At 71.9% G+C, this 57,671-nt stretch carries 53 protein-coding genes and 1 tRNA gene (1 of these 54 cut by a window edge); 36 read left to right on the top strand and 18 right to left on the bottom strand.

Annotated features, from left to right (window positions below):
- A protein-coding gene (gene secA, locus H9641_RS00665; protein WP_191800078.1) for a preprotein translocase subunit SecA crosses the window boundary here: on the top strand, positions 1-236 show its final stretch. Its footprint begins 2,764 nt before the window's first position; the window shows 236 of its 3,000 coding nt (coding positions 2,765-3,000); its start codon lies off the left edge, out of view; it ends in the stop codon at positions 234-236.
- Positions 237-266: 30 nt separating this feature from the next.
- Here the strand turns inward: secA and H9641_RS00660 are convergent, their stop codons facing one another.
- Positions 267-794 carry an Rv3235 family protein gene (locus H9641_RS00660; RefSeq protein ID WP_191800076.1) on the bottom strand — a complete coding sequence of 176 codons (528 nt, stop codon included), beginning with the start codon at positions 792-794 and terminating at the stop codon, positions 267-269.
- Positions 795-916: 122 nt separating this feature from the next.
- Entirely contained in the window at positions 917-2,020 is a 1,104-nt protein-coding gene (locus H9641_RS00655) for a LysM peptidoglycan-binding domain-containing protein (protein WP_191800074.1), read from the bottom strand.
- A 167-nt stretch (positions 2,021-2,187) separates the two neighbouring features.
- Here H9641_RS00655 and H9641_RS00650 point away from each other — a divergent pair, with 167 nt between their 5' ends.
- On the top strand, positions 2,188-2,727 hold the full coding sequence (locus tag H9641_RS00650) for a hypothetical protein (protein WP_191800072.1): 540 nt from the start codon (positions 2,188-2,190) through the stop codon (positions 2,725-2,727).
- A 115-nt stretch (positions 2,728-2,842) separates the two neighbouring features.
- On the opposite strand, the gene H9641_RS00645 is transcribed toward H9641_RS00650, so the two are convergent.
- Positions 2,843-3,058: a helix-turn-helix domain-containing protein gene (locus H9641_RS00645; RefSeq protein WP_068625395.1), complete on the bottom strand. Its 216-nt coding sequence runs from the start codon at positions 3,056-3,058 to the stop codon at positions 2,843-2,845.
- Between the two features lie 202 nt (positions 3,059-3,260).
- On the opposite strand from H9641_RS00645, the gene H9641_RS00640 reads away from it, so the two are divergent.
- From H9641_RS00640 to H9641_RS00630, 3 genes are read left to right on the top strand one after another with little or no spacing between them, the layout of a single operon-like run.
- Positions 3,261-3,950, top strand: coding sequence for a hypothetical protein (locus tag H9641_RS00640; protein WP_191800070.1), 690 nt, complete (start codon positions 3,261-3,263; stop codon positions 3,948-3,950).
- Positions 3,947-5,368, top strand: a complete 1,422-nt coding sequence (locus tag H9641_RS00635) for an AAA family ATPase (protein WP_191800068.1) — start codon at positions 3,947-3,949, stop codon at positions 5,366-5,368. The genes H9641_RS00640 and H9641_RS00635 overlap by 4 nt, the downstream gene beginning before the upstream one ends.
- A gap of 4 nt (positions 5,369-5,372) precedes the next feature.
- Positions 5,373-5,897 carry a DUF6912 family protein gene (locus tag H9641_RS00630; protein ID WP_191800066.1) on the top strand — a complete coding sequence of 175 codons (525 nt, stop codon included), beginning with the start codon at positions 5,373-5,375 and terminating at the stop codon, positions 5,895-5,897.
- 101 nt (positions 5,898-5,998) lie between these two features.
- On the opposite strand, the gene hisN is transcribed toward H9641_RS00630, so the two are convergent.
- The 5 genes from hisN to H9641_RS00605 all read right to left on the bottom strand — a co-directional run bounded on the left by hisN (position 5,999) and on the right by H9641_RS00605 (position 10,954).
- Entirely contained in the window at positions 5,999-6,778 is a 780-nt protein-coding gene (gene hisN / locus H9641_RS00625; RefSeq protein WP_191800064.1) for a histidinol-phosphatase, read from the bottom strand.
- A gap of 3 nt (positions 6,779-6,781) precedes the next feature.
- Positions 6,782-7,915: a ribosome small subunit-dependent GTPase A gene (rsgA, locus tag H9641_RS00620; protein ID WP_191800062.1), complete on the bottom strand. Its 1,134-nt coding sequence runs from the start codon at positions 7,913-7,915 to the stop codon at positions 6,782-6,784.
- Positions 7,915-9,258: a 3-phosphoshikimate 1-carboxyvinyltransferase gene (gene aroA / locus H9641_RS00615; RefSeq protein ID WP_191800060.1), complete on the bottom strand. Its 1,344-nt coding sequence runs from the start codon at positions 9,256-9,258 to the stop codon at positions 7,915-7,917. The genes rsgA and aroA overlap by 1 nt, the downstream gene beginning before the upstream one ends.
- A 251-nt stretch (positions 9,259-9,509) precedes the next feature.
- Entirely contained in the window at positions 9,510-10,136 is a 627-nt protein-coding gene (locus H9641_RS00610; RefSeq protein ID WP_191800058.1) for a DoxX family membrane protein, read from the bottom strand.
- 272 nt (positions 10,137-10,408) lie between these two features.
- On the bottom strand, positions 10,409-10,954 hold the full coding sequence (locus tag H9641_RS00605; RefSeq protein WP_191800056.1) for a ferritin: 546 nt from the start codon (positions 10,952-10,954) through the stop codon (positions 10,409-10,411).
- A 136-nt stretch (positions 10,955-11,090) separates the two neighbouring features.
- On the opposite strand from H9641_RS00605, the gene H9641_RS00600 reads away from it, so the two are divergent.
- Positions 11,091-11,897 (top strand): sigma-70 family RNA polymerase sigma factor, encoded by an 807-nt coding sequence (locus tag H9641_RS00600; protein ID WP_056646784.1) that lies wholly within the window; start codon positions 11,091-11,093, stop codon positions 11,895-11,897.
- Positions 11,894-12,217, top strand: coding sequence for a mycothiol system anti-sigma-R factor (rsrA, locus tag H9641_RS00595; protein WP_191800054.1), 324 nt, complete (start codon positions 11,894-11,896; stop codon positions 12,215-12,217). Before H9641_RS00600 ends, rsrA begins: the two co-directional genes overlap by 4 nt.
- Positions 12,218-12,412: 195 nt before the next feature.
- On the opposite strand, the gene H9641_RS20865 is transcribed toward rsrA, so the two are convergent.
- A complete protein-coding gene (locus H9641_RS20865) occupies positions 12,413-12,487 on the bottom strand; it encodes a 50S ribosomal protein bL37 (protein ID WP_156968370.1) in 75 nt (24 codons plus the stop codon).
- A gap of 148 nt (positions 12,488-12,635) precedes the next feature.
- Here H9641_RS20865 and H9641_RS00590 point away from each other — a divergent pair, with 148 nt between their 5' ends.
- From H9641_RS00590 to H9641_RS00580, 3 genes are read left to right on the top strand one after another with little or no spacing between them, the layout of a single operon-like run.
- A complete protein-coding gene (locus H9641_RS00590) occupies positions 12,636-13,571 on the top strand; it encodes a DUF4097 family beta strand repeat-containing protein (RefSeq protein WP_191800052.1) in 936 nt (311 codons plus the stop codon).
- Complete coding sequence (locus H9641_RS00585) at positions 13,571-14,173, top strand: PadR family transcriptional regulator (protein ID WP_191800050.1); 603 nt, start codon at positions 13,571-13,573, stop codon at positions 14,171-14,173. Before H9641_RS00590 ends, H9641_RS00585 begins: the two co-directional genes overlap by 1 nt.
- Positions 14,170-15,111, top strand: coding sequence for a DUF4097 family beta strand repeat-containing protein (locus H9641_RS00580; protein ID WP_191800048.1), 942 nt, complete (start codon positions 14,170-14,172; stop codon positions 15,109-15,111). The genes H9641_RS00585 and H9641_RS00580 overlap by 4 nt, the downstream gene beginning before the upstream one ends.
- Before the next feature lie 207 nt (positions 15,112-15,318).
- Here the strand turns inward: H9641_RS00580 and H9641_RS00575 are convergent, their stop codons facing one another.
- Both H9641_RS00575 and H9641_RS00570 read right to left on the bottom strand, forming a co-directional pair.
- Positions 15,319-15,951, bottom strand: coding sequence for a GDSL-type esterase/lipase family protein (locus H9641_RS00575; RefSeq protein WP_318244296.1), 633 nt, complete (start codon positions 15,949-15,951; stop codon positions 15,319-15,321).
- A 116-nt stretch (positions 15,952-16,067) separates the two neighbouring features.
- Positions 16,068-16,982, bottom strand: a complete 915-nt coding sequence (locus tag H9641_RS00570; protein ID WP_191800046.1) for an aldose 1-epimerase family protein — start codon at positions 16,980-16,982, stop codon at positions 16,068-16,070.
- A 146-nt stretch (positions 16,983-17,128) separates the two neighbouring features.
- On the opposite strand from H9641_RS00570, the gene H9641_RS00565 reads away from it, so the two are divergent.
- Positions 17,129-18,124, top strand: a complete 996-nt coding sequence (locus tag H9641_RS00565) for an aldo/keto reductase (protein ID WP_191800043.1) — start codon at positions 17,129-17,131, stop codon at positions 18,122-18,124.
- Between the two features lie 74 nt (positions 18,125-18,198).
- On the opposite strand, the gene H9641_RS00560 is transcribed toward H9641_RS00565, so the two are convergent.
- From H9641_RS00560 to H9641_RS00550, 3 genes are all read right to left on the bottom strand, one after another.
- Entirely contained in the window at positions 18,199-22,044 is a 3,846-nt protein-coding gene (locus tag H9641_RS00560) for a multifunctional oxoglutarate decarboxylase/oxoglutarate dehydrogenase thiamine pyrophosphate-binding subunit/dihydrolipoyllysine-residue succinyltransferase subunit (protein ID WP_191800041.1), read from the bottom strand.
- A gap of 253 nt (positions 22,045-22,297) precedes the next feature.
- The gene (locus H9641_RS00555; RefSeq protein WP_191800038.1) at positions 22,298-23,464 is read right to left on the bottom strand and encodes a sensor histidine kinase; all 1,167 of its coding nucleotides are present in this window, start codon (positions 23,462-23,464) and stop codon (positions 22,298-22,300) included.
- Positions 23,461-24,225, bottom strand: coding sequence for a response regulator transcription factor (locus H9641_RS00550; protein WP_225219744.1), 765 nt, complete (start codon positions 24,223-24,225; stop codon positions 23,461-23,463). The genes H9641_RS00555 and H9641_RS00550 overlap by 4 nt, the downstream gene beginning before the upstream one ends.
- Positions 24,226-24,409: 184 nt before the next feature.
- On the opposite strand from H9641_RS00550, the gene H9641_RS00545 reads away from it, so the two are divergent.
- The 3 genes from H9641_RS00545 (at position 24,410) to H9641_RS00535 (ending at position 27,979) form a co-directional block, all read left to right on the top strand.
- Positions 24,410-25,891 (top strand): hemolysin family protein, encoded by a 1,482-nt coding sequence (locus H9641_RS00545; protein WP_318244295.1) that lies wholly within the window; start codon positions 24,410-24,412, stop codon positions 25,889-25,891.
- Entirely contained in the window at positions 25,888-26,982 is a 1,095-nt protein-coding gene (locus tag H9641_RS00540; protein ID WP_191800036.1) for a hemolysin family protein, read from the top strand. Before H9641_RS00545 ends, H9641_RS00540 begins: the two co-directional genes overlap by 4 nt.
- A 202-nt stretch (positions 26,983-27,184) precedes the next feature.
- Entirely contained in the window at positions 27,185-27,979 is a 795-nt protein-coding gene (locus tag H9641_RS00535; protein WP_191800034.1) for a M15 family metallopeptidase, read from the top strand.
- 44 nt (positions 27,980-28,023) lie between these two features.
- Here the strand turns inward: H9641_RS00535 and H9641_RS00530 are convergent, their stop codons facing one another.
- Entirely contained in the window at positions 28,024-29,724 is a 1,701-nt protein-coding gene (locus tag H9641_RS00530) for a cation:proton antiporter (RefSeq protein ID WP_191800032.1), read from the bottom strand.
- A gap of 201 nt (positions 29,725-29,925) precedes the next feature.
- On the opposite strand from H9641_RS00530, the gene H9641_RS00525 reads away from it, so the two are divergent.
- Positions 29,926-30,570, top strand: coding sequence for a hypothetical protein (locus H9641_RS00525; protein WP_318244294.1), 645 nt, complete (start codon positions 29,926-29,928; stop codon positions 30,568-30,570).
- A gap of 72 nt (positions 30,571-30,642) precedes the next feature.
- Here the strand turns inward: H9641_RS00525 and H9641_RS00520 are convergent, their stop codons facing one another.
- Both H9641_RS00520 and H9641_RS00515 read right to left on the bottom strand, forming a co-directional pair.
- Complete coding sequence (locus H9641_RS00520) at positions 30,643-31,269, bottom strand: CYTH domain-containing protein (RefSeq protein WP_191800030.1); 627 nt, start codon at positions 31,267-31,269, stop codon at positions 30,643-30,645.
- Positions 31,270-31,291: 22 nt separating this feature from the next.
- Entirely contained in the window at positions 31,292-32,455 is a 1,164-nt protein-coding gene (locus H9641_RS00515) for a N(5)-(carboxyethyl)ornithine synthase (RefSeq protein WP_191800028.1), read from the bottom strand.
- Positions 32,456-32,769: 314 nt separating this feature from the next.
- Between H9641_RS00515 and H9641_RS00510 the strand changes: the two genes are divergently transcribed.
- Entirely contained in the window at positions 32,770-33,867 is a 1,098-nt protein-coding gene (locus H9641_RS00510) for a hypothetical protein (RefSeq protein ID WP_191800026.1), read from the top strand.
- Between the two features lie 303 nt (positions 33,868-34,170).
- On the opposite strand, the gene H9641_RS00505 is transcribed toward H9641_RS00510, so the two are convergent.
- Positions 34,171-34,243: transfer RNA gene (locus H9641_RS00505), tRNA-Arg, on the bottom strand.
- A 186-nt stretch (positions 34,244-34,429) separates the two neighbouring features.
- Between H9641_RS00505 and H9641_RS00500 the strand changes: the two genes are divergently transcribed.
- From H9641_RS00500 to atpD, 20 genes are all read left to right on the top strand, one after another.
- A complete protein-coding gene (locus H9641_RS00500; RefSeq protein WP_191800024.1) occupies positions 34,430-35,740 on the top strand; it encodes an MFS transporter in 1,311 nt (436 codons plus the stop codon).
- 152 nt (positions 35,741-35,892) lie between these two features.
- Positions 35,893-37,599: an arginine--tRNA ligase gene (argS, locus tag H9641_RS00495; protein WP_191800023.1), complete on the top strand. Its 1,707-nt coding sequence runs from the start codon at positions 35,893-35,895 to the stop codon at positions 37,597-37,599.
- On the top strand, positions 37,596-39,053 hold the full coding sequence (gene lysA / locus H9641_RS00490) for a diaminopimelate decarboxylase (RefSeq protein WP_404821913.1): 1,458 nt from the start codon (positions 37,596-37,598) through the stop codon (positions 39,051-39,053). The genes argS and lysA overlap by 4 nt, the downstream gene beginning before the upstream one ends.
- 240 nt (positions 39,054-39,293) lie before the next feature.
- The gene (locus H9641_RS00485) at positions 39,294-40,652 is read left to right on the top strand and encodes a homoserine dehydrogenase (protein ID WP_191800021.1); all 1,359 of its coding nucleotides are present in this window, start codon (positions 39,294-39,296) and stop codon (positions 40,650-40,652) included.
- On the top strand, positions 40,652-41,755 hold the full coding sequence (gene thrC / locus H9641_RS00480; protein WP_191800019.1) for a threonine synthase: 1,104 nt from the start codon (positions 40,652-40,654) through the stop codon (positions 41,753-41,755). The genes H9641_RS00485 and thrC overlap by 1 nt, the downstream gene beginning before the upstream one ends.
- A 104-nt stretch (positions 41,756-41,859) precedes the next feature.
- On the top strand, positions 41,860-42,825 hold the full coding sequence (gene thrB / locus H9641_RS00475; protein ID WP_191800017.1) for a homoserine kinase: 966 nt from the start codon (positions 41,860-41,862) through the stop codon (positions 42,823-42,825).
- Between the two features lie 364 nt (positions 42,826-43,189).
- Positions 43,190-45,274 (top strand): transcription termination factor Rho, encoded by a 2,085-nt coding sequence (gene rho, locus H9641_RS00470; protein ID WP_191800016.1) that lies wholly within the window; start codon positions 43,190-43,192, stop codon positions 45,272-45,274.
- A 162-nt stretch (positions 45,275-45,436) separates the two neighbouring features.
- Positions 45,437-45,655, top strand: coding sequence for a 50S ribosomal protein L31 (gene rpmE, locus H9641_RS00465; protein WP_056646165.1), 219 nt, complete (start codon positions 45,437-45,439; stop codon positions 45,653-45,655).
- Positions 45,656-45,862: 207 nt separating this feature from the next.
- The gene (gene prfA, locus H9641_RS00460; protein ID WP_191800014.1) at positions 45,863-46,951 is read left to right on the top strand and encodes a peptide chain release factor 1; all 1,089 of its coding nucleotides are present in this window, start codon (positions 45,863-45,865) and stop codon (positions 46,949-46,951) included.
- Between the two features lie 47 nt (positions 46,952-46,998).
- Complete coding sequence (gene prmC / locus H9641_RS00455; protein WP_191800575.1) at positions 46,999-47,988, top strand: peptide chain release factor N(5)-glutamine methyltransferase; 990 nt, start codon at positions 46,999-47,001, stop codon at positions 47,986-47,988.
- Between the two features lie 5 nt (positions 47,989-47,993).
- Positions 47,994-48,791 (top strand): L-threonylcarbamoyladenylate synthase, encoded by a 798-nt coding sequence (locus H9641_RS00450; RefSeq protein ID WP_404821912.1) that lies wholly within the window; start codon positions 47,994-47,996, stop codon positions 48,789-48,791.
- The gene (locus tag H9641_RS00445; RefSeq protein WP_191800012.1) at positions 48,788-50,077 is read left to right on the top strand and encodes an MraY family glycosyltransferase; all 1,290 of its coding nucleotides are present in this window, start codon (positions 48,788-48,790) and stop codon (positions 50,075-50,077) included. The genes H9641_RS00450 and H9641_RS00445 overlap by 4 nt, the downstream gene beginning before the upstream one ends.
- Complete coding sequence (locus tag H9641_RS00440; protein WP_191800010.1) at positions 50,074-50,580, top strand: hypothetical protein; 507 nt, start codon at positions 50,074-50,076, stop codon at positions 50,578-50,580. The genes H9641_RS00445 and H9641_RS00440 overlap by 4 nt, the downstream gene beginning before the upstream one ends.
- Positions 50,581-50,805: 225 nt before the next feature.
- The gene (gene atpB / locus H9641_RS00435) at positions 50,806-51,624 is read left to right on the top strand and encodes a F0F1 ATP synthase subunit A (protein WP_191800572.1); all 819 of its coding nucleotides are present in this window, start codon (positions 50,806-50,808) and stop codon (positions 51,622-51,624) included.
- A gap of 117 nt (positions 51,625-51,741) precedes the next feature.
- Entirely contained in the window at positions 51,742-51,969 is a 228-nt protein-coding gene (gene atpE / locus H9641_RS00430) for an ATP synthase F0 subunit C (protein ID WP_030149959.1), read from the top strand.
- The gene (locus tag H9641_RS00425) at positions 51,969-52,562 is read left to right on the top strand and encodes a F0F1 ATP synthase subunit B (RefSeq protein ID WP_191800008.1); all 594 of its coding nucleotides are present in this window, start codon (positions 51,969-51,971) and stop codon (positions 52,560-52,562) included. The genes atpE and H9641_RS00425 overlap by 1 nt, the downstream gene beginning before the upstream one ends.
- Positions 52,562-53,377: a F0F1 ATP synthase subunit delta gene (locus tag H9641_RS00420; protein ID WP_191800006.1), complete on the top strand. Its 816-nt coding sequence runs from the start codon at positions 52,562-52,564 to the stop codon at positions 53,375-53,377. The genes H9641_RS00425 and H9641_RS00420 overlap by 1 nt, the downstream gene beginning before the upstream one ends.
- A gap of 134 nt (positions 53,378-53,511) precedes the next feature.
- A complete protein-coding gene (atpA, locus tag H9641_RS00415; RefSeq protein WP_191800004.1) occupies positions 53,512-55,143 on the top strand; it encodes a F0F1 ATP synthase subunit alpha in 1,632 nt (543 codons plus the stop codon).
- 1 nt (position 55,144) lies between these two features.
- Positions 55,145-56,041: a F0F1 ATP synthase subunit gamma gene (locus H9641_RS00410; RefSeq protein ID WP_056646186.1), complete on the top strand. Its 897-nt coding sequence runs from the start codon at positions 55,145-55,147 to the stop codon at positions 56,039-56,041.
- 85 nt (positions 56,042-56,126) lie between these two features.
- Positions 56,127-57,608 carry a F0F1 ATP synthase subunit beta gene (atpD, locus tag H9641_RS00405; RefSeq protein ID WP_191800002.1) on the top strand — a complete coding sequence of 494 codons (1,482 nt, stop codon included), beginning with the start codon at positions 56,127-56,129 and terminating at the stop codon, positions 57,606-57,608.
- Positions 57,609-57,671 lie beyond the last annotated feature (63 nt).

The following is a 57,671-nucleotide window of genomic DNA, read 5'->3' as shown; positions in this document are numbered from 1 at the left end:
TCGACGGTCCGGGCGAGCAGATCCCGCTGCAGTACTCGGCGCCGTCGGACGACGGCTCGGGCCAGGCCGTGGTCTCGGGCGACGGCTCGCGCCGCGCTCGCCGCGCCCTGCACGGCGAGGCGACCGCGGTCGAGGGTGACGGGCGCACGTTCCCCGGCACGCCCCGCAACGCCAAGTGCCCCTGCGGCTCGGGCAAGAAGTACAAGCTCTGCCACGGGTTGAACGAAGAGGAGTAGTCCTCGCCCGAGGAGCACTGCGAGCGGCGGTCAGCCGATCTCGAGGACCACGACGCGCCACACGCCGCGTCGTGCCTCGAGTCGGACGGCCGCCGCTCGCACTCTGTCCATGTCCTCCAGGACGATGGTGGCCTCGGCGGCCGTGTCGCCGAGCCGCAGAAGCCTGGCTCGACGGATCGCGACGGGACGGGAGGCCGCGACGCGGTCCGGCGCGCCCTGGGTGAGCTGCGCGCGGCGACCGATCGCGTCGAACACGTCGGGGGCGAGCCAGCGCTGGAGCTGTGCGACGGGGCGCTCGCCTCGCAGCACCTCGATCGCGGCACGGACGACCGAGCAGCAGATCGAGGTCGGGTCCGGCAGGTCCGCCTCTGGCGCGGTGACCACGGGTCGGCCGCTCTCCTCCAGGTCCTCGGAGTGCGGGAACTGGGGTGGGCCGCCGAACGTCAGAACCCGTACTGATCGGCGGCCGGCCCGCGGCAAGGTCGCGACGGGCTCGTGGCGGGGGACGGCGCCGGAGCGCAGGGTGCGGACGGTGGGGGGCTCCGTGGAGATCGACATGGTGCTCCTTCGGGTACGACAAGGGACCGGGCGCCCGTGCGAGCGCCCCTCGGCGAGACGTGGGACCGGCCGGGAGCCGGTCGTGAGGAAGTGCTGTGCCGGGGCGGTCGCCCCGGTCGAGGTCAGGGAGACCGGGGCGCGCTGAGGATCTGACCAGGCTTGATGAGGTCGGGATCGTCACCGATGACGTCTCGGTTGGCGTCGAACCACCGCTGACACTCGGTGGCGACCGATGCGTCAGAGGCGTTCGGGCCCAGGCTCCTGCTCGCGATCGACCACAGGGTGTCGCCGCGGAGCACGACGATCTCCACGACAGAGGGTGCGGGCGCGGCGGGATCCGACGTCATGGTCGAGGAAGGCGCTGCGGTCCGTGCTGGGGAGCCGAGCAGCGGACCGAGGGGAACGTGAGGGGGCTGCGGAGAACCAGTCGCGGCGACGTCAGGCCGCCCGGCCGGCGAGGTGTCCATGACCGTCGGGGCGTGGGGCGACTGTGCCGCGGCGTGGGGAGTCGTCGGCTCGGCGGACGACTCGGACGTCGGTGCAGCCGACCGGGAGGCGGACCCGGGGGGGACGAGCGCAGGACCAGAAGGACCCGGCTCGGGGGACGAGCCGTCGGCGTGGGCGTAGGGCTGGCCTCCTGCCGATGGCGGGGGACTGGACGAGGGCGTGGGCGCGACCTGGGCCGCGTCCCCGGGGAGGCCGTCGGTCGAGCCCACGGCAGGCTGGTGCGCTTCGTCGCCGACCGGGCTGTCCGTCCGCGCGGTGGGTTGCCATCCCAGGTCGACGACGGGTCCGTTCACGCTGAGCTCCGGTACAGACGGGGGCTCGGCGGCTTGCGCGGAGCCTGCTCCCAGGGCCAGCCCGGCACCGACCGAGAGCGAGACGCCGATGCTGGCCAGCCGGCGGACCGCTGCGGGCGCATGACGCAGCACGAGCCGCTCGCCCGCGTCCCATCGCCGCCCGCCGCTCCGGGCGATCACACAGGCGAGGGCCAGGGCAGAGGTTGTCGCGACCCACGCGGCGAGCGTCGCACCGACGGCGAGCACGAGAATCTCCAGGTACATCTCGACGTGAGAGTCCGGCAGTGACCGGAACATGCGGAGTCCCCGTCCCGCGAGGAGTGCTGCGGCGAGCCCGCCCGCGGTCGAGAGAGCGACGAGAGCCGCGAGCCGCGGCGCGCGTCGACCGTGCTCGCCGTCCTGTGCGTACCGAGACTGCTGCGTCATTGCTTCCCCCTGAAGACGGTGACTTCCGTGCGTGCACCCCTGATCATCGCGTTTGATCGCGTTTGATCTGGTTACATCAAACTGGATCCTTCTTGTCTTGTCCAGAGGGAGGCCGCACTGCGGACAGGTCTGGACGAAACCCCCCGGTTAGGCACTAGCGTGTCCGCGTGCGCTGGGACCTCTTGTTCGCCGATCTCGCGGCACAGCTCGATGCGGCGGAGGTCGCCGACGGGATGCAGGCCGTCGCCGAGCTCACCCGCGCAGAGCAGGCGACGATCCTGCTGACGGACCGGCTGCGTGCGGCCGTGGGCGGGCCGCTGGACCTTCACCTCGCCGACGGGCACCGTCTGGCTGCCGAGGTGCGCGACGTGGCTCCTGAGTGGGTCCTCCTGGCCGAGAGGTCGCGACAGCACGTCGTGCCGCTGACCGCGATCGCGTCGATCTCCGGCCTGACCCGCAACGCCCTGACGCCTGCCTCGCACGTGGAGGTGGGCAGGTCGCTCGGTGCGGTGCTGCGCGCACTCATGCGCGACCGTGCTCCGGTCCGCGTCCGGACCACGTCTGGTCAGCTGGACGGTCGGATCGCACGGGTCGGCAGGGACCACCTGGACATCGAAGAGCCGCGACACGACCAGGGGCCGGGCAGGACGGCCGGGTCGGGCCGAATCGTGCCGTTCTCCGCACTGGTGTGCGTGAGCGAGACCTAGGGGCCGGTGCAGGGGGATGCAGGGGCAGAAGGGTCGGGCAGTCGTGCCGGGCGGGTGCCGCACGCCTCGGGTAGGCGCGCTCCGTCGACGGACGGCCCCGACGGGTACGAGCGGCTCAGCCCTCGAAGTCCCCGGCGTCGATGCGCGTGCGCGTCTGCTGGTACATGCGCTGGATGTATCCCTCGAGCTCGGTGGCCTCGACTCGCCACTGCCCGCGCCCGCCGACCTGGATCGCCGGCAGGTCGCCGCTGCGGACCAGGGCGTACGCCTGTGCTGCGGAGATGTTGAGCTCCTCCGTCACGTCGGCGAGAGTGAGAAAACGCGGTGCCATGCCGACATTCTTCCACGGGGCACCGGATGGGCGGAGTTGTCCACAGCCACCCCGAGGCCACCTCCCGCCCCCACCTCCTAGCAGCCATGATGTGCACGAGCATGCTGCCCGGCCCTGCTCGAAAGGCGGGTCGCGGCGGCGCCCCGACCTGCAGCGTCCGACCTTGCCCCCGCCCTCGACCGACCCGACGAAACGGATCCTCATGACGAGCACGATCGACCGCCCGCCCACGCCGACCGTGGCACGGATACGCAGACCCACCTGGCGCGACCCGCGACTCGTGCTCGGGATCGTCCTCGTGGCCGGCTCCGTGGCGCTCGGGTCGTGGGCCGTGTCGACGGCAGGACGGACCGTCGCGGTCTATGCCGCGGCGGGGCCGCTCACCCCGGGCGAGCCGCTCGACCTGGGCGCGCTCCGGACCGTCGACGTCCGCCTCGGGGCGGGGGAGGACGCCTACTTCGTCGCGGGCGAGGCGGTGCCCGAGGGCCTCGTGGCGCTGCGCGTCGTCGGGGAGGGCGAGCTCGTCCCGCGAAGTGCGGTCGGTGACCCAGCCGACCTCGCGGTACGTCCCGTGGCCATCTCGGTCACCGGAGGGCTGTCGGACCGGGTCACGGACGGCGCGCTCGTGGACGTCTGGTTCGTCCCGGACGCGTCGAGCACGAGAGGGGCAGGAGCAGTCGGGGCGGACGAGTCCCCGGCCCCGGAACCGCCGCACGAGCTCGTGGGTCAGGTCGTCGTGGCGCAGGTCGCGGAGGCATCGGGCTCGCTCGTCACCGGTGGTGCGACGACGCTCCACGTGCTCGTCCCGACCGACTCGTTGCCCGAGGTCCTGGGGGCTCTCGCCGCAGAGGGCGAGATCGCCGTCGTGCCGGTCGCCGGGGGAGCGTCATGACGCACGAACCGACCGCGCCCCTGGCCTCCGTCCTGTGTGCCGTGCGCGGAGACAGCGAGACGGTCGTGGTGACAGCACTCACGAGGCCAGGATCAGGGGTCACGGTCGCGCGCCGCTGCGCCGACCTCACCGAGCTCCTGGCGGCGGCCGGCGCGGGAGCGGGGACGGCAGCGGTGATCTCGGCCGACCTGCCGGGCATCGACCGGGAGGCCGTGGCCCACCTGCACGAGCACGGGGTGCGCGTCGTGGCCCTCGCCGACGGACAGGGCTGGCTCGCCGACCGGTTGCGGGCGATCGGGATCGACGTGGTCCTCGACGAGGGCACGCCGACCTCGGTGCTCGTCGAGACGGTGCGGGACGAGGCGCGGGGCCGAGGGAGCGGCACAGGACCTGCCGACGGCCCGGGAGCGCCCCCGGCAGGTCGAGGCTCAGGTCTACCGGGAGGCGCACCCCCGGTGCCGGTCGAGTCGCGCCGGGGACGGGTGCTCGCCGTCTGGGGTCCCACGGGCGCACCCGGGCGGACCACGGTCGCGGTGCACCTCGCCGCGGAGCTGGCGGGACTGGGGCCCGAGCGCGGGACCGGCAGGGGTCGACGAGGACGCCGGAAGAAGGGCCGGTCGTCGGGCACGGGAAGCCCCCGGCCCCAGGACGTGCTCCTGGTCGACGCGGACACCTACGCCGGATCCGTGGCCCAGCATCTCGGGCTGCTCGACGAGTCGTCCGGGATCGCCGCGGCGGCACGCAGCGCGAGCCACGGCGCGCTCGACCTCGCCGGACTCGCCCACCTGGCCCCCGAGGTCGCACCGCACCTGCGCGTCCTCACCGGGATCGCCCGCGCCGCGCGCTGGCCCGAGCTCCCGGGGTCGTCGCTCGACGTCGTCTGGGAGCACGGCAGGGCTCTCGCGGACTGGACCGTGATCGACTGCGGGTTCGGGATCGAGCAGGACGAGCTCCTCACCTACGACACCCGAGCTCCCCAGCGCAACGGTGCGACGCTCAGCGCGCTCGCCGCAGCGGACGCCGTGCTCGTCGTGGGGGGATCAGATGCCATCGGGATCCAGCGGCTCGTGCGGGGACTCACCGAGCTCGCCGACTCGGGCGCAGGAGCAGGCGCGCACAGGATCGTCGTCGCGAACCGCGTCCGCGCCTCGGCGGCGGGGCCGCGCCCCGAGGCGGCCGTCCGCGACGCCCTCGGTCGGTACGGGGGAGTCGTGGACCTGCACGTGCTGCCCGACGACCGGGCCTCGCTCGACGCGGCGCTCCTCGCGGGGCGGACGCTCGCCGAGCTGGCGCCCGAGGCAGCGGTACGGCACGCGATCGTGGCCCTGGCGCAACGGGTGCGGACCGAGGTCGGAGCCGTGCCGGTGGCTCCCGCAGCGGGCGGATCACGCGAACGCGTCCCGGAACCGGCACACTGATCCCATGCGCATCTACGTTCCCGCCACCGTCGACGAGCTCGACGCCGTCACCGTGACCGGCGACGAGGCCGTGTGGTCGCTCGCTCCGCGAGCCGCTCACGCCGTCACGTCCGCCCTCTCCCGCGAGCTGCCCGACGAGGACGAGGAGGGCCTGGAGTTCGCCGCGGCCCTCGAGGCCGCCGACGACTCCCTCGCGCTCATCGCCGGCCGGGTCGGCGCCCCGCGTCAGCGTCTCGTCGTGACCGTCGACGTCCCCGACGAGATGGTCTCGCTGACCGAGCCCCGCGGCGGCGAGACCGCCGAAGACGTCGCGCCCAGCGCGGTCGAGGTGACCGCGACCATCCCCGAGGTGCGGATCGTGTGCGTCCACGTCGACGAGCCCGAGGCCGCGACCGACATCGCCGACGTCTTCGCAGCCGCCGACGAGGACCGCGACGAGGACCTCGACGCGGCCCTCGACCGCGTGAGCGAGCGCGACCTGCTCTGGTACGACTGGTCGGAGCTCAAGAGCGTGCCGCGCGAGAAGTAGTCGTGCCCAGAACAAGGTTGTGGTCGCTATCCCACGGATAGCGACCACAACCTCGTTCTCGGCAGGTAGGAGAAGCCCGTCAGCAGCTCACGACGGACCCGTCAGGACAGCCGGCCCAGGACGTCGTCGTGCAGCAGCCCGTTGGTCGCCACGGCGTTGCCGCCCCACGGTCCGGGCGCGCCGTCGAGCGACGTGAAGCTCCCGCCGGCCTCGGTCACGATGGGGACCAGGGCGGCCATGTCGTAGAGCTCGAGCTCGGGCTCGGCGGCCGCGTCCACGGCACCCTCCGCGACGAGCATGTAGGACCAGAAGTCGCCGTAGGCGCGCGTGCGCCACGTCTCGCGGGTCAGGTCGAGGAACGCGTCGAGCTTGCCGCGCTCCTCCCAGCCGGACAGCGACGAGTAGGACAGCGACGCGTCCTCGAGCCTGCTGACCTTGGACACGCTCAGGCGGCTCGCGGCCGCGAGCGAGCGCCCCGTCCACGCGCCCGTGCCCTTGGCGGCCCACCAGCGGCGGCCCAGCGCGGGCGCGGACACGAGCCCGACGACGACCTCGTCGCCGTCGGCCAGCGCGATGAGCGTGGCCCACACGGGGACGCCGCGGACGAAGTTCTTGGTCCCGTCGATCGGGTCGACGATCCAGCGCCGCGCGCCGTGCCCGGACTCGCCGAACTCCTCGCCGACGATCGCGTCACGGCCGCGAGCCCGCGAGAGGTGGCTGCGGATGATCTCCTCGGCCGTGCGGTCCGCGTCGCTCACCGGGGTGTTGTCCGGCTTGGACTCCACGGTCAGGTCGAGGGCCTTGAAGCGGGACATGGTGTGGGAGTCGACCTGGTCGGCGATCACGTGAGCCAGGCGCAGGTCGTCGTCGTAGGTCGGCATGGCTCACACCGTACCGGTGCGCGCGGCCAGCAGACGGCGGAACGACTCGACACGCGCCGTGCGCGCCGCCTTCTCCTCCTCGGGCGAGGCCTCGAGCCAGTCGTCGAGCGCGCAGTCGGGCGCGCCGTCGAGGTGCGTGCAGCCGCGCGGACAGTCCTCGGCGACCACGTCGAGGTCGTCGAACGCCTTGAGGAGGTTCTCGACGTCGACGTGCGCGAGCCCGAACGAGCGCACGCCGGGCGTGTCGATGACCCACCCGGCGGGGTTGCCGTCGGCGTCGGGCAGGCGCAGCGCGACCGCCGACGTCGAGGTGTGCCGGCCGCGGCCCGTCACGTCGTTGACGACGCCCGTGGCGCGGTAGGCGTCCGGGACGAGCGCGTTGACGAGCGTCGACTTGCCGACCCCGGAGTGGCCCACGAGCACCGACGTGCGGCCCTCGAGCTCGGCCCGCACGGCCTCGAGCGGCTCGATCCGCCACGCGTCCTCGGCCGTGTCCGAGCTGTTGTGGCCCGGCTCGTCGCCGTGGCCGCTGCGCCCCTCCTGCTCGAACCCGTCGGCGGTCCCGTCGTCGTGCACCCGTCGCGTCACCACGACCTTGACCCCGATGGGCTCGTAGAGCTCGCGCAGGGGCGTCGCGTCCGCGAGGTCCGCCTTGGTGAGGCACAGCAGGACGTCCATGCCCGCGTCGTACGCGGCCACGACGCAGCGGTCGATCATGCGCGTGCGGGGCTCGGGCTGGGCCAGGGCCGTGACGATCACGAGCTGGTCCGCGTTCGCCACGATGATGCGCTCGTACGGGTCGGTGTCGTCGGCCGTGCGGCGCAGCGTCGAGGTGCGTTCCTGGATGCGCACGATCCGCGCGAGCGTCCCGTCCTCGCCCGTGGTGTCCCCGACGATGTCCACGCGGTCGCCGCACACCACGCGGTTGCGGGTCAGCTCGCGGGCCTTCATCGCGAGGATCGTGCGCTCGTCGGGGGTGTTCTCGTCGAGCAGGAGCGTGTAGCGCCCGCGGTCGACGCCCGTGACGAGCCCGGTCTCGGCGTCCTCGTGCTGGGGACGCTGCTTGGTCCGCGGGCGCGAGTTCTTGTTGCTCGCCCGGTCGCGGAAGTCGGACTCGTCGCGGACGCGCCGCGCCATCAGCTCGCCGATCCCTCGGCGGTCAGCATGCGGCCCCACATGTCCGTGAAGCCGGGGAGGGTCTTGGCGGTCGTGCCGACGTTCTCCACGAGCACGCCCGGGACGCGCAGCCCGATCAGAGCCGCCGAGGTCGCCATGCGGTGGTCGTGGTACGTCCGGAACGTGGTGCCGTGCAGCGGGCGCGGGGTGATGACGAGGCCGTCGTGCGTCTGCTCGGCCTGACCGCCGAGGCGCGTGATCTCGGTCGCGAGCGCGGCCAGGCGGTCGGTCTCGTGCCCGCGCAGGTGCGCGATGCCGCGCAGCCTGCTGGGGGAGTCGGCCAGCGCGGCGAGGGCCGCGATGGTGGGGGCGAGCTCGCCGGCCTCGTGCAGGTCGATGTCGATCCCGCGGATCTCACCGGTCCCGGTCACGACCATGACGCCGTCGACCAGCTCTGCCTGGCCGCCCATCGCCGTGAGGAGCTCGGCCATCATGGCGCCCGGCTGGGTCGTGACCGTGGGCCAGCCCGGCACGCGCACCGTGCCGCCGACCACGAGGGCCGCGGCGAGGAAGGGGCCGGCGTTCGAGAGGTCGGGCTCGACGTAGACGTCGCGCGCCGCGATGGGGCCGGGCGACACGGTCCAGGTCAGGGGGCGCGAGTCGTCGACGTGCACGCCGACCTCGCGCAGGACCTCGACGGTCATGTCGATGTGGGGCACGCTCGGGAGCGTGGGCCCGACGTGGCGCAGCGTGAGGCCCTGGTCGAACCGGGCCGCGGCGAGCAGCAGACCCGAGACGAACTGGCTCGACCCCGACGCGTCGACGTCGACCGTGCCGCCGCGCACCGCGCCGTGCCCCGTGATGGTGAAGGGCAGGGTGTCCTGGCCCTCGACGGGCACGCCCAGGTCGCGCAGCGCGTCGAGCACGGGGCCCATGGGCCGCACGCGGGCACCCTCGTCGCCGTCGAACCGCACGGTGCCGTCGGCCAGGGCCGCGACCGCGGGCACGAAGCGCATGACCGTGCCCGCGAGCCCGCAGTCGATCTGGGCGGGGCCGCGCAGGTCGCCGGGAGTCACGTGCAGCTCGCTGGGGACGTCGCCCTCGGTGATGCCCACGCCCAGGTCGCGCAGCGCGGCGGCCATGAGGTCGGTGTCGCGGCTGCGCAGCGCGCCGCGCAGGACGCCGGGCCCGTCGGCCAGGGCCGCGAGGACCAGGAGGCGGTTCGTGAGCGACTTGGACCCGGGGACCGCGACGGTCGCGTCGAGCGGACCGCCGGCGGTCGCGCCGGTCCGGCTGGGCGCGGGCCATGCGGCCGGGTCGAGGGCGGTCTCGTCGGAGCGGGCGGCAGGAAGGTCGCTGGTCACATGCCCCAGGTTATTGCACGGGGTGCGGGGAGCGGGCTTCGGTCCGGAGCGCGGCGGGAGCCCGACGGCGCGGCGCGCGTGCGCTGCACGCTCACCCGCGGTGGACGCGCACCCGCCCGACGGCGTCGCTCGCCCGCGCGCCCAGGTCACCGTGCAGCGGGGCACGCCGCGGCCCCGCCGCACGGTGCGTGCGCCCGGGAACCGTGGCGTCGGCGGCCGAGCAGGACGACCGGCCTGCCGGCACGCCGAGGTCAGGAGGAGACGGCGCCCTTGACGGAGTCGACGGCCGACCGGGTCGCCGAGCTCGCAGCGCGACGGGCCTTCCGCGAGGCCTTCGCGGCGCTGTCCGTCACGGTGTGCGCGGCCTTCTCGGCCGTGGACCCGATCGTGTGCTTGGCGGTGTCTACCTGGTGCTTGGCGGTCTTGGCCAGCGCGAGGTCCTTGCGCGCGCGGTCCACGCGCCAGCGGACGCCCGGCCGGCCCTCGTAGTCGGCACCGGCGATGAGCGCGGCGCCGATCGCCCCGACGTTCGCGACGAACTTGCGGGTGCGCACGTCCCGGGGCACGTCGCTCGGGGTGAAGGGCTGGTTGACGACCGCGAGCGGCACGCTGAGCGCGGCGAGCGTGAGCGCGGCCGTGCGCGGAGCCTTGCCGAACGCGAGGAACAGCCCGGCGACCGCGGTCGTGGCGCCGTGCACGCGGACCAGGGCCGCGACCTGCTTCTCGCTGAGGGGGTCCTCGACGCCGAGCTGCTGCCCGACCAGGCTCACGCCGCGGCGTGCGGCGCGCACGTGCTCGGCGGGCTTGAGGGCGGCCTGCACGCCGTCGTAGATGAACCAGGAGGCCAGCATGGGCCTCGCGACGTGACGCAGCAGCATCGGTGGATCTCCTTCGTCGAACGGTGGCCGCGGGCAGCGACCGGGTCCGGGGTGCCGGGGACGCCCTCGGTGCGTCCAGCCTGTCCCATCGCTGCTCAGCATGCCACCGGGCGTGCGCCCTCGGGGCGACGCGCGCCGGGGGAGCGGGGTGATCGAGGGCCAGGCGCCGGTCAGCGCCCTGGGCGAGCGCCGCCGTCGGGCACGACGCTCCAGGGCCGCGCACGGCGAGGGCGGAGCCGGGACGAGCCCGGCTCCGCCCTCGGTGCGTCGGGTCAGAGAGCCCCGCCGGCCGCCTCGGGGGCGTCGGCGGACTCGCCACCGTCGCCGATGGTCTCGCGTGCGACGTAGTTCTCGAGGTCGAACAGGTTCTCGCCCGCACGACGTGCGACCGTCAGGAGCGTCGTGGCGGAGGCCACCTCCTCGACCTGCTCCTTGAGGAACCACAGCAGGAACTGCTCGCCCAGGGCGTCGCCCTCCTCGCGGGCCGCGCGGAAGATGGCCTCGATCTGGTCGGTGACCTGCTTCTCCTGGTCGAGGGCGAGCTGGAGCGGTTCGAGGACCGAGTCGAAGTCGTTGCGGACCGCGCCCGTGCCGGGGATCGTGATGTCGAGGTCACGGTCCAGGTGGTACTGGACGATCATCATGGCGTGGTTGCGCTCCTCGACCGCCTGGCGGTAGAAGTGCGCCGCGAGCTGCGGGAGGTCGTGGGAGTCGAACCACACCGCGATGGCGATGTACTGCTGGTGGGCGTCGAGCTCGTGGCCGACCTGCTCGCGCAGGAGGGTGCGGAACCGGGAGTCGGGAGTCGTGGTCGTCATGCGCCTCACGCTAGCGAGGATCGTCGTGGAGCACACCCGATGGTTGCCTGTCCTCACCGAGCGCAGCCTTGCCTGTGCCGCACGGCCCGCCGCGGGCCGTGGGAATGTCGGCAGCGGCCGGACGGTTGTGCTGAGCGTGACATGTGTACTGGAAGCGGAAGCCGACAAGAGCGCCACCGCTGCACCGAGCCTGGAGGTCGTGCCGTTCGGCGCGATCGCCCCTTCAGCGCTCTCGGCGGACGCCCGACCATCTGGGGGACTAGGCTCGTTGTCGATGACGGATCAGATCAGCAGCAGCGCAGGCGACCTCGCGGGAGCCGACGACGCCGAGGACACCAACCGGGCTCCGGCCACGGAGAGTGACGCGGCTCGTTCGGCGCGCTTCGAGCAGGACGCCCTGGTGTACCTCGACCAGCTCTACTCGGCGGCGCTGCGCCTGACGCGCAACCCGACCGACGCGGAGGACCTGGTCCAGGAGACCTTCACCAAGGCGTTCGCGGCGTTCCACCAGTACCGTCCTGACACCAACCTCAAGGCCTGGCTCTACCGCATCCTCACGAACACGTTCATCAACAACTACCGCAAGAAGCAGCGCGAGCCGCTGCAGTCCGCGGCAGAGGACGTCGAGGACTGGCAGATCCACCGCGCGGCGTCCCACACGTCGCAGGGGTTGCGCTCGGCCGAGGCCGAGGCGCTCGACAGGCTCCCGGACTCCGACGTGAAGAAGGCGCTCCAGGAGCTGCCGGAGGACCGTCGTATGGCCGTGTACTACGCGGACGTCGAGGGTTTCCCGTACAAGGAGATCGCCGAGATCATGGGCACGCCGATCGGGACCGTGATGTCGCGGCTCCACCGTGGTCGGCACCAGCTGCGTGATCTGCTGAGCGACTACGCAAAGGACCGAGGACTGGTGGGGGCCAAGACCCCCGGAGGTGAGTCGTGAGCAAGCAGAACGTGAGCACGGAGGCGGAGGAACCCGTCATCGTGCCGATCCCTCACTCGACCGAGGGCGAGACGGAGTGCGAGCACGCGCTCAAGCACCTGTACGAGTACCTCGACTCGGAGATGACCTCCGACGACGAGGTCCGCATGCGCGCGCACGTCGCGCACTGCTCGCCGTGCCTGGCCGAGCTGAGCGCGGAGGAGCTGGTCAAGCAGCTCGTGCGCCGCTCGTGCCACGAGCAGGCGCCGGCGGAGCTGCGGCTGCGCATCCAGGCGCAGTTCACGGTCCTGCGGACCACCACGGTGATCGAGACCTTCTGACGCCTGCGCGCTCGCGGGCGTGACGCCGTCGGGCAGGGGTCCGCTTCCCGCAGCGGGCCTCTCACCGCGGCCGGCGGTCCCCGCTGGGCGAGAAGAACCGAGAACGACGAAAGGGCCTGTCCTCACCGCAGTGAGGACAGGCCCTTCGTCGCACTCGCCCTCAGGCGCGTGATCGCGGCCCTGGCGGGCTCGTGATCAGGCGTTGGGGCGCTTGCCGTGGTTCGCTGCGCTGCCCTTACGGCTGCGACGCTTGCGTCCGCGCTTGCTCATGATTGCTCCTCACGCCGGATTCTGTCTGCTCAATGTTCCCACATCCAGGGCTTGTCCTGGTCCAAGACGCGATATATCGTGTGGAGAGAGACGCGATACATCGCGTCATCCACCACGAGCGGGACACCGCAGGGGCGCGAGGAGAGACATGGCTACCGAGAGCTGGACAGTGACGGGTCCCCAGACCATCGACGTCGGGCCCGTGGAACGCCTCGACGCGAACCTGCTGAACGGGCGCATCGACGTCGTGGTGCACGACGAGCCCGGTGTCCGCGTCGAGATCCACTCGATCGAGGGCCGCCCGCTCGAGGTGCGCCTCGACGGTGACCGCCTCCGGGTCGGGTACTCGCCCACGGGCGGCTTCCAGGGCTTCCTCGACTCGTTCCGCAACTACCGCGGCAAGGACCGTGCGGACGTCTACGTGGGGGTCCCGGCCCACGTCGCGGTCAAGCTCGCGACCGTGCGCGGCGACGGCCTCGTCGCCGGGACGCACGCCAAGGTCTCGGTCGCGACCGTGGGCGGGTCCGTCATGACGACCCAGACCACGGGCGCCGTGCGCGTCGACACCGTCTCGGGCGAGGTCACGGTGCGCGACCACGTGGGCACGCTCGTCATGGACTCGGTCTCGGGAGACCTCACGGCCTCGGGTTCGCTGAGCGACGTCAAGCTCAACACCGTGTCCGGGAACGTCACGCTCGACTCGAGCAGCACGCCCGACTCCATGAACGTCAACGCCGTCTCGGCCGACGTCCTGGTCCGGGTCCCCGAGCCCGACGCGCTCGACTACGCGCTGCGCTGCGTGAGCGGCCGGCTCGTGGTCGACGGCGTCGAGCACCGGGGCACTCCCGGTGGTGCCTACCGCCAGGGCGGCCCGGCCGCGGCCCCCGGCAAGAGGCTCCAGGTCAACTCGGTCTCGGGGAACGTCACGGTCCTGCGGGGCGAGGCTGAGCGGCCGGGAGCATGGGGAGCGCCCGACGACGCCCCGACCGACGCGTACCCCGGCTACGGCGCCCCGTGGGGCACCGCAGGCGTGCAGGCGCCCTGGACGACCGACGGGCCTGCGGACGGACCGGCGGACCGCTGATGGCCTCCGTCTTCGCCCACGGAGAGCTCCGGCTCTACCTCCTCGCGCTGCTCGAGTCCGGACCCAAGCACGGGTACGAGCTCATGACCGAGCTCTCCGACCGGTTCGGCGGCACGTACCGGCCGAGCGCGGGCACCATCTACCCGCGCCTCGCGCGGCTCGAGGAGGAGGGGCTCGTGCGTCGCAGCGACGAGGCCCGCAAGTCCACCTACGAGCTCACGCCCGCGGGTCGGGCCGAGGTCATGGCCCGCCGGGCCGACGTCGCGGCGCTCGAGGACGGGATCGCGCAGACCGTCCGGACCCGGGCACAGGCGCTGCGCACCGACATCGAGGGCTCGATGCAGGGCCTGCGCGCCGAGCTCGCGGCCGCGGCCCAGGAGGCACGGGTACGCCCACGTCCCGCGGCGTCCCCGGACCCCCGGCGCGGCGAGTCCTACGCGCGCCGCGTCGAGGCGGAGGCTCTCGTCCAACGCTTCCGCGACGACGTGCGCGCGGACCTGAGGCAGGCCGACGCGAGCAGCGCCGTGACCGAGCTGACGCTCGAGACGCTGCGCACCGTGCTCGACTCCGCGCGCAGGGCCGTGCGGGGGACGCTGCGATGACGGGCCACGACGGGCAGCCGCCCCCGGACCCGCGTCCCGACGGCAGGCGAGAGGACCAGCAGCACCTGGACGACCAGCTCCACCAGCACGACCAGCAGCACGACGACCGGCACGACACGCAGACGCAGAAGGAGAACGACATGGGCACCGAGTCCTGGGTCATCGCAGCACCGCAGCAGATCGAGGTCGGCGAGGTGACCTCGCTCGTCGTGGGCCTCACGAACGGCGCGATCGAGGTCGTGAGCGACCCGGCGCGCGAGTCAGGCGCGAGCATCGACGTCACCGAGGTGGGCCCGCGCCCGCTGCACGTCACGTCGCACGCGGGCGAGCTCCGCGTCGCCTACGACTTCGCCGGGGTCGAGGGGGTCGTGGACCGCGTCCGCGGCCTCAAGGACAAGGACACCGCTACCGTCCGCGTCGTGCTCCCCGCGCACCTGCCCGTGAAGATCGCCACGGCGCGCGCGGCGGTCGCCGTGACCGGTACCCGGGCCGACGTCTCCGTCACCACGGCAGACGGCGCCGTGACCGTCGACGACACCGTCGGCGTGCTCGCGGTGAAGTCCGCCGCCGGTCGGGTCGCCGCGACCGCGCACGAGGGGGACGTCCGGGTCAGCACGGCCTCGGGCCGCGTCGAGGTCGGCGGACGGCTCGGTCGGGTCACGGTCAGCACGGTCACGGGCGACGTGGTCGTCGAGGCGCGCGAGACCACGCCGCTCGTGACGGCCAAGACCGTCTCGGGAGACGTGACGCTGCGCCTGGGGCAGGGTGCGGGGGTCAACCTCAAGGCGCGCGCCGTCACGGGCAAGGTCGTGCTCGACGGGGCCCCGCTCCCCAGCACGCAGTCGCGGACCACGTCGGTCGACCACTCGGACGGTACGAGCGGCGCCTACGTCTCCGCGAGCTCGGTCTCGGGGAACCTCACGGTCTCGCGCGCCTGAGGTCCCACGTCCTGGGGCTCCTGCCCCCGCCGTGCGACGGACAGCGGCTCGTGCCCCGAGGAGGGGGACGAGCCGCTGCAGTCTTCGCCGGCTCCGACGTGAGCCGGACCGTCCGCCCCGGTCCGGTCACCGTGGCCGCGCTGTGCGGTGGCCCCGGCCGGCGGGGAGGTCACCCTCGGCGGACGGCGGGCGAGACGCCCGCCCGGCCTACGCGACGTCGTCGGGCAGGCCCAACCAGGCGTGCCAGCCGGTGTGGAGGACGAGCCAGGCCATGAGCCCGTAGCCCGCCTGTCCCGGGTACCCGCCCACGCCCGTCGCGAGGTCCGCGAGCCACTGCTCGTGCGTCACGAGCGGCGTGAAGGTGTCGACGTACGGGACCCGTCGCCGGTTCGCGACGTCCGCGAACGCCCCCGAGAGCTCCGCGAGGCGGTCGTTGTCCTCGGGTCGGCCCGGCGGGGGACCCACCACGAACACGGGGAGACGACGCTGCTCGGCCACGTCGAGCACGTTCGCGAGGTTGAGCCGCGACCTGGCCACCGACAGACCGGCGTCCAGGTCGTGCCGTCCGAGCGCGATGACGAGACGGTTGTCGGACTCGGGGTCCGGGTGGAAGCGCTTGGTCGACTCGAGGTCCCAGCGCTGGCTCATCGCCGTGGTCGTCTCGCCAGGGATCGCGAGCGGGAAGGCCATCGCCGTCCCGGGGAAACGGGAACGGGCGACGACGCGCCCGACCCAGCCGAGGCCCTTGGCGTCGCCGACGCCCGCGATCAGCTCGTCGCCGACCACGCAGATCCGTACTTCAGGTTCTCCCACGGTGATGTGCTCCTCGTTCGCTCGCACACCATTGTCTGTCACGACCGGGGTCCCGTGCGGGACGTCAGGCCGGACGGACGACAACTGGTGCCGGAGGCGACCATGAGGGCGGCCGCCGCCGGCACCTGCCGGGCTCCACCGGCTCAGAGCAGCGTGGCGCCCCACGTCGTCTCGTGCGACGCACCCGGGGCGAGGCGCACCAGGCGATCGCCCGAGCGGAACGCGTCCGCGATGCAGCTCATGGGCTCGGCCGCGACGCCCGTGCGGCGGTACGCCGTGGCCGACACGTGGTCGCCCGTGCAGACCTGCCACGTGTCCATCGAGGAGTCCATCCAGACCGCGGCCGTCCGGCCGTCGGGTGCGCCGAGCCGCATCCACGACAGGCCGTCCTCGTCGCGCAGCACGTCGACGTAGGCGTCGTCGAGGTCGATCCCGGCCAGCAGCCGCGGCTCGCGCAGGTCGAAGTCGCCGGCCGCGGGCTCGGTACCCGTGGGCAGGAGCCGCTCGTCCGTGGTGACCCGGGTGCTCGCGTCGAGGCGCAGCGTGCACTCGTCGACCGACGCGTCACCGGGCGAGAGCCACGGGTGGAACCCGACGCCGTAGGGGGCGTCGGTGCCGCCCACGTTCGTCGCACGGGTCGTGACGCGCAGGCCGGCGTCGGTCAGCGCGTAGGTCACGCGTGCGACGAGGTCGAACGGGTAGCCGGGGGTCGGGACGAGGTGCAGCTCGAGCGTCACGGCCGACGCGGACTGCTCGACGACGTCCCAGCGCTCCCAGCACACCAGGCCGTGGATCGCCGTGTTCCGCGGTACCTCGGTGATCGGGAGCTGGAGCGCGGCGCCGTCGAACTCGTACTGCCCGTCACGGAGCCGGTTGGGCCAGGGGAGCAGCACCGCTCCGTGGGACGCGGGGGCGAGCTCGGTCTCCGAGAAGGGGGTGAAGACGTCGCGCCCCCCGACCGTGTACTCGCGGATCGCCGCGCCGACCTCCGTGACGGTGACGTGGTGGTCCCCGTGCTCGATACGGATCTGGGCGCCCGAGGGTGGTTTGATGTTCACGATCACATACGTTACTGGGTGCGGAACACCGCGCGAGCAGCCACAGTAGAACCCGGTCGTGCTGCCCGCAGGGGCAGCAGGCCGAGCGACGCACCGTCCCCGGCCCCCGGGCGACGGGAGCACCACCGCAGGACGAGGAGGAACACATGGAACGAGGAGTGCTCGGACGCACAGGAAGGCTGGTCTCGGTCGTCGGGCTCGGCACCTGGCAGCTCGGCGCGGACTGGGGAGAGGTCAGCGAGGACGACGCGCGCGCCGTCCTCGACGCCTCGGCCGAGTCGGGCGTGACCTTCTTCGACACCGCCGACGTCTACGGAGACGGCCGCAGCGAGGAGATCATCGGCTCCTACCTGGCGGACAACCCCGGCGCGGGGATCACGGTCGCGACCAAGATGGGCCGTCGGGCACCGCAGGTGCCCGAGAGCTACACGCTCGCGAACTTCCGCGAGTGGACCGACCGGTCGCGACGGAACCTGCGGACGGACCGGCTCGACCTCGTCCAGCTCCACTGCCCGCCCTCCTCGGTCGTCGACGACGACCAGGTCTACGACGCGCTCGACACGCTCGTGGCCGAGGGCGCGATCGCGGCCTACGGCGTGAGCGTCGAGACCGTCGACGAGGCGCTCGCGGCGATCGCCCGGCCGGGGACCGCGACCGTGCAGATCATCCTCAACCCGTTCCGGCTCAAGCCGCTCGACGAGGTGCTCCCCGCGGCCTCCGACGCGGGCGTCGGGATCATCGCCCGCGTCCCGCTCGCCTCGGGCCTGCTGACCGGCAAGTACACGCGCGAGACGACGTTCGCGGAGAACGACCACCGGAGCTTCAACCGGGACGGCTCGGCGTTCGACGTCGGCGAGACCTTCTCCGGGGTCGACTTCGAGACCGGGGTCACGGCTGCGGGGGAGTTCACCGCGCTCGTGCACGACGTCCTCGGCCCCGACGTCAGCCCCGCGCAGGCAGCGATCGCCTGGATCTGGCAGCAGCCAGGTGTCTCGACCGTGATCCCCGGCGCGCGCAACGTGCAACAGGCCAGGGCCAACGCGGCGGCCGGGTCGGCCGAGGTCCTCGGCCCGCTCTTCACGTCCGGTATCCGCGAGATCTACGACCGGTACCTGCGCGAGTCGATCCACGCGCGCTGGTAGGTCCTGTATGACGAAGGCCGCCTCCCCGTCGGGGGAGGCGGCCTTGGTCATTCCGGCTCAGCGAGAGCGTCCGGTCAGCGGGCGAAGGCCTGCTCGAGGAGGACGGCCTGCTGGGCCTGGTGCTTCTTCGCGGTACCCGCAGCGGTGGACGCCGAGGCGGGGCGCGAGACGACACGCACGCGCGGCAGGTCCTCCGGCAGGTTCACGTGGATGAACGACCACGCGCCCTGGTTCTCCGGCTCGTCCTGGACCCACACGACGTCGGCCCCTGCGTACTTGGAGAGCTCCGTGCGGATGCCGTCCACGTCGAGCGGGTAGAGCTGCTCGAGGCGCACGATCGCCGTCTTGTCGTCACCACGCCTGGTCCGCTCGGCGAGCAGGTCGTAGTAGACGCGACCCGTGCAGAGCAGGACCCGGTCCACGTTCGCCGGGTTCACCGAGGCGTCCCCGATGACGGGCTCGAACGTGCCCGTCGTGAAGTCCTCGACCGCCGAGGCCGCTGCCTTGAGGCGCAGCAGCTGCTTGGGCGTGAAGACCACGAGCGGGCGGCGCGGGCGGGCGTACGCCTGCTGACGCAGCAGGTGGAAGTACGACGCGGGCGTGGAGGGCTGGGCGACCGTGAGGTTGTTCTCGGCGCACAGCTGGAGGAAGCGCTCGATCCGGGCCGACGAGTGGTCCGGTCCCTGTCCCTCGTAGCCGTGCGGCAGGAGCATGACGACCGAGGAGTTCTGGCCCCACTTCTGCTCGGCCGAGGAGATGAACTCGTCGATGACGGTCTGAGCGCCGTTGACGAAGTCGCCGAACTGGGCCTCCCACAGCACCAGGGCGTCGGGACGCTCGACCGAGTAGCCGTACTCGAAACCGAGGGCCGCGTACTCGCTGAGCGAGGAGTCGTAGACCCAGAACTTCGCCTGGTCCGCCGACAGGTACAGCAGCGGGGTCCACTCGGCGCCGGTCTCGCGGTCGTGCAGCACCGCGTGACGCTGCACGAACGTGCCACGACGCGAGTCCTGCCCGGCCAGGCGCACCGGGGTGCCCTCGACCAGGAGCGAGCCGAACGCGAGCAGCTCGCCGTAGCCCCAGTCGATGCCGCCGTTCGCGGACATCTGGTGGCGCTTCTCGAGCAGCTGCGCGAGCTTGGGGTGGACCGTGAAGCCCTCGGGCGGCGCCACGTGGACCTGGCCGACACGCTCGATGACCGACTGGTCGATCGCGGTCTTCCAACCGACCATGGTGCCGGCGTCCTCGCGCTGGGACTCGGGACGCTCGAGGCCCGCGACGGGCTCCGAGGACGGCGACGGGGTGAAGCCGCCCTCCTTGGTCTCGGTGAACACGCGCTCGAGCTGGGCCTGGTAGTCCTGGAGGACGTGCTCCGCCTCTTCGAGCGTGATGTCGCCGCGAGCGACCAGGTTCTCGGTGTAGAGCTTGCGGACCGAGCGCTTGGCCTCGATGAGGTTGTACATGAGCGGCTGCGTCATCGAGGGGTCGTCGCCCTCGTTGTGACCGCGGCGGCGGTAGCAGATCATGTCGATGATCACGTCGCGGTCGAACTGCTCGCGGAACGCGAAGGCGAGCTCCGCGACGCGCACGCAGGCCTCGGGGTCGTCACCGTTCACGTGGAAGATCGGGACCTGGTAGCCCTTGGCGACGTCCGTCGAGTACAGCGTGGAGCGCGACGAGGACGGGCCCGTGGTGAAGCCGACCTGGTTGTTGATGATCACGTGGATGGTGCCACCGGTGCGGTAGCCGCGCAGCTGTGCGAGGTTCAGGACCTCGGGGACCACGCCCTGGCCCGCGAAGGCCGCGTCGCCGTGGATGAGGATCGGCAGCACGGAGAAGCCGTCGCCACCCAGGTCGATGCGGTCCTGCTTGGCGCGCACGATGCCCTCGAGCACCGGGTCGACCGCCTCGAGGTGCGAGGGGTTCGCCGCGAGGTAGACGCGCGTCTGCGCACCCGACTCGGCCGAGAACGTGCCCTCGGTGCCGAGGTGGTACTTGACGTCACCCGAGCCCTGGACGCTCTTGGGGTCCTGGTTGCCCTCGAACTCCGCGAAGATCTGCGCGTAGCTCTTGCCGGCGATGTTCGCCAGGACGTTGAGGCGACCGCGGTGGGCCATGCCGATGCAGACCTCGTCCAGGCCGCCGTCGGCAGCCTTGGACAGGACGGCGTCGAGCAGCGGGATGACGGACTCGCCGCCCTCGAGCGAGAAGCGCTTCTGGCCGACGAACTTGGTCTGCAGGAACGTCTCGAACGCCTCTGCCGAGTTCAGGCGGCGCAGGATGCGCAGCTGGTCCTCGCGCGGCGTGCGGGCGTAGCCCGACTCGAGGCGCTCCTGGAGCCAACGGCGCTGGGCGCGGTCGGCCAGGTGCATGTACTCGATGCCGATCGAGCGGCAGTAGGAGTCGCGCAGCAGGCCGAGGATGTCGCGCAGCGTGGACTTCGTCTTGCCGCCGAACCCGCCGGTCGGGAAGGTGCGGTCCAGGTCCCACAGCGTGAGGTCGTGCGTCTGCACGTCCAGGTCGGGGTGCTTGCGCTGACGGTAGGCGAGCGGGTCGGTGTCGGCCATGAGGTGGCCGCGCGAGCGGAACGAGTGGATGAGCTCGGCGATCTTGGCGGGCTTGGCCGCCTCGATCTCGGCGTCCGTCGTGTTGTCGCGGGTCCAGCGGACCGGCTCGTAGGGGATCCGCAGGGCGGCGAAGACGCGGTCGTAGAACCCGTCCTCACCGATCAGCTTGGTCCCGAGGATGCGCAGGAACTCACCGGACTGCGCGCCCTGGATGATGCGGTGGTCGTAGGTCGAGGTGATCGTCAGGACCTTCGAGACGCCCAGGCGGGCGAGCTGCTCGACCGAGGCGCCCGCGAACTCCGCGGGGTAGTCCATGGCGCCGACGCCGATGATGGTGCCCTGACCCTGCATGAGGCGGGGGACCGAGTGCACGGTCCCGATCCCGCCCGGGTTGGTCAGCGAGATCGTGGTGCCCGCGAAGTCGTCGACCGTGAGCTTGTTGCCGCGGGCCCGGCGCACGAGGTCCTCGTAGGCGGCCCAGAACTGCGCGAAGTCCATCTGCTCGGCGCTCTTGACGCTCGGCACGAGGAGCTGGCGGGTGCCGTCCGGCTTGGCGAGGTCGATCGCGAGACCGAAGTTGACGTGCGCGGGGTTCTTGACCGCCGGCTTGCCGTCGATCTGCGTGTAGCTCGCGTTCATCGCGGGCATCTCGGTCAGCGCCTCGACGAGCGCGAAGCCGATCAGGTGCGTGAACGAGATCTTGCCGCCGCGCCCGCGGGCGAGGTGGTTGTTGATGACGATGCGGTTGTCGACCATGAGCTTGGCCGGCACGGCGCGCACCGAGGTCGCCGTGGGGACCTCGAGGCTGGCTTCCATGTTGACCACGACGCGGGCGGCCGGGCCGCGCAGCTTCTGCACGTCGTCGCCGGTCTCCGGCGAGTCGGAGCGGGACGGCGCGGTGGCGACCGCTGCGTACGGTGCGGTCGCAGGCTGTGCCGTGGCGACCGGGCGCGTGGCCTTGATCGCGGCGATCGCCGCGTTGACGGTCGGGTCCGCGGGGACGACGGGCGACCTGCGTCGCTGTGCCGACTCACCGGCGGCGGAGCCGTCGGTCGCGGGGGTCGGGATCGCTGCGGCGACCGGCGGCGCTGCCGGGGCCTTCGCGGGGATCTGGACGGCGGGAGCCGGGCCGTCGGCGGCGGGAGCCGGCGCACCGTTCACGGGAGCGGGGCTCCCGTTCGCCTCGGGCGACTTCTCCCCGGGACGGTAGTCCGCGAAGAAGTCCCACCACGCGGGGTCGACCGCGTTCTTGTCCTGGAGGTATTGCTCGTACAGCTCGTCGACAAGCCATTCGTTGGCGCCGAACACAGAACTAGCTGCGCTGATCGACTCTGACTCAGCCTTCGGGGACACGCGAGGATCGCCCACTTTCACCACTGATCGTCATTGGATACCGGGTACCTAGTCGGCACCGGACCCGTCAAGCCTAGGCCCTCGGGAGTGGTGTTGGGCGCCCCTGGACCCCAGTCGGCGCAAGGCGTCCGGTCGTTCTTCACCGGATGTCTACCTGAGGCAAACGGGGGGCAACGACGACCTGTTCACCGGCCAAAGACGAGGCCGGTTAGGCCATCGCCGGGTATGTATCGCGACCAGTGTGACGAAGGTCTCACTTGCCGGCGACGGGCCCGTGGTCGTCGTCGGCGTCGCGTCCAGGGGTGCGGGGCTCGCCCAGCGCGGTGCCCAGGATCTCGGGCAGGTCGTCCGGGAGGCCCGTCGTGTGCGGGTGGGAGGTGGCAGGGAACGTCAGGCGCATGGTCGCCCCCTGCTGCGAGTCGGCGACCTCGATCCGGCCGCCGTGCAGGTCCACGGCCCAGCGGACGATCGCGAGGCCGATCCCGGTCCCGCCCGTCGACGTGTGACCGTGCGAGGGGGCGTTGCCGCGCGCGAACCGCTCGAAGATCCGCTCGCGGTCCTTCTTCGCGATGCCGGGCCCCTGGTCGATGACCTCGATGACGACGTCGTCGTCCACGGGGTAGGCCTCGAGCCGGATCTCGCCGTTCTGCGGGGAGTGGCGGATCGCGTTCTGGAGGAGGTTCGTGACGATCTGGCGCAGCCGCTCGGGGTCGGCCGGGAGCGTCAGGTCCTCGGGCGTCACGTCGATCACGTACTGGAGGTGCTTGCCGGCCTCGACCATGGAGACCGCGTCGGCGTTCTCCTCGAGGAAGTCGCCGAGCGGGACGTCCTGGATGTTGAGCGCCGCGGCTCCGGCCTCGATCCGGGACAGGTCGAGCAGGTAGGTCACGAGCCGGGTCAGGCGCTCGGTCTGCGCGAGGGCCATCTCCATGGTCGCGGGGTTCGCCTCGCTCACGCCGTCGACCACGTTCTCGAGCTGGGCCTGGAGCGCCGCGATGGGGGTCCGCAGCTCGTGCGACACGTTGGCGATGAGCTCGCGCCGCATCTGGTCGGACGAGGCGAGGTCCTCGGCCATGATGTTGAACGCGACCGCGAGCTGGCCCACCTCGTCGCGGCTCGTGGCCCGCACGCGGCGCGTGTAGTCGCCGTCGGCCATCGAGCGTGCCGCGGCCGTCATCTCCCGCAGGGGCGAGGTCATGCCGCGCGCCAGGATCTGGGTGAGCAGGAGCGACAGCACGATCGCGAGCGGGAACGTCCGCGTGGGGCCGAGCTTGTTCTGCTGGCCCAGCCACGTGATGAGGACGGCCAGCGTGACGGTCGCGAAGACGAGGACGCCGAGCTTGATCTTCAGCGACCGGAACGAGTCGAGGGGCCGGACGTCCGGGAGGTGGGGGCGCAGGGTCCGGGGTCCGGAGGTCACGCGACCGGGGGCTCGAACGCGTAGCCGACGCCGTGGACCGTGCGGATCAGGTCCGGGCCGAGCTTGCGGCGCAGGGCCTTGATGTGGGAGTCGACCGTGCGGGTCCCGCTCGCGTCGGCCCAGTCCCAGACCTCGGCGAGGAGGCGCTCGCGCGTCAGGACGGTCTTGGGAGAGCTGGCGAGCATGACGAGCAGCTCGAACTCGGTGGGGGTCAGGTGGACCTCCTCGCCGGCCCGGTGCACGCGCCGCTGGGCGCGGTCGATCACGACGTCGCCCACGACCATGGGCGGGTCCGTGGGGGTCGACGTCGCGGCCTGGGCCGCGCGGTCCACGCGCCGCAGGAGCGCCTTGACCCGGGCGACCAGCTCGCGCATCGAGAAGGGCTTGGTCATGTAGTCGTCGGCCCCCACGCCGAGCCCGATCAGCATGTCGGTCTCGTCGTCGCGTGCGGTGAGCATGAGGATCGGCACGGGCTGCTCGGCCTGGATGCGGCGCGTGACCTCGAGCCCGTCGATGCCCGGGAGCATGACGTCGAGCACGATCACGTCCGGGCGCAGGCGGGTCGCCGCCTCGACCCCCGAGAGACCGTCGCGCGCCACCTCGACGCGCCAGCCCTCGGCGCTCAGCCGCTGGGCGATCGCGGTGGCGATCGCCGGCTCGTCCTCGACGACGAGGATGTTCGCGGCCTGCTGCGCGGGCGTACCCGCAGGTCCGGCCCCGCTCGTCGCGCCGCTGCCGGTGGGGAATGCGCTGGCTGTCATGGCACCAGCGTGGCACAAACCGGCCGGTGATGGTCGGAGGTCGCGGCGAGACCGGGGGATGTCGGGCGCCCGTCCCCGTCTCGAGGGCCGGTACCGGGTGCGCTTTCCGGATGGACGGCGGCCCGACGGCGGATAACATCGTTGCCACGATGAAGAGCAAACCCCGATATCTGTGGAGCACCCCGTGGTAGGCGACTGGTTGATGGTCGCGCTGGGGGTGCTCCTGACCGCAGGGACCGCCGTCTTCGTGGCGAGCGAGTTCGCCCTCGTCACCCTGGACCCCGCCGTGCTGTCCAAGAGCGGTGACGGGGAAGGGGACAGCGAGGGGGCCACGGCCGCCGAGGCGCGCAGCAGCCGGCGCGACCGCAGCGTCCGGGCCGGCCTCAAGCACCTGTCGACCGAGCTGTCCTCGGCACAGGTCGGCATCACCATCACCACGATCCTGCTCGGCTACACGGCGCAGCCCGCGCTGGCGAACCTGATCGGCGATGCGCTGGGGAGCACTGCGCTCGGCGCCGGCGCTGCCACGGTCCTCGCCGTGGTCCTCGCGCTGGTGGTCGTCAACCTTTTCTCGATGCTGTTCGGCGAGCTGATCCCCAAGAACTTCGCGCTCTCGCTCCCGTACCAGACCGCGCGGCAGGTCGTCCCGGTCCAGCGCCAGTTCACCAAGCTCTTCCGGCCCGTCATCTCGGTGCTCAACGGGTCGGCCAACGCGATCCTGCGTCGCCTGGGGGTCGAGCCGCGCGAGGAGCTGTCGGGCGCCCGGTCGGCCTCCGAGCTCGCTGCGCTCGTCAAGCGCTCCGCCCAGGAGGGCACCCTGAACACGTCGGTCGCCACGCTCCTGACCAACTCGATCGAGCTCGACGAGCTCAGTGCCGTCGACGTCATGACGGACCGCATGCGCATGGTCGTGCTGCGCCGCGAGGACACGGCCGAGGACGTCGTGGCCCTGGCCCGCACCTCGGGGCACTCGCGCTTCCCGGTGATCGGGGAGGACCGGGACGACGTCGTCGGGCTGGTGCACCTGCGCCGCGCGATCGGCGTGCCGCACGAGCGTCGCTCCGAGGTCCCCGCGGCCGCGCTCATGGTCGACGCGCCGCGCGTCCCGGAGACCGTCGCGCTGGGCCCGCTGCTGGTCGAGCTGCGCGGCTTCGGCCTGCAGATGGCCGTGGTCGTCGACGAGTACGGCGGCACCTCGGGCGTGGTGACGCTCGAGGACGTCGTCGAGGAGCTGGTCGGCGACGTCGCGGACGAGCACGACCCGCGGCGGGCGGGGGTGGCGCGCAGCGCGGACGGCTCGTGGATCGTGCCCGGTGTCCTGCGGCCCGACGAGCTCGTCGAGTCGACGGGGCTCGAGGTCCCCGAGGACGGTGCCTACGAGACGCTCGGCGGCCTCGTCATGGCCGACCTCGGGCGGGTGCCCGTGGCCGGCGACGAGGTCCGCGCGGGCGACGTGGTGCTGCGGGTCGAGGCCATGGAGGGGCGACGCGTCGAGCGTCTGCGGGTCCGGCTCGAGTCGCCCGACGGCGACCTGGACGACGTGACGGCGCAGGGGCCGGGGAGCGAGCGGCCGGGCACGACCCGCTGGCCTGCTCCCGAGCGACCGCCGGGTGCGCGCCCGCGCTCGGGTGAGCAGGGCTCCGAACCTGCCGGAGGTGCACGATGAGCACGACCGCAGCACTGATCCTCGCCGTCGTCCTCCTGGCGGCCAACGCGTTCTTCGTGGGCGCGGAGTTCGCCATCCTCTCGGCCCGTCGCAGCTCGATCGAGCCGCTCGCCGCGCAGGGCAACCGGCGTGCCCAGACGGTCCTGTGGGCCATGGAGCACGTCTCGCTCATGCTCGCGTGCGCCCAGCTGGGCGTCACGGTCTGCTCCGTGGGCCTGGGTGTGGTCGCGGAGCCCGCGGTCGCGCACCTTCTCGAGGTGCCGCTGCACGCGCTCGGCGTGAGCCAGGCGTTCGTCCACCCGATCGCGTTCGTGGTCGCGCTCGCGATCGTCGTCTACCTGCACGTGGTCCTGGGCGAGATGGTCCCCAAGAACCTCGCGGTCGCCGGGCCGGAGAAGGCCGTCATGTGGTTCGGCCCGCCGCTCGTGGTCCTGGGGCGTGTCCTCAAGCCCATCATCGTCGCGCTCAACTGGCTCGCGAACCACGTGGTCCGCTGGGCCGGGGTCGAGCCCAAGGACGAGGTCGCGTCGGTCTTCACGGCCGAGGAGGTCCAGTCGATCGTCGAGCACTCGCAGGCCGAGGGCCTGCTGCGCGACGAGCAGGGGCTGCTCTCGGGCGCCATCGAGTTCTCGGAGCGCACGGCCGCGGAGGTCATGGTCCCGGTCGACCGGCTCGTGACCGTGGTCGAGGGCTGCACGCCCGACGAGATCGAGCGCCTGGTCGCGAAGACCGGTTTCAGCCGGTTCCCCGTGGCCGACGCACGGGGCGAGCTGGTCGGGTACCTGCACCTCAAGGACGTGCTCTACGCGAGCGGCGAGGACCGGTTCCGGCCGGTCCCGTCCTGGCGCGTGCGTGCGCTCGCGACGGCCGAGCCGGGCGACGAGATCGAGGACGCGCTGCGCGCCATGCAGCAGTCGGGGGCGCACCTGGCCCGCGTGGACACGGTCCCGGTCCAGGGGTCCACGGGCGCGGTGCCCGACGACGGCACGACCGCGGGTGCGCAGGGAGCCGTGGGGGTGGTCTTCCTCGAGGACATCCTCGAGGAGCTCGTGGGGGAGGTGCGGGACGCGATGCAGCGCCGCGTGCACTGAGCGGCGCCGTACGAGGCCCTGAACTGGGGACTTGGTTTCGCTGTCACCCCCCGTTATTGTTTCGTTGCTTCGCTCGTACGGTTCCTCCCGCGACGGGAGGGTCGTCCGGTCTGCGAGGCAGAGCGCGGTCCACGCGCTCGTCGGCCCTGGTCGTCAGGGGTCGCCTGCGGGCGACCGGGCGGTCGCTCGGAGTGGAGGCTTGGTGGAGTCGTCGTCCTCGACCTCCGAGTCACGCCGCGCTCGACGCGAGGCGGAGACCGGGCACAAGGGCCGTCGTCGGGCCGAGGTCCCCTCCCACCAGCGCTGGGCGCCCCGCATGGCCGTCCTCGGGACCCTGGCGGTCGCGACGATCGCCATGCCGCTCTCTGCGGGGGCGCAGGACGGGCCCCTGACTCCCTACGCCCCGGACGGCAAGCCCGTCGGGCCCACGGCGCTGGACCTGGTGAGCGCTCCGGTCGCGGCCGAGCCCACGTCCGAGTACGTGGCGTCGGCGCCCAAGATCGAGGGCCGCGCCCAGGCTGCGAGCCGTTCGGTCGAGCGCGCGCCGCTCCCGAACTGCGACCCGAGCATCGAGGTCACGAGCAGCAACGGCAAGCTCACGGGGCACGAGCTGTGCGACCTGTGGCAGGCGGGCGAGTCGCTGCGTCCGGACGCCGCGGTCGCGCTGTCCGCCATGAACGAGTCGTTCCGCGCGACGTTCGGCCGGGACATCTGCCTCGTGTCGAGCTATCGGACCCTGGCGTCCCAGGTCTCGCTCAAGGGCACGCGGGGCGGCTTCGCGGCCAAGCCGGGCACGTCGTTCCACGGCTGGGGCCTGGCGATCGACCTGTGCTCGACCGAGACGGGCAACCGGGAGGTCTACTCCTGGATCAACAAGAACGGCGAGCTGTACGGCTGGGCCAACCCCTCGTGGGCCAAGCGCGGCGGCGGCGGAGCGTACGAGCCGTGGCACTTCGAGTTCACCGAGGGTGTCGTCGCGCTCGGCGGCCTCACCTGAGCCGTCTCAGCTGAGCGGCGCGGGCCGTGTGCCTGTGCGGGCCGTCAGATCCGGTTGACCCACGACTCGGCCAGCGCCTCGGCCTCGATGTCCAGCTCGCGCAGGATCCTGCGCATCACGGCCTCGTTGAGTCGACCCGCGTCCCGTTCGTCGACGAGCACCTGACGCTGGGCCCTGTTCATGTCGGCGCGCAGCGCGTTGAGCCGGCGCAGGTCCTCCGAACCGTCGCCGGGCCGGGCCACGGGATAGGCGCGACCGCCCGTGGGGTGGGCGCGGACCGGGACCTGCTCGACCGGCTCCTCGGCCTCGGACTCGGGGGAGAGCAGCCTTGCCGCGGCCTGGGCGCGGCCCAGGATCGCGGCGGACATGGCCGCACGGGTCGCCTCGGCCTTCTCCTCGCCGATCGCCGGTGCCCATGCCTTCGTGGCGCGCGAGATGGCCTCGGCCTGGGCCTCGGCCATGAGGCGGCGGACGCGCGCCTCCTCCGCGGCGTCGCTCGCGGCCTCGTCCTCCCCGCCGACCCCGAGCCTCCGGATGACCCAGGGGAGGGTCACGCCCTGGAGCAGGAGGGTGCCGATCGCGACCGTGAAGGCCGCGAGCTGGATCGTGGCACGGCCGGGGAACTCGGCACCGCCGAGCGTCACGGGGATGGCGGCCGCGGCGGCGAGCGTCACGACGCCGCGCATCCCTGCCGCCGACACCACGAGCGACTCGCGCCAGCCGAGCTCGTCGGCCCGGGAGCGTTTGGACCCGGGCAGGTGCACGCGGTCGAGCCACGACGTGGCGAACACGTACACGGGACGGATCGCCATGGTGACCGCGAGGGCGGCGAGGGACACCCAGACGGCAGTGCGGAGCCCCTCGTCGGACGTCACGACCGTCTCGACCACGAACTTGAGCTGGAGGCCGATGAGCGCGAACGTGATGGCCTCGAGCAGCAGGTCGAGGCTGTCCCACAGCGGCTCCTCGACGAGTCGGGTCTCGTAGCCCGCGGTCGGCGCGGTGTGCCCCAGGTAGAGTCCCGCGGCCACGACCGCGAGCACGCCCGAGCCGCTGAGCTCCTCGGCGATCCAGTAGGCCGCGAACGGGAGGATGATGCCCGCGACGCTCGTCAGGAGCGGGTCGGCGAGCCGTAGCCGGGCGGCGTGCATGCCGATGCCCATGACGAGCCCGATCCCCACGCCGACCACGACCGCGAGCGCGAAGACCCCGATGCCCTCGGTCCAGACCCAGGCTCCTGTCGCGACCCCTGCGAGGGCGACCTTGTAGAGCGTGAGCGAGGTCGCGTCGTTGATGAGGCTCTCGCCGCCCAGGAGCGTCATGACGCGGCGGGGCAGGCCGAGCCGCCGACCGACCGCGGCGGCCGAGACCGCGTCGGGCGGGGCGACCACGGCGCCCAGGACGAGCGCCGCGGCGAACGGGAGGTCGGGGAGCAGGATCGTCGCGACCCAGGCCACGGCGAGCGCCGTGACGACCACGAGCCCGACGCCCAGGCGCACGATCGCGTTGAGCGACGTGCGGAAGTCCTGGTACGAGCTCCCGTTGGCCGCCGAGAAGAGCAGCGGCGGGAGGATGATGCCCAGCAGCACCTCGGGGGCCAGCTCGATGTGGGGGACCACGGGGATCAGGGATACGCCCAGGCCCACCACGACGAGCAGGAGGGGAGCGGGCAGGTCCCAGTGCCGCGCGACGGCCGTGACGGCCAGGGCACCGGTGATGACCAGGAGTACGACGGCCTCGTCCATGCCCTGCATTCTCCGCCCGGGTGGCCGGGGAGGCGCGGGGGACGGCCCGACGGCGTGTCCCCGCCGGTCCCGCACCGAGCCGGAGTGTCAACTACCTCTTGACAGGGCGGTGGTGTCAAGCCAGGGTTGACGCATGATGAACAGGCGAGCAGTAGGCCAGACCGGCGCTCCGGCGTCGGGCATCGACGAGAGTCGCGCACGGTGAGCGGCGCACCCGCCTGGGGCAGCCTCGAACCGCGCGACCACCGGTCGCTCGACGACCTGCTCGCCGAGGCCGTGGCGGCCGCGGACCCCGGGATCGGCGACCGCATCGCGACCCAGCCCGCCGCGCACCTCGAGCTCGTGGCCCTCACGGCCCGTGCCCACCTCGCGACCGAGGAGCTGCTCGCGACGGCCGTGTCGTCGGCCCGCTCCGCCGGGCACAGCTGGGAGGCCGTCGGGACCGCCCTCGGCATCACGCGACAGGCGGCCCAGCAGCGGTTCGGGCGACCCACAGGGCCCGGCGACGGAGCGCCCGGCCTTGTGGGCGACCTGATCGCCGGGGCCGTCCCCGGAGACACCCGGACCCTGGCCCCCGTCACGGCCGTGACCGAGATGGCCGCGCTCGAGGCCTACGGGCGGCACGGGTGGCGCTCGATCGGGTTCGGTGCGGCGTTCCACACCATCGAGCGGACCACCCAGCAGTGGGAGCACAAGCGCGTCTACGTCCTGGGGGCGAGCAGGTTCGGGCTCGAGGCCGAGGGGTGGGAGCGGATCGGGACCTGGTTCCCGTGGGTCTACTACGCGCGTGGCCTGGGGACCGCGCCCGTCGGCGACCGCGGACCGGTCGCGGACGACGCGCCCTGAGCGGCGAGGGGCCGTGCACGGGCCGCGCTCGCCCCGTGCACGGCCAGTCCGCTGTCGCCCTGGCCTGCCCGGCTACTCGCCGGGCAGGCGTGCGTTGTGCCCGAAGTCCTGGCGGAAGCGCGGCCCGGACACCGCGAGCTCCGCGGCGAACGAGGCCGCCCACCCCGAGTACGGGGTGTGCGAGAGGTAGTCGTTGGAGAAGCGGCGGTCGTCGGTGATCTCGGTGAGGCAGAACGACGGGATCTGCAGGTCCACGACCGGTCCCGAGCGCTCGCACTCCGCGATGACCAGCGGGTGGTTGGCCCCGCCGAACACGTCGATGACCCAGCCGTCCGCTCCCAGCCACGCCGAGTAGCGGGTCTTGACGATGCGACCGCCCCCGCGTCGGATCATCTCGACCCCGACGTTGACGTCGATCTCGCGCTCGGCCTCGTACCGGGTGCCGCCGTTCGTGGGGCCCTTGACCGTGAGCGCGCAGAAGTCGAACGTGTGCTCGTCCAGGACGTGCAGCGGAGACGTGCCCGCTGCGAGCGTCGCGTCGGTCGCGCTCGCCTGGACCCGCAGGCGCATCGCGTAGCCGTCCTGCGCCAGGAAGTAGCTCTGCACGATCAGGGCAGGCGCGTCGAGCAGGTCGACCGGGACGTCCTTCACGAGGAAGCGACGCTCGAACTCGAAGTCTCCGTTACCGCCGTCGGTCATGGGACATACCGTACGCGCTCGCTCACGCGGGGTCCGCGACCGGCAGGTGCGGGTACGCGGCCTCGCGGTGCTGGAACTCGAGCACCGCCGGGTTGAGGACCACCCCGTCGCGGATCTCGATCGCGCGGCGGACCGTCTCGTTCTCGTCCCAGCCCGCGGGTCCGGCCATGACGGCCGGGAGGAACGGCAGCACGGCAGAGCTGATCTCCCAGGTCGCCGAGTTCCACAGGTAGGACGGGCTGTGGTCCACCGCGTAGTAGTTGATGCTCTCGCCGACGGTGACCAGCGGCTCGGCGAACGTCGTGGAGCGCGCCCAGTCGAACGCCATGCCGGCGTCGCACGAGACGTCGACGATCAGGCTGCCGGGCCGGAAGGCGCCGAGGTCCTCGGTGCGCAGGTACAGCAGCGGCGCGTTGGGGTCCTGGAGCGTGCAGTTGACGACGATGTCGCTCTCGGCGAGGAACGGCGCGAGCGGCAGGCGGCCCTCGTCGGTGATGACCTCGCTGAGGTACGGCTCGTCGTCGTGGTCGAACTGGACGATCTGTGCCGAGTGGATGGGCGCGGCGACCGCGGCGACCCGGCGGTTGGTCAGCACGCGGACGTCGTGGATGCCGTGCGCGTTGAGTGCCGTGACGGCCCCGCGCGCCGTGGCGCCGAACCCGATCACGACCGCGGTCAGACGCCGGCCGTAGTCGCCCGTCGAGCCGCACAGCTCGAGCGCGTGCAGCACCGAGCAGTAGCCGGCCATCTCGTTGTTCTTGTGGAAGACGTGCAGGCCGAACCCGCCGTCGGCGGCCCAGTGGTGCATGGCCTCGAACGCGACGAGCGTGAGCCTCTTGTCGATCGCGAGCTGCGTCAGCTCACGGTCCTGGACGCAGTGCGGCCAGCCCCACAGGGTCTGCCCGGGGCGCAGGTCGCGAAGGTCCTCGAGCTGTGGCTTGGGCAGGAGGACCACGTCGGCGGCCTCGATGACCTCGGCGCGCGTGCCCAGCGCTCGCACCCAGGGCGCGATCTGCTCGTCGCTCACCCCGAAGCGTTCACCGTAGCCGCGCTCGACGACGATCCGGGCCCGCAGCTCGGGCGCGATCCGTTCGAGGTGGTCCGGGTGGAGGGGGAGCCTGCGCTCGTCGGGCTTCCGCGACGCTCCGAGGAGGCCCAGGATGGAGTCGTTCGATGCTGTTGTCACGCTTGTCCCGTCAACGAGACCACGGTGGCCCAGTAGTGCGGACGCTACACGGGTGCGGGGAGCGCGGGGACCACTCGGGTGACCTCGGGGACGTCAGGGCTGTTATCGACTGACAGCTCAGGTTGTCACGAATCTCCTGCCTGGAGTCGTCCGGGGAGATTCGTCGTGCCAGGGGGCCTCGGTGGCTGTGGCCGCGTGGATCGAGCGTGGAGGGCGGGCCGCTGCGCCTGTCCTTGGCCCGCGAACGAGGGAGCCCCAGGCGCATGCACGGAGCAGAGGCGGACCTGGGGCTTGTCCCAAGATAGCATCGAGCAGTGGCAGCAGCGAAGCAACACGTGGAGTGGTTTTCGGAACCCCGTCTTGCCCCCTACCGGCAAGAGGCTGGAGACGATCCCGATCTCGCGATGCGCCTGTACGAGTGGAACGCGCGGCTCGGCGCAGCCTGCTTTGAGGTGATGAGCCACCTCGAGGTCATCCTGAGGAATGCGATCGATCGCCAGCTCTCCATGTACTTTCACGAGTCCACCAATGGAATTCCATGGTTCTTCCTGAAAATCACCGGTGAAAAGCCCCAGTCAGCTCTCGAGGAAGCGATCGGGGCGGCCCGCGGCAACCTCCGTCGTATCGGGCCGGAGCGCGACAACCGTCACCAGATCGTCGCTGGCCTGACATTCGGGTTCTGGACCGGGATGCTTGGCCGTGGCTACGAGGACCTTTGGCGGGCCGCCTTGCGCCACGCGTTCCCGCACTCCCGCGGAGTTCGTGCAGATCTCGCTGCTGCCTGCAACGGACTCAGGACGTTCCGGAACCGCCTTGCCCATCCCGACTCGCTCCTCGCCGCTGACGTCCTCTTCCAGTTGCGCCAAGCGGTGCAGGTCGCCGGGTGGATCGACCCCGATGCGGCGAACTGGCTCAACAGCATCGAGCAGGTAACTACCGTGTATGCCGACCGACCTGTTACCAAGTTCGACACTGTCGTCGTGCCAGCTCGGGACGCCTGGCGCCTCTATCAGGCTCATGGGTTGTACATCTGCCAAGCAGGGCGGACGTTTCGGCCGGTGGAGCGGATCGCCTTCTACGCCGACCAGTCGATCAAGGCGGAAGTTCCCCAGATCACGGATCGCCAGGACAACGTCGAGTGGACCCACGCAGAGGCCACCCGGCTGAGTGGTTCTGCGAACTCAGCAGAGCGGCAGCTCGGGGCGGCGATGACTGACTCCCTTGGCAAGGGGTGGCCCGAGGGGCGGTATCAGCTCTTCAAGCTCACGCACGAGGTCGGTGACTCTCGACACCGGCGGTTGGCGGGCGATGTCCCGCACCTTCCGCGCGGCAAGGGCAGCGCCTTCACCCAACGCCAGCGTTACGTCTCCCTGCACGGGCTGGAGACGGCACAAGATACGTCGACGCTGTAGCTCGGCGACTTCGGGACCTGGGCCCCTCTCGGGGATGCGATGACCTGCAGGGTTCGTAGGCCACTTGCTCGTGAGGGATGAGCCAGGGCGCGGTGACGCGCTAAGCGCTGTGCTGCCTCCTCGATCAGACCCCGTCTGGATCGCCTTGTGGAGTTGCCCGCTTGCCTAGTTGTGCCTGACGACGATGCGAAGTGTGCCCGGTCTGCGCTCGGACGCCACATCGCCGCAGGTCAACTGCTTCCCAAACCACTCCCGGGCACGACGAAGCCCCCGGACCCGAGGGTCCAGGGGCTTGGTCTGCGGTGCCCTCGATAGGACTCGAACCTACGACCTTCTGCTCCGGAGGCAGACGCTCTATCCACTGAGCTACGAGGGCAACATGCGTTCGCTCTGACGAGCATCCGGCACGGTGCACGAGACTACCAGCCTCCGGCGGGTTCGTGCTCCCACCTGCCCTGATCTGCACGCCCTGCCCGCCGGTCAGGACGGGGTGAGCGGACTCACCACCCCAGGAGCCCCTCTCAGGACGGATGCCCGGGGCGACCGTGCGTACCCTCCTTGAGTGGATCGCCAGGACTCGAGCTCGACCCCCGACAACACCCCCGACAACACCCCCGACAACACCCTCCGCCCGTGGAGAGGGCGGTTCGTCGTCCTCGCCGGGATCGTCCTCGCCGCGTTCAACCTGCGGATCGCGGTCGCCGCGGTCTCCCCGATCCTCGACGTCGTCCGGGTCGACATCGACCTGAGCGACCAGCTCGCGGGGCTGCTCGGCACGGTCCCCGTGATCGCGTTCGCGGTCTTCGGCTCGCTCGTGCCCGCTCTCTCCCGCCGGTTCGGACTGGAGCCCACGCTCGTCGCGGCGCTCCTGATCAGCGCGGTCGGCGAGATCCTGCGGTCCGTCTCGACCTCGACCCCCGGCTTCCTCGTGTGGACCGGGGTCGCGCTCGCGGGCATGGGCATGGGCAACGTGCTGCTCCCGCCGCTCGTCAAGAGGTACTTCCCCGACCGCATCGGTGCGGTGACCGCTGCCTACACCGTGACGCTCTCGCTGAGCACCGCGATCCCGCCGCTCCTCGTGGTCGGCATGGCGGCCTCGCTGGGCTGGCGCCCGGCACTGGGCGGGTGGGCGCTCGTGGGGCTGCTCGCGGCCGTGCCGTGGACCGTCGTCATCGCGCGCTCGGCGCGCGCCCGGGCCGAGCTCGCGTCGGTGCTCGAGCACTCGCCCGAGCACACCGTTGGTCTCGACGGGCGTCACCGCCACGAGGGTCGCGCCTGGCGCAGCCCGCTCGCATGGGGCATCGCGGTCATGTTCGGGCTCAACTCGCTCAACACCTACGTGATGTTCGCGTGGTTGCCGCACGTCCTGATCGACGCGGGCATGTCCGAGCCGGTCGCGGCGAGCGCGCTCGCGCTCTACGCGTTCGTCGGTATGCCCATGTCGATCGTCACGCCGCTGCTCGCGGCCCGGATGCGCAACCCGTACCTGCTGGTCGTGCTCTTCGTCGCGATGCTCACGGTCGGCTACGCCGGGCTCATGGGCGGCCAGGCCGGGCCCGCCACCTGGGTGTGGGTCGTCCTCGCGGGGCTCGGGGCCTCGACGTTCCCCTTGGGCCTCGCGCTCATCAACCTGCGCAGCCGTACCTCTGCCGGGGCCGTCGCGCTGTCGGGGTTCGTGCAGGGCGTCGGCTATCTCGTCGCGGGGGCCGGGCCATTGACCGCGGGCATCCTCTACGGGCGCAGCGGCACCTGGACCAGCACCTTCGTCTTCCTGTTCGGCACGCTCGTCGTGATCCTCGTCGCCGCGGTCGCGGGCTGCCGCCCGTCGATGATCGAGGACTCGTGGGGACGCAGGGTGCGCCCGGGGGAGTGACGCCCGGGGAGGCCCACGACGCGCGGCGGGCGACGCCGTCGGGCCGGTGGGACGGGGCAGCGCGGCGACGCCGCAGCACGCACCGCCGGCCGCCCGTCCGCCCGCCGCGGACGGCGACGCAAACCCCTGGCGTCCCTCGCTAGAATCGTGGGGTGACCCCCAACGAGCTCTCCGAAGCGCTGAGCGCTGCCCTGGCCTCCGCCGTCGCCGACGGCACCCTCGCCCTGCCCGCCGACGCGGTCCCCGCGTCGGTCCACGTCGAGCGACCCCGCCAGCGCGAGCACGGCGACTGGGCCACGAACGTCGCGCTGCAGCTCGCGAAGAAGGCCGGCGTCGCCCCGCGCGTCCTGGCCGAGGACCTCGCGCAGCGCCTCGCCGCGCACCCGGGCATCAAGTCCGTGGACATCGCAGGCCCGGGCTTCCTGAACATCACGCTCGACGCGGCCGCCGCGGGCGAGCTCGCCCGCACGATCCTCGCCCAGGGCGCGACGTACGGGAACAACGACTCCGAGGCCGGCACGCGCATCAACCTCGAGTTCGTCTCGGCGAACCCCACGGGCCCCATCCACATCGGTGGCGTGCGCTGGGCCGCGGTCGGCGACTCGCTGGCCCGCGTGCTGCAGGCTTCGGGGGCCGTGGTCGAGCGCGAGTACTACTTCAACGACCACGGCGCGCAGATCGACCGCTTCGCGCGCTCGCTGCTCGCGCGCGCCAAGGGTGAGCCCGCTCCCGAGGACGGCTACGGCGGCCAGTACATCTCGGACATCGCGGAGGCCGTGATCGCCGACGCGATCGCGGCGGGCGACCCGGACCCGCGCACGCTGCCCGACGCCGAGGCCCAGGAGGTCTTCCGGTCGCGCGGCGTCGAGCGCATGTTCGACGAGATCCGTGCCGCCCTGCACGACTTCGGCGTCGACTTCGACGTCTACTTCCACGAGGACTCGCTGCACGAGTCCGGCGCGGTCGAGCGCGCGGTCGAGCGCCTGCGCGAGGGTGGCCACGTGTTCGAGGCCGACGGCGCGACCTGGCTGCGCACGACCGACTTCGGCGACGACAAGGACCGCGTCATCATCAAGTCGGACGGCGAGGCCGCGTACATCGCGGGCGACATCGCGTACTACCTCGACAAGCGCGAGCGCGGCTTCGACGACGTCATCATCATGCTCGGCGCGGACCACCACGGGTACGTGAGCCGCATGATGGCCGTCTGCGCGGCGTTCGGTGACAAGCCGGGCAAGAACCTGCAGATCCTCATCGGCCAGATGGTCAACCTGGTCAAGGACGGTCAGCCGGTCCGCATGTCCAAGCGCGCCGGGACGGTCGTGACGCTCGAGGACCTGGTCGACGCCGTGGGCGTGGACGCCGCGCGCTACTCGCTCGCACGCTCCTCGACCGACTCGAGCATCGATCTGGACCTCGACCTGCTGTCCAGGGCGACCAACGAGAACCCGGTCTTCTACGTGCAGTACGCGCACGCCCGCACCGCGAACGTCGCGCGCAACGCGGAGGCGCACGGGGTCTCGCGGTACGTTCGAGGGGACGACGGCGAGCTGACGGACGCGTTCGACCCGTCGCTCCTGACGCACGAGACCGAGTCGATCCTGCTCGGTGCGCTCACCGAGTTCCCGCGCGTGGTCGCCCAGGCGGCCGAGCTGCGCGAGCCGCACCGCGTCGCGCGCTACCTCGAGGCGCTCGCGGGCGACTACCACTCCTGGTACCACGAGTGCCGCGTGACGCCGCTGGGCGACGAGGAGGTCACGGACGTGCACCGCACGCGCCTGTGGCTCAACGACGCGACGCGTCAGGTCCTCGCCAACGGCCTGGGCCTGCTGGGCGTGTCCGCTCCGGAGCGCATGTGAGCGCGTCGGCAGGCCCGACGACGCCGCCCGCCTTCTCGCCGACCGGCACCTTCGTGCCGGGCGAGCCGTGGTCGAGCGGCGTGCGCCGCGGACCCGACGGCGCGCTGACGGTCGCGGGGGTCGACGTGCGTGACCTTGCGGTCGCCCAGGGCACCCCGGCCTACGTGCTCGACGAGGCCGACCTGCGCGAGCGCGCGCGGTCGTACCGCCGTGCGTTCGAGGCGGCGTTCGCCGAGGTCGGCGCGGGCGTCGACGTGTACTACGCGGGCAAGGCGTTCCTGTCGGTCGCCGTGGCCCGCTGGGTCCACGCCGAGGGCCTGCGGGTCGACACCGCGACGGGCGGCGAGCTCGCGGTCGCGCTGCGCGCGGGCGTGCCCGGAGAGCACATCGGCCTGCACGGCAACAACAAGTCCGACGCGGAGATCGCGCGAGCGCTCGACGCGGGCGTGGGCCGGATCATCGTCGACTCGCTCGTCGAGGTCGAGCGCGTGGCCGCAGCCTCGCGCGCACGCGGCGGGGCTCCGGCCCCGGTCATGATCCGCGTGACCACGGGCGTGCACGCGGGCGGTCACGAGTACATCTCGACCGCGCACGAGGACCAGAAGTTCGGGCTCTCGCTCGCGACCGACGGCCGGGTGGCGACGGGGGCAGGGTCGCAGACCGAGGACAGCCCGGCCATGACCGCGCTCCTCGCGGTGCTCGCGCACCCCGAGCTCGAGCTCCTGGGCATCCACTCGCACATCGGTTCGCAGATCCTCGATCCCTCGGGCTTCGAGGTCGCGGCGCGCAAGGTCCTCGAGCTGCGGGCAGCGCTCGCGCAGCGCACGGGCTTCCTCGTCCCCGAGGTGGACCTGGGCGGCGGGTACGGCATCGCCTACCTGCCGGGAGAGGTCGCGCTCGACCCCGACCGCATCGCGAAGGACGTCGCGGCCTCGGTCGCGGCCTCGTCGGCGGACCTCGGCACGCCCCTGCCGCGCTTCTCGATCGAGCCGGGCCGGGCGATCGTCGGGCCCGCGGGCCTGACGCTCTACACGGTCGGCACGGTCAAGCCCGTGCGGGTCGGCGGACCGGACGACGAGGCCGAGAGCACGATCGTGCGGACCTACGTCTCGATCGACGGCGGCATGAGCGACAACATCCGTCCCGCCCTGTACGGCGCGGACTACCACGCCGAGCTCGCGAACCGGCTCTCGGACGCCGAGCCGGTGCTCGCGCGCGTGGTCGGCAAGCACTGCGAGAGCGGTGACATCGTGGTCCACGACGTGCTCCTGCCGGGAGACGTCCGGGCGGGCGACCTGCTGGCCGTCGCGGCGACAGGGGCCTACGGGCGCTCGATGGCCTCGAACTACAACCACGTGCCCCGGCCCCCCGTCGTGGCCGTGACCGACGGCGAGGCCAGGGTCCTGGTCCGTCGTGAGACCGAGGACGACCTGCTCGCGCTCGACCAGGGCTAGCGGGCCGGGCGCGCGGCTCTCGCCGGGCCCGTGCCTGGCACCCGTATCCTGAGACGGGCGCCCAGGATCCGGGCAGCAGAGCGAGGATCGACACGCTCGGGATCGACCGGTCGGGAAGCGGCGCGCGGCGTCGGGACCCGTCAGGACCGAGCGGCCACCTCCGACGCGACCGCGTCCGGCAGGGGCCGAGAACGACGGCACCGCTGACCGTGCGGGCCGGGGTGATGGAGGAGGAGCTTCGTGGGAGCCAGCCAGCAGGAGCAAGGTCCGCTGCGCGTCGCGCTGCTCGGGTGCGGCGTCGTGGGGTCCGAGGTGGCCAGGCTGCTGACGCAGCAGGCCGCGGACCTGGCCTCGCGCGTCGGGGCGCCGCTCGAGCTCGTGGGGATCGCGGTGCGCGACGCGTCCGCGCCCCGCCCGCTCGCCGCGTCGGTCGACCGCTCGCTCCTCACGGAGGACGCCGAGGGGCTCGTCGCGCGCGCCGACATCGTCATCGAGGTCATGGGCGGGATCGAGCCCGCCCGCGCGCTGCTGCTGCGCGCGATCGAGTCGGGCGCCGCGGTGGTGACCGCCAACAAGGCGCTGCTCGCCGAGGACGGCCCCACGCTCTACAAGGCCGCGGACACCGCGGGCGTCGACATCTACTTCGAGGCAGCCGTCGCGGGAGCCATCCCGATCGTCCGCCCCGTCCGCGAGTCGCTCGCAGGCGACCACGTGCGCCGCATCCTGGGCATCGTCAACGGCACCACGAACTACGTCCTGGACCAGATGGCCAGCACGGGCATGTCGTTCGACGCCGCGGTCAAGCAGGCCCAGGACCTCGGCTACGCCGAGGCCGACCCCACGGCCGACGTCGAGGGCTTCGACGCCGCGGCCAAGGCCGCGATCCTCGCGAGCCTCGCGTTCCACACGCGCGTCTCGCTCGAGGACGTCGCCCGCGAGGGCATCACGAGCATCACGGCCGACGACGTCGCGTGGGCCGCGCAGACCGGTCACGTCATCAAGCTGCTCGCCATCGCGGAGTCCGTCACGGGCGACGACGGCGCGCACGGCGTCTCGGTGCGCGTGCACCCCGCGCTCGTGCCGCTCGCCCACCCGCTCGCCGGGGTCCGGGGAGCCTTCAACGCGGTCTTCGTCGAGGCCGACGCCGCGGGCGAGCTCATGTTCTACGGCCGTGGCGCGGGCGGAGCCCCCACGGCCTCGGCCGTGCTGGGCGACGTCGTGTCCGCGGCCCGTCACCGCGTCCTGGGTGGCAAGGGCCCCGAGGAGTCCACCTACGCGGCCCTGCCGATCCTGCCGGCCAGCACCGCGGTCACGCGCTACCAGGTGCGCCTCGCGGTCGACGACCGTCCGGGCGTCCTGGCCCAGGTGGCCCAGGTCCTGGCGTCGAAGGGGGTCTCGATCGAGGCCGTCCGCCAGCCGTCGGAGCCCTCCGTGCCCGGAGGGGACGGTGCGGAGGACGACGGGGCGACCGGCGTCGCCCACCTGGTCATCACGACCCACGCCGCTGCGGAGGCCGCGCTCGCCGCGACGGTCGACGCGATCGCGGTGCTCGAACCCGTCCAAGAGATCACGTCCGTCCTGAGAGTCGAGGGAGCCTGATGGCCCACCAGTGGCGAGGCATCATCGCCGAGTACGCCGACCGCCTGCCCGCCCACGTCCAGGAGCGCATCGTGACGCTCGGCGAGGGCGGCACGCCCCTCGTCGAGGCGCCCGCGCTCTCGGCCCGGACCGGGGCCCAGGTCTTCCTCAAGGTCGAGGGCATGAACCCGACCGCCTCGTTCAAGGACCGCGGCATGACGGCCGCGATCTCCTCGGCCGCGGGCCGCGGGGCCCAGGCCGTCGTGTGCGCGTCGACGGGCAACACGTCGGCGTCGGCCGCCGCGTACGCGACCAAGGCCGGCATGGTCTGCGCCGTCCTGGTCCCGGACGGCAAGATCGCGATGGGCAAGCTGAGCCAGGCGATCGCGCACGGCGCCAAGCTGCTCCAGGTCGACGGCAACTTCGACGACTGCCTGGTCGCGGCGCGCAAGCTGGCCGAGGCCTACCCGGTCGAGCTCGTGAACTCCGTGAACCCCGACCGCATCGAGGGCCAGAAGACCGGCGCGTTCGAGATCGTCGACGCGCTGGGCGACGCCCCGGACATCCACGCGCTGCCCGTGGGCAACGCGGGCAACATCACGGCGTACTGGAAGGGCTTCCGGGAGTACGCGGGCCTGGGTGACCCGGACGCGCCGGGGGCGCACCTGCCCGCGGTCAGCACCAGGACCCCGATCATGTGGGGCTTCCAGGCCGCCGGTGCGGCCCCGATCGTCGCGGGCCACCCCATCACGCACCCCGAGACCATCGCGACCGCGATCCGGATCGGCAACCCCGCGTCGTGGGCGCAGGCGGAGGCCGCGCGCGACGAGTCGGGCGGTGTCATCGAGGCCGTGACCGACGAGCAGATCCTGGCCGCGCACCGCATCCTGTCGGCCGAGGCCGGCGTGTTCGTCGAGCCCGGCTCGGCGGCGGGTGTCGCGGGCATCCTCTCGCGCGCCGAGCGTGGCCTCGTCCCGGCCGGAGCCCGCATCGTCGTGACGGTCACGGGACACGGCCTCAAGGACCCTCAGTGGGCCCTCAAGACGCTCGACGGCGCAGACGTGACCCCGATCCGGGTCAGCGCCGACGTCGTCTCGATCGCCGACGCGCTCCAGCTCGGCTGAGCACCTCCCACCCCCCGCTCGTCCTGCTCCTCGTCCCGGCTGTGCGCCGGGGCGAGGCAGGCACGGCAGCCTCCCCACCCCTTACCTGACGAGAGGTCACCGCGATGCAGCTCGGAGCCGACCATGTGCGCGTGCGCGTGCCTGCCACGAGCGCGAACCTGGGGCCCGGGTTCGACGCCCTGGGCCTGGCGCTCGCACGCTACGACGTGCTCGAGGTCCGTGCCCTGGGGAACGGTGACGTGGTCGTCGACGTCGAGGGCGAGGGGGCCGGCGAGGTCCCGGGGGACGAGCGGCACCTGGTGGTGCGCGCGCTGCGCGCGGCGCTCGAGCTCGTCGGGGCTCCCCAGACCGGGCTCCACCTGACCTGTACCAACGCGATCCCGCACGGCCGGGGGCTCGGTTCGTCCGCGGCCGCGGTGGTCGCGGGCATCGCGGCGGCCCGGGCGCTCGTCGCAGACCCTGCGGCGCTCGACGACGCGGCGGTCCTGCAGCTCGCGACCGAGTTCGAGGGGCACCCCGACAACGCGGCGCCCGCGATCTACGGTGGCGCGACGATCGCCTGGACCAGCACGGTCGAGGGACGCGAGGGTGCGCACGCCGTGCGCCTCGACGTCCACCCGGACATCGAGGCCACGGTCCTGGTCCCCTCGACGCGGCTCGCCACGAGCCGCGCTCGCGGTGTGCTGCCGGAGACCGTCCCGCACGCCGACGCGGCGCTCAACGCGGGTCGCTCGGCGCTGCTCGTCGACGCGCTGACGCGCTCGCCCCAGCACCTGTTCGAGGCCACCGAGGACCGACTCCACCAGGAGTATCGCGCGGGCGTCATGACGGCGTCGTGGGAGCTCGTGCGCGCGCTGCGTCTCGACGGCCTCGCGGCGACCATCTCGGGTGCCGGGCCGACGGTCCTGCTCCTGGGGCGTGCGCAGGACCGCGAGCACGCCGACGGGGTGCTGCGCGAGCTGCTGGAAGGCTCGGACCTGTGGCGGGCCTACCGTCCGGGCATCGACCTGGAGGGCGTGCGCTCGGAGCGGGTCGTGGGCAGCGCGGGCCTGTCCGCACGGTTGCGCTGACCGCCGCGCAGGGCGGCAGGCGGTCCGCCCGCCAACCCGCTCGCCGAGCGACGCGCTGAGCGGTGCGGCGACTGGTGTTCGCAGGGGTTACGGATGGTAGAATCCATTGAGCCTTCGCAGGTTCGTGATGATGCCTCGGTGATTCCTCGACGAATCTCCGCCGAGTCCCCGGGCATCGGCAGAGCAACGACTGACTGCGCCTCACACACCCCGCGAGAAGGCAATCCAGCCCACGTCAGCTGACGTCGTCGTACCACTGACGCGTGGTTCCACTGCGTTCCGGCCGTCACGTGCCGAGCGTCGATCACCCGCGGCCCACCCCTCGCACAGAGCAAGTGGGCGCAAACGAGGGGAAGGGTCCTTCGTGACAGACACCACCGACACCGCCCGTGCAGGCGCACTCTCGACGCTGCGCCTCCCCGAGCTGCAGGCACTCGCCTCGCAGCTCGGTGTGAAGGGCACGTCAAAGATGCGCAAGAGCGATCTTGTCGACGTCATCCGTTCCACCTCCGGCGAGACGAGCGCCTCCGGGCGCCCCGCCGGAGCGTCCGCTCCTGCGCGTCGTGCGCCGGAGAAGGACACCTCGGCCGAGAAGGTCGTGCTGCCCGCCGTCGAGGCGCCCGCACGTCAGGCGACCGAGAACATCGAGCGTCCTCGCCGCGAGCGAGGCGCACGCGCCGAGCGCGCCGGCAAGGGCGAGAGCAGCGACAAGGCTGCCGACATCATCGCTCCGCTGCTCGAGCAGACCGCGCGTGCGGCCCGCGACGGCGGCGACCGTTCGGTCGCGGGCGAGACCCCCGACGAGCGCGCAGCGCGCGCAGCCGCCGCGGTCGGTCTCGTCACGGGCTCCGAGCGCGGTTCGCGTCGTTCTGGTCGGGGCGCCGGTGCCCCGCGCGGCGGCGAGGCCGAGCAGGCCCGTGAGACGGCTCCCGAGGCGGGCGCAGCCCGCCAGGGCGGCGAGCGTCAGCAGGGTCAGCGCGACCAGGCGCAGGGCAACCAGCAGGGCGACCGCCAGCAGGGCGGTCAGCGTGCCGACCGTCAGCAGGCGCAGGGCAACCAGCAGGGCGACCGCCAGCAGGGTGGCCAGCGCACCGACCGTCAGCAGGGTCAGCGCGACCAGCAGGGCGGCGACGACTACGACGAGCGCGGCGGACGCCGCCGTCGGGGTCGCGACCGCAACCGCGACCGCGACCGCAAGCGCGGGCGCACGCGCGGCGGGAACATCGACGTCGCGGGCCTCGACGAGATCGAGGTCACCGAGGACGACGTCCTGCTGCCCGTCGCGGGCATTCTCGACGTCCTCGACCAGTACGCGTTCGTGCGCACGAGCGGCTACCTGCCCGGACCGAACGACGTCTACGTCTCGCTCGGCCAGGTCAAGAAGGCCGGCCTGCGCCGTGGCGACGCGATCATGGGTGCGGTGCGTCAGCCCCGCGACGGCGAGAGCTTCCAGCAGACGGGGCCGCGCAACCAGAAGTTCAACGCGCTGGTCCGTCTCGACTCGGTCAACGGCATGGCCCCCGAGGCCGCGCGCAACCGCGCCGAGTTCAACAAGCTCACGCCGCTCTACCCGCAGGAGCGCCTGCGCCTGGAGACGGGCGAGGTCGGTCGCCTGACCCCGCGCGTGATCGACATCGTCGCCCCGATCGGCAAGGGCCAGCGTGGCCTGATCGTCGCGCCGCCCAAGGCCGGCAAGACGATCATCATGCAGCAGATCGCGAACGCGATCACGACGAACAACCCTGAGGTCCACCTCATGGTCGTGCTCGTGGACGAGCGACCCGAAGAGGTCACCGACATGGAGCGCACGGTCAAGGGCGAGGTCATCGCCTCGACCTTCGACCGTCCGGCCTCCGACCACACGATCGTCGCCGAGCTCGCGATCGAGCGCGCCAAGCGTCTCGTGGAGCTGGGCCAGGACGTCGTGGTGCTGCTCGACTCGCTCACGCGTCTCTCGCGCGCGTACAACCTCGCGGCCCCGGCCTCGGGGCGCATCCTGTCCGGTGGTGTCGACGCCTCGGCGCTCTACCCGCCCAAGCGCTTCTTCGGCGCGGCGCGCAACATCGAGAACGGTGGCTCGCTCACGATCCTCGCCTCGGCGCTCGTCGAGACCGGCTCCAAGATGGACGAGGTCATCTTCGAGGAGTTCAAGGGCACGGGAAACATGGAGCTCCGGCTCTCCCGCTCGCTCGCGGACAAGCGCATCTTCCCGGCCGTGGACGTCAACGCGTCCGGCACGCGCCGCGAGGAGATCCTCATGCCGCAGGACGAGCTCCGCATCGTCTACAAGCTGCGCCGCGTGATGGGTGCGCTCGACCAGCAGCAGGCCATCGAGCTGCTGCTGGGCAAGCTCAAGGAGACCAAGTCCAACGTCGAGTTCCTGCTCCAGGTGCAGAAGACGACGCCGGGCGGTATCCACAACGACGAAGAGGTCGGCCGCGCCGTCTGACCCGTCCTGCGGGTCGTTCGGCCTCCGTCCTGGCGGCCGGCCGACCCGCAGATTTTTCGTGTGCCGGACCCGTCTGGCACAATGTCCTGTTGGTTTCCCGTCCCCGGTTCACGGCTGCTGTCCAGGCAGGCGACCCGGGGGCACCCCACTGAGGAGAGTCCTGTGAAGGCTGATATCCACCCCACGTACGTCGTGACCGAGGTGACCTGCACCTGCGGTTCCACGTTCGTCACGCGCAGCACCGAGACGTCCGGGCGCATCTCGTCCGACGTCTGCTCCGCCTGCCACCCGTTCTACACGGGCAAGCAGAAGATCCTCGACACCGGCGGCCGCGTGGCTCGCTTCGAGGCTCGTTACGGCAAGAAGGCCGCCGACAAGTAGCGACTCTCCAGCGCCGGTGGTCCGAGCACCCGTCCAACCTCTCCAGGGGCAGGCGGCGTGCTCGTTCCACCGGCGCTGTCGTCTTTTCCGGTGCGCGGGTGCCCGGCACGAAGGTGCCGGAGGCTCCCGCACCGAGCAGCCGCACCCAGCCATGCCGGCCGCACGCAGCCAGACAGCCCTAACCATCCCTCTCGTCAGGACACCCTCGTGACCGAGTCCTTCGCCGCCGTCGAACACCTGCTCGCCGAGCACGCCGAGATCGAGTCGCTGCTCGCCGACCCCGCGGTCCACGCGGACGCCGGTCGGGCCCGCACGCTCGGGCGCCGCTACGCCGAGCTGGGCCAGGTCGTCGCGGCCTACCGCGCGTGGCGCGACGCGACCGACGACGTCGAGGCCGCGGCCGAGCTCGCTGCAGAGGATGCTTCCTTCGCCGCCGAGCTGCCCGCGCTCCAGGAGACCGCCGCGGCCGCGACCGAGAAGCTGCGCCGGGTCCTCGTGCCGCGCGACCCCGACGACGGGCGCGACGTGATCCTCGAGATCAAGGCGGGCGAGGGCGGCGAGGAGTCCGCGCTGTTCGCGGGGGACCTGCTGCGCATGTACCTGCGCTACGCCGAGCGCCGGGGCTGGAAGACCGAGATCATCGAGGCCACGGACTCGGACCTCGGCGGCTACAAGGACGTCCAGGTCGCGGTCAAGGCGCGAGCGGGTGCCACGGATCCCGCCGACGGCGTCTGGGCCAACCTCAAGTACGAGGGCGGCGTCCACCGCGTCCAGCGCGTGCCCGTGACCGAGTCCCAGGGGCGCATCCACACCTCGGCCGCGGGCGTGCTCGTGTTCCCCGAGGTCGAGGACGCGGGCGAGATCGAGATCGACCAGAACGAGCTCCGCATCGACGTGTACCGGTCCTCGGGACCCGGTGGCCAGTCGGTCAACACGACGGACTCCGCGGTGCGCATCACGCACCTGCCCACGGGGATCACGGTCTCGATGCAGAACGAGAAGTCCCAGCTCCAGAACCGCGAGCAGGCCATGCGCGTGCTGCGCGCGCGGCTCCTGGCCGCGCGACAGGAGGAGGAAGCGGCTGCTGCGAACGACCTGCGCCGCTCCCAGGTGCGCACGGTCGACCGTTCCGAGCGCATCCGGACCTACAACTACCCGGAGAACCGGATCGCGGACCACCGCACGGGCTACAAGGCGTACAACCTGGACCAGGTTCTCGACGGCGAACTGGAACCCGTCATCCGTTCGGCCATCGACGCCGACGAGGCGGCGCGCCTCGCCGCAGCGGCGTCGTGACGTCGGTCGGGGTCCCGGGCACGGGTGGTCGCGCGCTGCCCCCAGCCCTGCCCGACGACGTCTCGCGCCTCCTGCGGGAGGCTGCGGCCCGTCTGGCGCGGGTGGGCATCGAGTCCCCGCGCGTGGACGCCGAGCTGCTGCTCGCGCACGTCGCGGGCGTGCCGCGCGAACGGGTCGTCTCCGCGGCCGTGCTCGGTCGGCCCGTCGCGTCGCTGCTGACGGCCGGGGACGCACCGGGTGCCGACCGGACGGCCCAGGAGGTGCTCGACGAGCTGTCCCGTCTCCTCGTGGCCCGCGCCGAGCGCGTCCCGCTCCAGCACCTGACGGGCTCGGCGCCGTTCCGGCACCTCGAGATCGTCGTGGGCCCCGGCGTGTTCGTCCCCCGCCCCGAGACCGAGCAGGTCGCGCAGGTCGCGATCGACGCGGCCCGCGAGGTCGTCGCGCGGCGCCCCGGTGCGCCGGTCGTCGTCGCGGACCTGTGCACGGGCTCGGGCGCGATCGCCCTGGCCGTCGCGACCGAGGTCCCCGGCGCCCAGGTGCACGCGGTCGAGCTCGACCGCGACGCCCACGCCTGGGCCGAGCGCAACGTGACGCGCACGCGCGCGGCGAGCGGCGCCGTCGTGCACCTCGTGCGAGGGGACGCGCGCACGGCGTTCGCCGACCTCGACGGGACGTGCGACGTCGTCGTGTCCAACCCGCCATACGTCCCGCCGGGCGCCGTCCCGCGCGACCCCGAGGTCGCGCTGCACGACCCGCAGGTCGCGCTCTACGGGCTGGGCGACGACGGCCTCGAGGTGCCGCGCGGCGTGACGCTCGCCGCGGCCCGGCTCCTGGTCGACGGCGGCCTCTACGTCATGGAGCACGCCGAGGTCCAGGCCGAGGCCGCCCGTGACATGGTTGCCCAGGTCGGCGGGTTCGACGAGATCAGGACCGTCGCCGACCTGACCGGCAGACCCCGCATGGTCGTCGCGCGCCGCGTGCGCGCGGCGAGCGACGCACCGGCCGCACAAGCGGACCCTTCGGACATGGAAGACTGAGAACCGTGAGCTCTGTGCACCCCGTCACCGACCCGAACTCCTGGGGACCGTCGATCGACGAGGCGGTGAACGCCGTCTCGCGCGGCGGGTTGATCGTCCTGCCGACCGACACCGTCTACGGGATCGGCGCCGACGCGTTCGACGCCCAGGCCGTCGCGGCCCTGCTCGCCGCGAAGGGACGCGGACGGCAGATGCCCCCGCCCGTCCTGGTCCCGGACACGCGGACCCTCGACGGCCTCGCGACCGACGTGTCCGCGGACGCCCGTGCGCTCGTCGAGACGTTCTGGCCCGGCGGCTTCACCATCATCCTGCCCGCCCAGCCCTCGCTCGCCTGGGACCTGGGGGAGACGCACGGGACGGTCGCGCTGCGCATGCCGGACCACCCCGCGGCCCTCGCGCTCCTGCGCCGCACGGGACCCCTCGCGGTCTCGAGCGCGAACGCCACGGGTCGCCCCGCGGCGCTCGACGTGACCACGGCCCAGGAGCAGCTCGGGGACTCGGTCACGGTCTACCTCGACGGCGGAGACGCGACCGGGGGAGTGGCCTCGACCATCGTCGACGCGACGGGGCCGCACCTGCGCGTCGTGCGCGAGGGCGCCGTCTCGCTCGAGCGCATGCGTGAGATCGCGCCCGTGCTCGGGCTCGGTGAGGAGCCGCAGGAGGCCGACGAGGAGCCGCAGGCTCCGGTGCCGGGCGACGACGAGACGACGGACGGCGCGGCCGCCGGCGGCGACGTGACCGAACCGTCCACGGACGCCGTCCCCACCGCCACGACGAGCGACCCGGGGGCGAACGACGGGTGAGGGTCTATCTGCTCGTCCTCCTGATCGCGGCCGCGGTCACGTACCTGCTGACGCCCCTCGCCTACTGGGTCGCTGCGAGGACGGGCGCCATCACGGCGGTGCGCGACCGCGACGTGCACACCGTCCCGACGGCCCGCCTGGGAGGGCTCGCGATGACCGCGGGACTCGTGGTCGCCGTGACGTTCGCGTCCCAGATGCCCTTCCTCAGCGGGGTCTTCGCGACCGACCAGCAGGCGTGGGCCATCGTCGGCGGGGCGGTCATCGTGTGCCTGCTCGGTGTCGCCGACGACATCTGGGACCTCGACTGGATGACCAAGCTCGCGGGCCAGGTGCTCGCGGCGCTCTTCATCGCCTGGCAGGGCGTGCAGCTCGTGACGTTCCCCATCGGCGGGCTCACGATCGGCTCTCCCCGGCTCTCGCTCATCGTCACGGTGCTCGTGGTCGTCGTGGTCATGAACGCCGTCAACTTCGTCGACGGGCTCGACGGGCTGGCCGCGGGGCTCATCGCGATCGGCGGCACGGCCTACTTCGTCTACACGTACAGCCTGACCGTCGCGGCGAGCCCCACCGACTACTCGAACCTCGCGACGCTCGTCATGGCCGGACTCGTCGGCATCTGCCTCGGGTTCCTGCCCCACAACTTCTACCCGGCCCGGATCTTCATGGGGGACTCTGGCTCCATGGTGCTGGGGCTCGTGCTCGGCGCGGCGGTCATCGTCGTCACGGGCAACATCGACCCGGGTGTCGCGGTCGACCCGAGCAAGCAGCGCACGCTCATCCCCATCCTGCTGCCCCTGGCCGTGATCCTGCTCCCGCTGCTCGACATGGTCCTCGCGGTGCTCCGCCGGGTGGGGACGGGGAAGTCGCCCTTCCACCCGGACCGGCTCCACCTGCACCACCGGCTCCTCGCGCTGGGGCACTCCCACCGCCGCGCAGTCATCATCATGTACCTGTGGACCGCGGTCTTCGCGTTCGGTGCCGTGACGCTCGTGTGGTGGCCCGCGGAGACCGTGGCGATCGGGCTGATCGTGGCGATCGTCATCGCGCTGCTGCTCACGCTCGGACCCCTGCGGACCCGTGGCCGGTTCCTCGACGACGACGCGGTGACCGCTCCCGAGGGCATCCCGACGACGGTCCCGCGCCGCACGGCGGTGCCGAGCGGTGCGTCGCCCGTCGTCCGCGGCCCCGCCACGGGCTCGGAGCCGAGCACCGCCCCGCCCGCACCAGATCCCGATCACCGACCGGCCCATCCCGGCCCGGCCCACCCTGAAGGAACCTCCCGATGACGACTCCCACGCCCCCCGGCGCCGACGACCCGACGACCCCGCAGGAGCAGCCGGCCTCGGAGGCACGGCCCGGCGAGGTCACGGCCGACGCGGTCGGTGACGCCGTCAGCGCCGTGTTCCGCACCGCTCTGCGCGACACCCTGATCCTGCTCGTCGGGCTGCTCGTCCTCGGGGTCGCGCTCGGCGCGCTCCTGGCCGGGACCGCGGGCGTGTGGGGGGCGCTCATGGGCGTCGGGATCGCGCTCGTGTTCTCCGGCACGACGATCGTCGCCATGGCGCGCACGGCTCGCTCGACCCCGACGACCACGGCTGCCGTGGTGCTGGGCAGCTGGCTCGTCAAGATCGTGCTGCTCGGGATCGTCCTCGCGGTCCTGCGGAACTACGAGTTCTACGACCGGGTCGTGTTCGCCGTCGTCCTCCTCGTGGGCGTGATCGGCTCGGCGCTGCTCGACTACCGCGCGGTCGACCGTGGGCGCATCCCGTACGTGACGCCCAAGTCCTGACGTCACGAGCCCGTCGGGCCGCCGCCGACGGCGCAGGGTGCTCGCCGCCCCGGCGTACCACCGACGTCGCCGGGGCATCCTAGACCCACGTCACGCAGGTCTGCGGGACGTGAGTGACCTGTGAAGGTCCGAACATGCGTTAGGCTATCGGCGAATCCATGAAGGCCTGGTCCGACGGCGTGCCCGCGCACGGCCCCGGAAACCGACGACCACTGGGAGTCCACCCTGTTCACGCTCGCGACCCCCTCTCCCTTCGTTGCCGCAGCAGAAGGCGAAGGCGGCTTCCACGCGCCGACGATCGGTGAGTTCTTCCCCGACGCCATCCTCTTCGCCGGCACCCCGTTCGAGTTCAACCGGTTGCAGCTCATCCGGGTGATCGCGACGATCGTCCTGCTGGCGATCTTCCTCATCGCGGCCCGGCGCGCCAAGCTCGTGCCCGGCAGGTTCCAGAACGGCGTCGAGATGGTCCTCGACTTCGCTCGCGTGAACATCGTCGAGGAGATCATGGGGACCGAGCGCGCTCGACGCTACGTCCCGATGATCACGACGATCTTCGTGACGATCCTCGCGTTCAACCTGACGGGTGTCGTGCCCGGGCTGAACCTCTCTGGCACCTCGGTCGCCGGCGTGGCGATCCTCCTGGCCCTGTGGGTCTTCGTGGCCTACTGGGCCGCAGGCATCCGCCAGCACGGTCTGTGGGGCTACATCCGGGCGAACCTGTTCCCCCCGGGCGTGCCGTTCCCCATCTACTTCATCCTGGCGCCGATCGAGCTGCTCCAGCTCCTGATCATCCGCCCGGCCTCGCTGGTCATCCGACTGACCGCGAACATGGTCGCCGGCCACATCATGCTGGTCCTGTGCTTCGCAGCCACGAACTTCCTGCTGCTCGAGGCCGCACCGGCCCTCAAGGCGATCAGCGCGCTGACGCTCGCCGGCGGCATCGCGATCACCCTCTTCGAGGTCTTCGTCGCGGGCCTGCAGGCGTACATCTTCGCGCTCCTCGCCACGGTCTACATCAACATGTCGATCGAAGAAGAGCACTGACCCGCACCGCAGACCCTGGTTCCGCCGCCTCGGCGTCGGCGCCGTCCCTGAGCTCCACCTGACGCAACGCACCTGACGCCCGTTCGCACGACCGGGCGCCCAACGGAAGGAAACACCGTGGACGTCACCACCCTCGCCGCTGTCGAAGGCAGCATCAACACCATCGGCTACGGCATCGCCGCGATCGGCCCGGGCATCGGCCTCGGCATCCTGATCGGCAAGACGGTCGAGGGCATGGCCCGCCAGCCCGAGGTCGCCGGCCAGCTCCGCGGCACCATGTTCATCGGTCTGGCCTTCGTCGAGATCCTCGCCCTGCTCGGCTTCGTCGCTGGCTTCATCTTCTGATGTCGACCATCGGCCCCCAGGCGGTCCTCGCCGCAGAGTCTGGCGAGGTCGACCCCATCCAGCTGTTCCTTCCGCCGATGTACGACCTCTTCTGGTCGGCGGTCGTCCTGATCATCATCGCGGTCGTCTTCTACAAGATGGTCCTTCCCAAGTTCCAGGCGGTGCTCGACGAGCGCACGGCCAAGATCGAGGGTGGCCTGGCCAAGGCGGAGTCCGCTCAGGCCGAGGCAGCGGCAGCGCTGGCGGAGTACCACCAGCAGCTCCAGGAGGCTCGTACCGAGGCCGCGAAGATCCGTGAGGACGCGCGCGCCGAGGGCACGGCCATCGTGGCCGACCAGAAGGTCAAGGCCGGCGAGGAGGCCGCGCGCATCGTCGAGACGGCACACCGTCAGATCGAGGCCGAGCGCCAGCAGGCGTCGGTGTCGCTGCGGAACGACGTCGGGACGCTCGCGACCCAGCTCGCGTCGAAGATCGTCGGCGAGTCCCTCGAGGACTCCGCACGTCAGTCGCGTGTCGTGGACCGCTTCCTCGACGAGCTCGAGGCTGCGGGAGCCGGGGCCGCCAGCGCGGCGGCACACGGCAAGGAGGGCTGATGCGCGGGACGAGCGGAGTCTCCCTCGCGCAGGCTCAGGAGCGTTTCGAGCCGGTGCTGCGCGCGGCGGGCGAAGGAGCCTTCGCCCTGGGCGAGCAGCTCCTCACCGTCGCTGCGGCGCTGGACGCCTCGGTGCCCCTGCGTCGCGCCCTCGCCGACCCGTCACGGTCGGGCGAGGACAAGGCGGCCCTGGCCGCCGACCTCCTCCGGGAGGGCTTCGACGGCCGTGTGATCGACCTCGTCTCAGGCGTCGCCCGTGGACGCTGGGCACGCGACGCGGACATCGCGGACGCCGTCGAGCACCTCGGCGTCGACGCGGTCCTGGCCTCGGCCGAGGCCCGCGGAGCGCTCGAGCGCGTCGAGGACGAGCTGTTCCGCATCACGCGGTCGCTCGTCGGCGAGCGAGAGGCACGTCGAGTCCTCACCGAGACCTCCACGGACCCCGCTCGTCGCAAGGCGTTCGTCGACGCGCTGCTCGCGGGCAAGGTCGACCCGGTCACCCAGTTCCTCGCGGAGCGGGCGACCATCGCACCCCGTGGGCGTCGCTTCGTGGCCACCCTCGTGTGGCTCGGGGAGGTCGCCGCACAGCGTCGTCGTCGTCTCGTCGCCTCGGTGACGACCGGTGCGGTGCTCAGCCAGGCACAGCAGGACCGTCTGTCCGCGCTCCTCGAGCGCGCGTACGGCCGGGCAGTCCAGCTGAACGTCACCGTGGACCCCGAGGTCCTCGGCGGCCTGCGCGTCCAGGTCGGAGCAGACGTCGTCGACTCGACGGTGCTCTCCCGCCTGGCCGATGCACGCAGACGACTGGTCAGCTGACCTGTTCGCCCGAACACTGAGGTCCTCGCGGCCCCCGGTGTCGTCGACACCCTGCCGGCTCCCGAGCCGGCGAACTGACAAGAACGTTCGACCGTTCCCGCACCTCGCGGGGCGGCCACGACAGGAGAAGAGCAATGGCTGAGCTGACGATCCGGCCCGACGAGATCAGGGCCGCGCTGGACAGCTTCGTGAAGTCCTACGAGCCCCAGGGTGCGGTGACCGAGGAAGTCGGTCGCGTCACCCTTGCCGCTGACGGCATCGCCCAGGTGGAAGGCCTTCCGGGCGCAATGGCCAACGAGCTGCTGCGCTTCGAGGACGGCACCCTCGGCCTTGCCCTGAACTTGGACGTTCGCCAGATCGGTGTCGTCGTCCTGGGTGAGTTCACCGGGATCGAGGAGGGCCAGGAGGTCCGCCGGACCGGCGAGGTCCTCTCGGTCGCCGTCGGCGACGGCTACCTGGGTCGCGTCGTCGACCCTTTGGGCCAGCCGATCGACGGTCTCGGTGAGATCGCGACCGAGGGCCGCCGCGCCCTCGAGCTGCAGGCCCCCGGCGTCATGGACCGCAAGTCGGTCCACGAGCCGCTGCAGACCGGCCTCAAGGCGATCGACTCGATGATCCCGGTGGGCCGTGGCCAGCGCCAGCTGATCATCGGTGACCGCCAGACCGGCAAGACCGCGATCGCGATCGACACGATCATCAACCAGAAGGCGAACTGGGAGACCGGCGACCCGACCAAGCAGGTCCGCTGCATCTACGTCGCGATCGGCCAGAAGGGCTCGACCATCGCCGCCGTCCGCGGCGCGCTGGAAGAGGCCGGAGCGCTCGAGTACACGACGATCGTCGCGGCTCCGGCGTCCGACCCGGCGGGCTTCAAGTACCTCGCTCCCTACACCGGCTCGGCCATCGGCCAGCACTGGATGTACGGCGGCAAGCACGTCCTCATCGTGTTCGACGACCTGTCGAAGCAGGCCGAGGCCTACCGTGCCGTGTCGCTGCTCCTCCGTCGCCCGCCGGGCCGCGAGGCGTACCCCGGTGACGTCTTCTACCTGCACTCCCGTCTGCTCGAGCGTTGTGCGAAGCTCTCGGACGAGCTCGGTGCGGGCTCCATGACGGGCCTGCCCGTCATCGAGACCAAGGCGAACGACGTGTCGGCGTACATCCCGACCAACGTCATCTCGATCACCGACGGCCAGATCTTCCTCCAGTCGGACCTCTTCAACGCGGACCAGCGCCCTGCGGTCGACGTCGGTATCTCGGTCTCCCGAGTCGGCGGTGCCGCACAGGTCAAGGCCATGAAGCAGGTCTCCGGCACGCTCAAGCTCGAGCTCGCCCAGTACCGCTCGCTCGAGGCCTTCGCGATGTTCGCCTCGGACCTCGACGCTGCCTCGCGCGGCCAGCTGACCCGTGGTGCTCGCCTCATGGAGCTCCTCAAGCAGGGTCAGTACTCGCCGTACCCGGTCGAGGACCAGGTCGCCTCGATCTGGGCCGGCACCAAGGGCAAGCTCGACGACGTGCCGCTCGAGGACGTTCGCCGCTTCGAGAGCGAGCTGCTCGACCACCTGCGCCGCAACACGGACGTGCTCGGCACGATCGCCTCGACCGGCAAGCTCTCGGACGAGGTCGAGTCCGCGCTCGCTCAGGGCGTCGACGACTTCCGCAACGGCTTCCTCAAGGGCGACGGTTCCCCGCTCGTCGGCGGAGAGGCTGACGAGGAAGAGGGCGTCGTCGTCGAGCAGGAGCAGATCGTCCGGCAGAAGAAGTCCTGACATGGCCGGATCCCAGCGCGTCTACAAGCAGCGGATCAAGTCGACGCAGTCCCTGAAGAAGATGTTCCGCGCGCAGGAGCTCATCGCGGCGTCGAGGATCGGGCGCGCTCGCGCCCGGTCCGCCGAGGCCGGACCGTACGCCCAGGCGATCACGCAGGCCGTCTCGGCGGTCGCGACCCACTCGACGACGCGGCACCCGCTGACGTCCGAGCGCACCGACACGAACCGTGTCGCGGTGCTCGTGGTCGCCTCGGACCGCGGCATGGCCGGCGCCTACTCGGCGTCGATCATCCGCGAGACGGAGCGCCTCGTCGAGCGCCTCACGCACGAGGGCAAGGAGGTCGCGCTCTACGCCGCCGGGCGTCGCGCGGTGACCTACTACACGTTCCGTCACCGTGAGCTCGCCCAGTCCTGGACCGGCGGTTCGGACGCCCCCACGGCGGACGTCGCCCGCGACATCGCCGACACCCTGCTGGAGGCGTTCCTCGCCCCCGCGGACGAGGGTGGCGTCGGCGAGCTGCACATCGTGTACACGCAGTTCGTGAACATGGTGACGCAGCGCCCCCGGGTCGTGCGGATGCTCCCTCTCGAGGTCGTCGAGGGTGTCGCTCCCGCGGGCCAGCACGACGTGCTCCCGCTCTACGACTTCGAGCCCTCGTCCGAGGCCGTCCTCGACGCACTGCTGCCGCGCTACGTGCGCAGCCGCATCTACAGCTGCCTCCTGCAGGCGGCCGCGTCGGAGCTGGCTGCCCGCCAGCGCGCGATGCACACCGCGACGGACAACGCCGAGGACCTGGTCCGCATGTACACGCGACTTGCGAACCAGGCACGACAGGCCGACATCACCCAGGAGATCAGCGAGATCGTCTCGGGTGCCGACGCCCTGGCGGCGTCGTGAGGTACCGCATGACGAACACGTCGATCTCCATCACCTGCACCGAACCTGCCGGAGCTCTCTCCGGCCCTGCGAAGCGAGGCCAGTAATGACCGCCACCACCGTGGAAGCCCAGGTCGAGCACCAGAGCGGACCCGGCGTGGGCCGTGTCGCCCGCGTGATCGGCCCCGTCGTCGACATCGAGTTCCCGTCCGACGCCATCCCCGAGATCTACAACGCACTGACCGTGGACATCGACCTGTCCGGCCAGGGCGAGGGGGAGAAGTCCTTCCGACTGACCCTCGAGGTCGCACAGCACCTGGGTGACTCGCTCATCCGTGCGATCGCCCTCAAGCCGACCGACGGCCTGGTCCGTGGCGCGGTCGTCACCGACACCGGTGCGCCGATCAGCGTCCCCGTCGGCGACATCACCAAGGGCCACGTGTTCAACGTGACCGGTGACGTGCTCAACCTCGCGGAGGGCGAGAAGCTCGAGATCACCGAGCGCTGGCCCATCCACCGCAAGCCCCCGGCATTCGACCAGCTCGAGTCGAAGACCAACATGTTCGAGACCGGCATCAAGTCGATCGACCTCCTGACGCCGTACGTGCAGGGTGGGAAGATCGGCCTCTTCGGTGGTGCGGGCGTCGGCAAGACGGTCCTCATCCAGGAGATGATCCAGCGTGTGGCGCAGAACCACGGTGGTGTCTCGGTGTTCGCCGGTGTCGGCGAGCGCACGCGTGAGGGCAACGACCTGATCGTCGAGATGGAGGAGGCGGGCGTCTTCGACAAGACGGCACTCGTCTTCGGCCAGATGGACGAGCCGCCGGGCACGCGTCTTCGCGTCGCGCTCTCCGCGCTCACCATGGCGGAGTACTTCCGTGACGTCCAGAAGCAGGACGTGCTGCTCTTCATCGACAACATCTTCCGCTTCACGCAGGCCGGCTCCGAGGTCTCCACGCTGCTCGGGCGCATGCCCTCCGCGGTGGGCTACCAGCCGAACCTGGCCGACGAGATGGGTCTGCTCCAGGAGCGCATCACCTCGACGCGTGGTCACTCGATCACGTCGCTCCAGGCGATCTACGTCCCTGCCGACGACTACACCGACCCGGCGCCCGCGACGACGTTCGCCCACCTGGACGCGACCACCGAGCTCTCGCGAGAGATCGCCTCGAAGGGTCTGTACCCGGCGATCGACCCGCTGACCTCGTCGTCGCGCATCCTCGACCCGCGGTACGTGGGCCAGGAGCACTACGACGTCGCGACGCGCGTCAAGTCGATCCTGCAGCGCAACAAGGAGCTCCAGGACATCATCGCGATCCTCGGTGTGGACGAGCTCTCCGAGGAGGACAAGACGGTCGTGGCGCGTGCGCGCCGCATCCAGCAGTTCCTCTCGCAGAACACCTACATGGCCGAGAAGTTCACGGGTGTCGTGGGTTCGACGGTTCCGCTGACGGAGACCATCGAGGCGTTCAAGAAGATCGCGGACGGCGAGTTCGACCACATCTCGGAGCAGGCGTTCTTCAACATCGGTGGCCTCGAGGACCTCGAGCGCAACTGGGCCCGCATCCAGAAGGAGTACGGCGTCTGATTCGACGTGAGCGCGCCGCGGGGGGGGGGCCCCCCGTCCCCGCCGTCTCGGTGACGGCGGGTG

Source organism: Oerskovia merdavium, assembly GCF_014836755.1.
GTDB lineage: Bacteria > Actinomycetota > Actinomycetes > Actinomycetales > Cellulomonadaceae > Oerskovia > Oerskovia merdavium.
Note: the sequence above shows the minus strand (reverse complement) of the source record. Positions and strands in the feature narration are given on the sequence as shown.

Coding starts and splice junctions, on each gene's coding strand:
- H9641_RS00660 (WP_191800076.1), bottom strand. CDS start 794: ATGTCGATCTCCACGGAGCCCCCCACCGTCCGCACCCTGCGCTCCGGC.
- H9641_RS00655 (WP_191800074.1), bottom strand. CDS start 2,020: ATGACGCAGCAGTCTCGGTACGCACAGGACGGCGAGCACGGTCGACGC.
- H9641_RS00645 (WP_068625395.1), bottom strand. CDS start 3,058: ATGGCACCGCGTTTTCTCACTCTCGCCGACGTGACGGAGGAGCTCAAC.
- H9641_RS00640 (WP_191800070.1), top strand. CDS start 3,261: ATGACGAGCACGATCGACCGCCCGCCCACGCCGACCGTGGCACGGATA.
- H9641_RS00635 (WP_191800068.1), top strand. CDS start 3,947: ATGACGCACGAACCGACCGCGCCCCTGGCCTCCGTCCTGTGTGCCGTG.
- H9641_RS00630 (WP_191800066.1), top strand. CDS start 5,373: ATGCGCATCTACGTTCCCGCCACCGTCGACGAGCTCGACGCCGTCACC.
- hisN (WP_191800064.1), bottom strand. CDS start 6,778: ATGCCGACCTACGACGACGACCTGCGCCTGGCTCACGTGATCGCCGAC.
- rsgA (WP_191800062.1), bottom strand. CDS start 7,915: ATGGCGCGGCGCGTCCGCGACGAGTCCGACTTCCGCGACCGGGCGAGC.
- H9641_RS00610 (WP_191800058.1), bottom strand. CDS start 10,136: ATGCTGCTGCGTCACGTCGCGAGGCCCATGCTGGCCTCCTGGTTCATC.
- H9641_RS00605 (WP_191800056.1), bottom strand. CDS start 10,954: ATGACGACCACGACTCCCGACTCCCGGTTCCGCACCCTCCTGCGCGAG.
- H9641_RS00590 (WP_191800052.1), top strand. CDS start 12,636: ATGGCTACCGAGAGCTGGACAGTGACGGGTCCCCAGACCATCGACGTC.
- H9641_RS00585 (WP_191800050.1), top strand. CDS start 13,571: ATGGCCTCCGTCTTCGCCCACGGAGAGCTCCGGCTCTACCTCCTCGCG.
- H9641_RS00580 (WP_191800048.1), top strand. CDS start 14,170: ATGACGGGCCACGACGGGCAGCCGCCCCCGGACCCGCGTCCCGACGGC.
- H9641_RS00565 (WP_191800043.1), top strand. CDS start 17,129: ATGGAACGAGGAGTGCTCGGACGCACAGGAAGGCTGGTCTCGGTCGTC.
- H9641_RS00550 (WP_225219744.1), bottom strand. CDS start 24,225: ATGACAGCCAGCGCATTCCCCACCGGCAGCGGCGCGACGAGCGGGGCC.
- H9641_RS00540 (WP_191800036.1), top strand. CDS start 25,888: ATGAGCACGACCGCAGCACTGATCCTCGCCGTCGTCCTCCTGGCGGCC.
- H9641_RS00530 (WP_191800032.1), bottom strand. CDS start 29,724: ATGGACGAGGCCGTCGTACTCCTGGTCATCACCGGTGCCCTGGCCGTC.
- H9641_RS00520 (WP_191800030.1), bottom strand. CDS start 31,269: ATGACCGACGGCGGTAACGGAGACTTCGAGTTCGAGCGTCGCTTCCTC.
- thrC (WP_191800019.1), top strand. CDS start 40,652: ATGGCCCACCAGTGGCGAGGCATCATCGCCGAGTACGCCGACCGCCTG.
- thrB (WP_191800017.1), top strand. CDS start 41,860: ATGCAGCTCGGAGCCGACCATGTGCGCGTGCGCGTGCCTGCCACGAGC.
- H9641_RS00440 (WP_191800010.1), top strand. CDS start 50,074: ATGACGACTCCCACGCCCCCCGGCGCCGACGACCCGACGACCCCGCAG.
- H9641_RS00425 (WP_191800008.1), top strand. CDS start 51,969: ATGTCGACCATCGGCCCCCAGGCGGTCCTCGCCGCAGAGTCTGGCGAG.
- H9641_RS00420 (WP_191800006.1), top strand. CDS start 52,562: ATGCGCGGGACGAGCGGAGTCTCCCTCGCGCAGGCTCAGGAGCGTTTC.
- atpA (WP_191800004.1), top strand. CDS start 53,512: ATGGCTGAGCTGACGATCCGGCCCGACGAGATCAGGGCCGCGCTGGAC.
- H9641_RS00410 (WP_056646186.1), top strand. CDS start 55,145: ATGGCCGGATCCCAGCGCGTCTACAAGCAGCGGATCAAGTCGACGCAG.
- atpD (WP_191800002.1), top strand. CDS start 56,127: ATGACCGCCACCACCGTGGAAGCCCAGGTCGAGCACCAGAGCGGACCC.